This is a genomic window from Desulfofundulus luciae (assembly GCF_030813795.1).
Taxonomy (GTDB): domain Bacteria; phylum Bacillota; class Desulfotomaculia; order Desulfotomaculales; family Desulfovirgulaceae; genus Desulfofundulus; species Desulfofundulus luciae.
This window is the reverse complement of record NZ_JAUSUX010000005.1, coordinates 1-57,671: the sequence shown is the minus strand read 5'-3', so window position 1 is coordinate 57,671 and position 57,671 is coordinate 1. Positions and strand designations below refer to the sequence as shown.

At 54.9% G+C, this 57,671-nt stretch carries 57 protein-coding genes and 1 pseudogene (1 of these 58 running past the window's edge); 50 read left to right on the top strand and 8 right to left on the bottom strand.

Annotated elements, in window-relative coordinates; all coding sequences use genetic code 11:
* The 13 genes from rsmB to J2Z49_RS04315 all read left to right on the top strand — a co-directional run.
* On the top strand, nucleotides 1-1,278 hold the 3' portion of the coding sequence (gene rsmB / locus J2Z49_RS04375; protein WP_307400178.1) for a 16S rRNA (cytosine(967)-C(5))-methyltransferase RsmB. Its footprint begins 84 nt before the window's first position; the window shows 1,278 of its 1,362 coding nt (coding positions 85-1,362); its start codon lies off the left edge, out of view; the stop codon is at nucleotides 1,276-1,278.
* Nucleotides 1,279-1,390: 112 nt separating this feature from the next.
* Entirely contained in the window at nucleotides 1,391-2,461 is a 1,071-nt protein-coding gene (rlmN, locus tag J2Z49_RS04370) for a 23S rRNA (adenine(2503)-C(2))-methyltransferase RlmN (RefSeq protein WP_307400177.1), read from the top strand.
* A 14-nt stretch (nucleotides 2,462-2,475) separates the two neighbouring features.
* Nucleotides 2,476-3,255, top strand: coding sequence for an FhaA domain-containing protein (locus J2Z49_RS04365; protein WP_307400176.1), 780 nt, complete (start codon nucleotides 2,476-2,478; stop codon nucleotides 3,253-3,255).
* Nucleotide 3,256: 1 nt separating this feature from the next.
* The gene (locus J2Z49_RS04360) at nucleotides 3,257-3,769 is read left to right on the top strand and encodes an FHA domain-containing protein (protein WP_307400174.1); all 513 of its coding nucleotides are present in this window, start codon (nucleotides 3,257-3,259) and stop codon (nucleotides 3,767-3,769) included.
* Nucleotides 3,747-4,463, top strand: coding sequence for a Stp1/IreP family PP2C-type Ser/Thr phosphatase (locus J2Z49_RS04355; RefSeq protein ID WP_307400172.1), 717 nt, complete (start codon nucleotides 3,747-3,749; stop codon nucleotides 4,461-4,463). Before J2Z49_RS04360 ends, J2Z49_RS04355 begins: the two co-directional genes overlap by 23 nt.
* A 2-nt stretch (nucleotides 4,464-4,465) precedes the next feature.
* Complete coding sequence (locus J2Z49_RS04350; protein WP_307400170.1) at nucleotides 4,466-5,761, top strand: FtsW/RodA/SpoVE family cell cycle protein; 1,296 nt, start codon at nucleotides 4,466-4,468, stop codon at nucleotides 5,759-5,761.
* A gap of 30 nt (nucleotides 5,762-5,791) precedes the next feature.
* On the top strand, nucleotides 5,792-7,222 hold the full coding sequence (locus tag J2Z49_RS04345; protein ID WP_307400168.1) for a peptidoglycan D,D-transpeptidase FtsI family protein: 1,431 nt from the start codon (nucleotides 5,792-5,794) through the stop codon (nucleotides 7,220-7,222).
* A gap of 61 nt (nucleotides 7,223-7,283) precedes the next feature.
* Nucleotides 7,284-9,164, top strand: a complete 1,881-nt coding sequence (gene pknB / locus J2Z49_RS04340; protein ID WP_456151679.1) for a Stk1 family PASTA domain-containing Ser/Thr kinase — start codon at nucleotides 7,284-7,286, stop codon at nucleotides 9,162-9,164.
* A gap of 27 nt (nucleotides 9,165-9,191) precedes the next feature.
* The gene (gene rsgA, locus J2Z49_RS04335; protein WP_307400164.1) at nucleotides 9,192-10,067 is read left to right on the top strand and encodes a ribosome small subunit-dependent GTPase A; all 876 of its coding nucleotides are present in this window, start codon (nucleotides 9,192-9,194) and stop codon (nucleotides 10,065-10,067) included.
* Nucleotides 10,068-10,730, top strand: a complete 663-nt coding sequence (gene rpe, locus J2Z49_RS04330; protein WP_307400162.1) for a ribulose-phosphate 3-epimerase — start codon at nucleotides 10,068-10,070, stop codon at nucleotides 10,728-10,730.
* The gene (locus J2Z49_RS04325; RefSeq protein WP_307400160.1) at nucleotides 10,731-10,853 is read left to right on the top strand and encodes an RCKP-type rubredoxin-like domain-containing protein; all 123 of its coding nucleotides are present in this window, start codon (nucleotides 10,731-10,733) and stop codon (nucleotides 10,851-10,853) included.
* A 201-nt stretch (nucleotides 10,854-11,054) separates the two neighbouring features.
* Nucleotides 11,055-11,468: a chemotaxis protein CheW gene (locus J2Z49_RS04320; RefSeq protein WP_307400159.1), complete on the top strand. Its 414-nt coding sequence runs from the start codon at nucleotides 11,055-11,057 to the stop codon at nucleotides 11,466-11,468.
* 139 nt (nucleotides 11,469-11,607) lie between these two features.
* Complete coding sequence (locus J2Z49_RS04315) at nucleotides 11,608-13,326, top strand: ABC-ATPase domain-containing protein (RefSeq protein ID WP_307400157.1); 1,719 nt, start codon at nucleotides 11,608-11,610, stop codon at nucleotides 13,324-13,326.
* Here J2Z49_RS04315 and J2Z49_RS04310 read toward each other — a convergent pair whose 3' ends face one another.
* Both J2Z49_RS04310 and miaB read right to left on the bottom strand, forming a co-directional pair.
* Entirely contained in the window at nucleotides 13,327-13,707 is a 381-nt protein-coding gene (locus J2Z49_RS04310) for a YlbF family regulator (RefSeq protein ID WP_307400155.1), read from the bottom strand.
* A gap of 31 nt (nucleotides 13,708-13,738) precedes the next feature.
* A complete protein-coding gene (gene miaB, locus J2Z49_RS04305; protein ID WP_307400153.1) occupies nucleotides 13,739-15,076 on the bottom strand; it encodes a tRNA (N6-isopentenyl adenosine(37)-C2)-methylthiotransferase MiaB in 1,338 nt (445 codons plus the stop codon).
* A gap of 172 nt (nucleotides 15,077-15,248) precedes the next feature.
* Here miaB and mutS point away from each other — a divergent pair, with 172 nt between their 5' ends.
* From mutS to hfq, 7 genes are read left to right on the top strand one after another with little or no spacing between them, the layout of a single operon-like run.
* Nucleotides 15,249-17,837: a DNA mismatch repair protein MutS gene (gene mutS / locus J2Z49_RS04300; protein WP_307400340.1), complete on the top strand. Its 2,589-nt coding sequence runs from the start codon at nucleotides 15,249-15,251 to the stop codon at nucleotides 17,835-17,837.
* Between the two features lie 49 nt (nucleotides 17,838-17,886).
* Nucleotides 17,887-19,566 (top strand): hydantoinase/oxoprolinase family protein, encoded by a 1,680-nt coding sequence (locus tag J2Z49_RS04295; protein WP_307400151.1) that lies wholly within the window; start codon nucleotides 17,887-17,889, stop codon nucleotides 19,564-19,566.
* Nucleotides 19,563-20,933, top strand: a complete 1,371-nt coding sequence (locus J2Z49_RS04290; protein WP_307400148.1) for a histone deacetylase family protein — start codon at nucleotides 19,563-19,565, stop codon at nucleotides 20,931-20,933. Before J2Z49_RS04295 ends, J2Z49_RS04290 begins: the two co-directional genes overlap by 4 nt.
* On the top strand, nucleotides 20,934-22,709 hold the full coding sequence (mutL, locus tag J2Z49_RS04285) for a DNA mismatch repair endonuclease MutL (RefSeq protein ID WP_307400146.1): 1,776 nt from the start codon (nucleotides 20,934-20,936) through the stop codon (nucleotides 22,707-22,709).
* A 25-nt stretch (nucleotides 22,710-22,734) separates the two neighbouring features.
* Complete coding sequence (locus J2Z49_RS04280) at nucleotides 22,735-23,529, top strand: class I SAM-dependent methyltransferase (protein ID WP_307400338.1); 795 nt, start codon at nucleotides 22,735-22,737, stop codon at nucleotides 23,527-23,529.
* Nucleotides 23,529-24,488, top strand: coding sequence for a tRNA (adenosine(37)-N6)-dimethylallyltransferase MiaA (gene miaA, locus J2Z49_RS04275; RefSeq protein WP_307400145.1), 960 nt, complete (start codon nucleotides 23,529-23,531; stop codon nucleotides 24,486-24,488). Before J2Z49_RS04280 ends, miaA begins: the two co-directional genes overlap by 1 nt.
* A gap of 32 nt (nucleotides 24,489-24,520) precedes the next feature.
* Entirely contained in the window at nucleotides 24,521-24,763 is a 243-nt protein-coding gene (gene hfq, locus J2Z49_RS04270) for an RNA chaperone Hfq (protein WP_121451686.1), read from the top strand.
* Nucleotides 24,764-24,765: 2 nt separating this feature from the next.
* On the opposite strand, the gene J2Z49_RS04265 is transcribed toward hfq, so the two are convergent.
* The 3 genes from J2Z49_RS04265 to J2Z49_RS04255 form a co-directional block, all read right to left on the bottom strand.
* Nucleotides 24,766-25,716 (bottom strand): selenium metabolism-associated LysR family transcriptional regulator, encoded by a 951-nt coding sequence (locus J2Z49_RS04265; protein WP_307400143.1) that lies wholly within the window; start codon nucleotides 25,714-25,716, stop codon nucleotides 24,766-24,768.
* Nucleotides 25,713-26,960 carry a methionine gamma-lyase family protein gene (locus J2Z49_RS04260; RefSeq protein WP_307400141.1) on the bottom strand — a complete coding sequence of 416 codons (1,248 nt, stop codon included), beginning with the start codon at nucleotides 26,958-26,960 and terminating at the stop codon, nucleotides 25,713-25,715. The genes J2Z49_RS04265 and J2Z49_RS04260 overlap by 4 nt, the downstream gene beginning before the upstream one ends.
* Before the next feature lie 164 nt (nucleotides 26,961-27,124).
* Complete coding sequence (locus J2Z49_RS04255) at nucleotides 27,125-28,087, bottom strand: AAA family ATPase (RefSeq protein WP_307400139.1); 963 nt, start codon at nucleotides 28,085-28,087, stop codon at nucleotides 27,125-27,127.
* 279 nt (nucleotides 28,088-28,366) lie between these two features.
* Here J2Z49_RS04255 and dcuS point away from each other — a divergent pair, with 279 nt between their 5' ends.
* The 12 genes and pseudogenes from dcuS to J2Z49_RS04195 form a co-directional block, all read left to right on the top strand.
* Entirely contained in the window at nucleotides 28,367-29,959 is a 1,593-nt protein-coding gene (gene dcuS, locus J2Z49_RS04250; RefSeq protein WP_307400137.1) for a DcuS/MalK family sensor histidine kinase, read from the top strand.
* Nucleotides 29,960-30,078: 119 nt separating this feature from the next.
* Nucleotides 30,079-30,774 carry a response regulator gene (locus tag J2Z49_RS04245; RefSeq protein WP_307400136.1) on the top strand — a complete coding sequence of 232 codons (696 nt, stop codon included), beginning with the start codon at nucleotides 30,079-30,081 and terminating at the stop codon, nucleotides 30,772-30,774.
* A 183-nt stretch (nucleotides 30,775-30,957) separates the two neighbouring features.
* Entirely contained in the window at nucleotides 30,958-32,076 is a 1,119-nt protein-coding gene (locus J2Z49_RS04240; protein WP_307400134.1) for a TRAP transporter substrate-binding protein, read from the top strand.
* A 93-nt stretch (nucleotides 32,077-32,169) separates the two neighbouring features.
* Entirely contained in the window at nucleotides 32,170-33,402 is a 1,233-nt protein-coding gene (locus J2Z49_RS04235) for an ABC transporter substrate-binding protein (protein ID WP_307400132.1), read from the top strand.
* A gap of 63 nt (nucleotides 33,403-33,465) precedes the next feature.
* Nucleotides 33,466-34,341 carry a branched-chain amino acid ABC transporter permease gene (locus J2Z49_RS04230; RefSeq protein WP_307400131.1) on the top strand — a complete coding sequence of 292 codons (876 nt, stop codon included), beginning with the start codon at nucleotides 33,466-33,468 and terminating at the stop codon, nucleotides 34,339-34,341.
* Between the two features lie 5 nt (nucleotides 34,342-34,346).
* Nucleotides 34,347-35,306, top strand: coding sequence for a branched-chain amino acid ABC transporter permease (locus tag J2Z49_RS04225; protein ID WP_307400129.1), 960 nt, complete (start codon nucleotides 34,347-34,349; stop codon nucleotides 35,304-35,306).
* 1 nt (nucleotide 35,307) lies between these two features.
* Nucleotides 35,308-36,027, top strand: a complete 720-nt coding sequence (locus J2Z49_RS04220; protein ID WP_307400128.1) for an ABC transporter ATP-binding protein — start codon at nucleotides 35,308-35,310, stop codon at nucleotides 36,025-36,027.
* Nucleotides 36,020-36,724 carry an ABC transporter ATP-binding protein gene (locus J2Z49_RS04215; RefSeq protein ID WP_307400127.1) on the top strand — a complete coding sequence of 235 codons (705 nt, stop codon included), beginning with the start codon at nucleotides 36,020-36,022 and terminating at the stop codon, nucleotides 36,722-36,724. The genes J2Z49_RS04220 and J2Z49_RS04215 overlap by 8 nt, the downstream gene beginning before the upstream one ends.
* A 75-nt stretch (nucleotides 36,725-36,799) precedes the next feature.
* Entirely contained in the window at nucleotides 36,800-37,183 is a 384-nt protein-coding gene (locus tag J2Z49_RS04210; RefSeq protein WP_307400125.1) for a hypothetical protein, read from the top strand.
* Nucleotides 37,184-37,312: 129 nt separating this feature from the next.
* Nucleotides 37,313-37,669 (top strand): Coenzyme F420 hydrogenase/dehydrogenase, beta subunit C-terminal domain, encoded by a 357-nt coding sequence (locus tag J2Z49_RS04205; RefSeq protein ID WP_307400123.1) that lies wholly within the window; start codon nucleotides 37,313-37,315, stop codon nucleotides 37,667-37,669.
* A 153-nt stretch (nucleotides 37,670-37,822) separates the two neighbouring features.
* Complete coding sequence (locus J2Z49_RS04200) at nucleotides 37,823-38,080, top strand: hypothetical protein (protein ID WP_307400122.1); 258 nt, start codon at nucleotides 37,823-37,825, stop codon at nucleotides 38,078-38,080.
* 16 nt (nucleotides 38,081-38,096) lie between these two features.
* Nucleotides 38,097-38,219, top strand: a pseudogene (locus tag J2Z49_RS04195) (DUF1847 domain-containing protein); the annotation flags it as partial.
* A 25-nt stretch (nucleotides 38,220-38,244) separates the two neighbouring features.
* Here the strand turns inward: J2Z49_RS04195 and lexA are convergent.
* Complete coding sequence (gene lexA, locus J2Z49_RS04190; protein WP_307400120.1) at nucleotides 38,245-38,853, bottom strand: transcriptional repressor LexA; 609 nt, start codon at nucleotides 38,851-38,853, stop codon at nucleotides 38,245-38,247.
* 158 nt (nucleotides 38,854-39,011) lie between these two features.
* Here lexA and J2Z49_RS04185 point away from each other — a divergent pair, with 158 nt between their 5' ends.
* From J2Z49_RS04185 to J2Z49_RS04100, 18 genes are all read left to right on the top strand, one after another.
* Entirely contained in the window at nucleotides 39,012-40,718 is a 1,707-nt protein-coding gene (locus J2Z49_RS04185; RefSeq protein WP_307400119.1) for a sigma 54-interacting transcriptional regulator, read from the top strand.
* A 266-nt stretch (nucleotides 40,719-40,984) separates the two neighbouring features.
* Nucleotides 40,985-41,827 (top strand): fumarate hydratase, encoded by an 843-nt coding sequence (locus J2Z49_RS04180; protein WP_307400117.1) that lies wholly within the window; start codon nucleotides 40,985-40,987, stop codon nucleotides 41,825-41,827.
* A gap of 29 nt (nucleotides 41,828-41,856) precedes the next feature.
* Nucleotides 41,857-42,411, top strand: coding sequence for a Fe-S-containing hydro-lyase (locus J2Z49_RS04175; RefSeq protein WP_307400115.1), 555 nt, complete (start codon nucleotides 41,857-41,859; stop codon nucleotides 42,409-42,411).
* 72 nt (nucleotides 42,412-42,483) lie between these two features.
* The gene (gene sucC, locus J2Z49_RS04170) at nucleotides 42,484-43,599 is read left to right on the top strand and encodes an ADP-forming succinate--CoA ligase subunit beta (protein ID WP_307400114.1); all 1,116 of its coding nucleotides are present in this window, start codon (nucleotides 42,484-42,486) and stop codon (nucleotides 43,597-43,599) included.
* Between the two features lie 32 nt (nucleotides 43,600-43,631).
* Complete coding sequence (gene sucD, locus J2Z49_RS04165) at nucleotides 43,632-44,498, top strand: succinate--CoA ligase subunit alpha (RefSeq protein WP_121451662.1); 867 nt, start codon at nucleotides 43,632-43,634, stop codon at nucleotides 44,496-44,498.
* Between the two features lie 20 nt (nucleotides 44,499-44,518).
* Nucleotides 44,519-46,189 (top strand): acyl-CoA mutase large subunit family protein, encoded by a 1,671-nt coding sequence (locus J2Z49_RS04160; RefSeq protein WP_307400111.1) that lies wholly within the window; start codon nucleotides 44,519-44,521, stop codon nucleotides 46,187-46,189.
* Nucleotides 46,190-46,208: 19 nt separating this feature from the next.
* A complete protein-coding gene (locus tag J2Z49_RS04155) occupies nucleotides 46,209-46,634 on the top strand; it encodes a cobalamin B12-binding domain-containing protein (RefSeq protein ID WP_307400109.1) in 426 nt (141 codons plus the stop codon).
* Complete coding sequence (mce, locus tag J2Z49_RS04150) at nucleotides 46,631-47,041, top strand: methylmalonyl-CoA epimerase (protein WP_407650041.1); 411 nt, start codon at nucleotides 46,631-46,633, stop codon at nucleotides 47,039-47,041. Before J2Z49_RS04155 ends, mce begins: the two co-directional genes overlap by 4 nt.
* Nucleotides 47,042-47,059: 18 nt before the next feature.
* Nucleotides 47,060-48,595 carry an acyl-CoA carboxylase subunit beta gene (locus J2Z49_RS04145; protein ID WP_307400107.1) on the top strand — a complete coding sequence of 512 codons (1,536 nt, stop codon included), beginning with the start codon at nucleotides 47,060-47,062 and terminating at the stop codon, nucleotides 48,593-48,595.
* A gap of 22 nt (nucleotides 48,596-48,617) precedes the next feature.
* On the top strand, nucleotides 48,618-48,815 hold the full coding sequence (locus J2Z49_RS04140) for a hypothetical protein (protein ID WP_307400105.1): 198 nt from the start codon (nucleotides 48,618-48,620) through the stop codon (nucleotides 48,813-48,815).
* A gap of 32 nt (nucleotides 48,816-48,847) precedes the next feature.
* On the top strand, nucleotides 48,848-49,288 hold the full coding sequence (locus J2Z49_RS04135) for a biotin/lipoyl-containing protein (RefSeq protein WP_307400103.1): 441 nt from the start codon (nucleotides 48,848-48,850) through the stop codon (nucleotides 49,286-49,288).
* Nucleotides 49,289-49,322: 34 nt separating this feature from the next.
* Nucleotides 49,323-50,255 (top strand): malate dehydrogenase, encoded by a 933-nt coding sequence (gene mdh, locus J2Z49_RS04130; protein WP_307400101.1) that lies wholly within the window; start codon nucleotides 49,323-49,325, stop codon nucleotides 50,253-50,255.
* Nucleotides 50,256-50,284: 29 nt separating this feature from the next.
* A complete protein-coding gene (locus J2Z49_RS04125) occupies nucleotides 50,285-51,676 on the top strand; it encodes an oxaloacetate decarboxylase subunit alpha (protein WP_307400100.1) in 1,392 nt (463 codons plus the stop codon).
* 264 nt (nucleotides 51,677-51,940) lie between these two features.
* A complete protein-coding gene (locus J2Z49_RS04120; RefSeq protein WP_307400098.1) occupies nucleotides 51,941-52,855 on the top strand; it encodes a phosphate ABC transporter substrate-binding protein in 915 nt (304 codons plus the stop codon).
* A gap of 98 nt (nucleotides 52,856-52,953) precedes the next feature.
* Entirely contained in the window at nucleotides 52,954-53,913 is a 960-nt protein-coding gene (gene pstC, locus J2Z49_RS04115; RefSeq protein ID WP_307400096.1) for a phosphate ABC transporter permease subunit PstC, read from the top strand.
* Nucleotides 53,910-54,794 (top strand): phosphate ABC transporter permease PstA, encoded by an 885-nt coding sequence (gene pstA / locus J2Z49_RS04110; RefSeq protein WP_307400094.1) that lies wholly within the window; start codon nucleotides 53,910-53,912, stop codon nucleotides 54,792-54,794. Before pstC ends, pstA begins: the two co-directional genes overlap by 4 nt.
* Before the next feature lie 230 nt (nucleotides 54,795-55,024).
* Nucleotides 55,025-55,333 (top strand): STAS domain-containing protein, encoded by a 309-nt coding sequence (locus tag J2Z49_RS04105; RefSeq protein WP_307400092.1) that lies wholly within the window; start codon nucleotides 55,025-55,027, stop codon nucleotides 55,331-55,333.
* Nucleotides 55,334-55,449: 116 nt separating this feature from the next.
* Nucleotides 55,450-56,121: a zinc dependent phospholipase C family protein gene (locus J2Z49_RS04100; protein ID WP_307400091.1), complete on the top strand. Its 672-nt coding sequence runs from the start codon at nucleotides 55,450-55,452 to the stop codon at nucleotides 56,119-56,121.
* A gap of 162 nt (nucleotides 56,122-56,283) precedes the next feature.
* On the opposite strand, the gene J2Z49_RS04095 is transcribed toward J2Z49_RS04100, so the two are convergent.
* Nucleotides 56,284-56,565, bottom strand: coding sequence for a DUF503 domain-containing protein (locus tag J2Z49_RS04095; protein ID WP_307400089.1), 282 nt, complete (start codon nucleotides 56,563-56,565; stop codon nucleotides 56,284-56,286).
* A gap of 16 nt (nucleotides 56,566-56,581) precedes the next feature.
* Nucleotides 56,582-57,502, bottom strand: a complete 921-nt coding sequence (locus J2Z49_RS04090) for a DMT family transporter (RefSeq protein ID WP_307400087.1) — start codon at nucleotides 57,500-57,502, stop codon at nucleotides 56,582-56,584.
* Between the last annotated feature and the right edge of the window lie 169 nt (nucleotides 57,503-57,671).

The following is a 57,671-nucleotide window of genomic DNA, read 5'->3' as shown; positions in this document are numbered from 1 at the left end:
GACCGCATTCTGGAACATTACCGCCCGGGAAAGCTGGACCGGGCCTTTGCCACCGAGCTGGCCTACGGCGTCCTGCGCCGTTTAAATACTCTAGACTGGCTCCTGGGCCACTTCTTACGCCAACCCCTGGCCTCCCAGAACCCGTGGATCCGTAATATCCTGCGTCTCGGGGCCTATCAAATCATGTACATGGAGCGGGTGCCCGATGCAGCGGCATGCAATGAGTCCAGCGAACTGGCTCGCCGTTACGGTCACCCCGGGGTGGTGGGTTTTGTAAACGGGGTGCTGCGTAACCTGGCCCGGCGGGGCAGGCAGATACCTTTTCCCGATCTAAATGACGACCCGGTTGCCCACATTTCCCTTCGTTACTCCCATCCGGCCTGGCTGGTCCGGCGCTGGCTTAAGGAATATGGCCTGGAGGAAACGATAGCCCTCTGTCAGGCCGACAACAGCCCGGCTCCCAACACGGTACGTACCAACACCCTGAAGGTCAGCCGTCAGGAATTAATGGAACGCTTAAGGGAAGAGGGTGTGACGGCGGAACCAGCCTCCTTTGCTCCGGAAGGGTTGAAGATAGCCGGTTTTCCTTCCCTGCATGGCTTTGTTCCCTTTGAAGAAGGCCTGTTCCTGGTCCAGGATGAAAGCTCCATCCTGGTGGGACATGCCCTGTCGCCTTTTCCGGGGGCGCGGGTACTGGATGCGGCAGCTGCTCCAGGTACCAAGACCACACACCTGGCCCAGTTGATGGGGGATCGGGGGGAAATAACTGCCCTGGACATCCATCCCCACAAAATAAAATTGATTGCTGCCAACTGCCGCCGGCTGGGCATCACCTGTGTCCGGCCCGTGGAGGCGGATGCCCGTTACCCTGACCAGAGTATGCATCAATGGGCCGATTTTGTCCTTCTGGATGCCCCCTGTTCCGGGTTGGGGGTGCTCCGGCGGCGGCCCGATGCCCGCTGGCGCAAGACCGAGGGTTCCATTGCGGAAATGGCAGGCCTGCAAAAAGAGATGCTGGAGGGGGCGGCCCGCTGCTTGAAACCGGGCGGGGTGCTGGTGTACAGTACCTGTACCGTAACCAGGGAAGAAAACCTCGGCCAGGTGGAAGACTTTCTAACCCGCCATCCAGAGTTTCAACTGGAAGATCTTTCTACACTTTTGCCTGCCGGTCTGGATGAACAGGGAACCCTGTCCCGCGGTTACATCCAGCTTTTACCTCACCGGCACGGGATGGACGGATTTTTCATGACCCGCCTGCGCAAGAGGTTCCCCGCGTGAATGGCAGTCCGCCCCGAAGAAACGGCTTTCCCAACCAGGGACATTGCCGTCTCATAGTAAAGGCTCCAGGATCTGAAAATTTTTAGTTGCGGGTATGGTATAATATAATGAAATGATAGGTGATGTCGACGAAACGGGGAACACGGCCATGGTTAATTTAAAGGACCTCACCCTTGACCAGATAAAGGACCTTTTAGGCCGGTTGGGGGAACCGCCTTACAGGGCCCTGCAACTGGCCCGCTGGCTTTTTCAGCGGGGTTGCCCGTCCTGGGATGAGATGACCGATTTACCCAAGGACTTGCGGGCCAGGCTAAAAGAAATGGCCCTTTTGCGGGGCTTGACCCTGGTTCAAAAGCAGGTTTCCCGCCGGGGGGATACCATCAAATACCTCTTTGGCCTGGCCGACGCCCAGGCCGTAGAAAGCGTGTTCATGCGCCACGCATACGGCCGTTCCGCCTGCATCTCCACTCAGGTTGGTTGCCGTATGGGCTGTTGTTTTTGTGCTTCCACCATTGGCGGCCTTATTCGCAACCTTTCACCGGGGGAAATGTACGATCAGGTTTTGGCCATGCAATCCGATGTTGGTGAGAGGATCAGCCACGTGGTACTCATGGGTTCCGGGGAACCCATGGATAACTTCGATCACGTTATGATTTTCCTGGAACATCTTACCGCACCCTACGGTTTGCATATTGGGTACCGGCATATTACCCTCTCTACCTGTGGGGTAGTACCGGGGATTTTAAAGCTGGCCCGGCGGCGCCTGCCCCTAACCCTGGCCGTATCCCTGCACGCTCCCAACGATGAGCTGCGTAACCGGCTCGTGCCCATCAACCGGCGCCATCCCCTGGGGGAGTTGATACCCGCCTGCCGGGAATACATAAAACTTACCGGCCGGCGCATCACCTTTGAATATGCCCTTTTGGCTGGGGTGAACGATAGCCCCCGCTGTGCCCTTGAGCTGGCCCGGTTGGTAAAAGGATTGCTTTGCCATATCAACCTCATCCCGGCGAACCCCGTGGGCAGAAGGGATTTTTCCCGCACTCCCGCGACGCGGGTACAGCACTTCAAAAATTTGCTGGAAAAGGCCGGGCTTTCAGTAACGGTGCGGCGGGAACTGGGCAGCGATATTGATGCCGCTTGCGGGCAACTGCGACGCCGGGTCCTGGGATTGAATGGGTAGGGAGGGGGACCCCCATGGGACTCTTTTCCGGTTTGGAAGGCAGTTTGGAAAAATACATTGAGGGCTTCTTCCGGGATAAATTTAAAGGCCGGGTACAACCTTTGGAAATGGCCAAGAGGTTGGCCCGGGAAATGCGGGACCGGAAACGGGTAAGTATCAGCCGGGTTTATGTACCCAATGAGTTCACAGTTTATTTACACCCGGAGGATTACCGTGCGGTCTCTTCGATTGCTCCACTTTTGGCCAGGGAGTTACAGGATTACCTGTCCCAAAAAGCGCAAGAAAAAAACTTTACCCTGGTTGCCCCTCCCCGGGTGGAAATCCAGGAGGACGCGGCAGTACCGGAAGGGCAGATGCGTATTGAGGGACGCTTTGGGGAAGCGGTTTACATACCTGGCGAGGAGGAAGCACGCCCGGCTGGAAACAGGGAAGGGGAGTTCGAGGATACCCTGCAATATCAACCGGCCCGGCACACTGCCCCGGTACCGGTGGTTCCCGCGGGGCCCAGGGCGCGCCTGGTGGTCAAGGCCGGCCCCCAGGAAGGAAGGGTTTTCACCCTGCGACCCTCCACCATGGTCATTGGCCGGCGGGATACCTGTGATGTAGTTTTAAGCGATGGCAGTGTCTCCCGCCGTCACGCCCAGCTAGAATACCGGGGCGGCGAGTATGTGATTACAGATTTGGGCAGCACTAACGGTGTTTATGTTAATGGAGTACGGGTGAATACCAGGGTATTAGCTCCGGGGGATACCATTAAAATGGGCGCCACCCTTTGTGTTTTCGAGGTGGAATGATGTGCTGGGTCTTTTGCTGACGGTATTGCGGTATCTTTTCCTCTTTCTCCTCTACGCTTTCTTATTTGTAGTAGTCCGCCAGATGTTTTTGGGCCTACGGGAAAACCCGACCACGGCTGCGGCTGGGGGAGGCCCCGGCAGTGACACTAAGCCTTTCCCTGGTTACCGGGAGGCTACCGTCCCGAAACCGGGTGGGCGGCTGGTGGTTCTGGCCAGTCCCGATCCCCGGCTGGAAAAGGGGATGACCTTTTACCTGGGGGAAAGGACTACCCTGGGCCGGGGAGAACATAACGACCTGGTTATTCCCGATCCTTTTTCCTCCCAGGAGCATGCGGTTATTTTTTCCCGGGGTGACCAGTACTGGGTGCAGGATCTGGGTAGTCTAAACGGTACCTATCTTAATGAGGTGCGCCTGGACCGGCCCACCGTTCTGGCCGATGGCGACCGTTTACGTATCGGCGGTGTTACCTTTCAATTTGTGAGGTGGGCTTATGAAGTGGAGTCAAGCCAGTGACGCGGGGCTGGTACGGCGGGTAAATGAAGACAGCCTGTGCGTAGAACCCGGTTTGGGTTTATTTGCCGTGGCCGATGGTATGGGCGGCCATCAGGCCGGCGAAATTGCCAGCCGGATGGCCATCGCCGAACTGGTGCGCTTCCTTAAGGCACACCATCCCCTCCCGGACGATCCGGGAACAATACTGGTACAGGGTGTGCAGGAAGCCAACCGTCTGGTTTATCAGTTATCTTCCAGTAGCGCGGGCTACAGGGGTATGGGTACCACCTTGACCGCGGCACTGGTTATAAAAGATTATCTTTACCTGGCCCATGTAGGAGATAGCCGCATATACCTGTTGCGCGAGGGAAAAATGCACCAGCTTACGGAAGATCATTCCCTGGTGCAGGAACTGGTCCGGCTGGGGGGCCTCAGTGAAGAGCAGGCCCGTTGTCACCCCCAGCGCAATGTGCTCACCCGGGCCCTGGGTATTGAACCCAGGGTAGAAGTGGATGGAGGGCGGGTGAAACTCCAGCCGGGTGACAAAGTACTCTTGTGCACCGATGGTTTAACGGTGCATTTATCGCCCCAGGAGATAGGCACGCTGGTGGAAAAAAACCCGGATTTGAACCGGGCCGTGAACAAGCTGTTGCAGGCCGCCCTGAAGCGGGGTGGCAGTGATAACATTACCGTGATCCTGATGGCGGTGGAATAAAGGTGTTTTTTCCGAGGACATACCATTTGCGGGCCGTCGAAGGAAAGTTGCTTTTTTGGGCCTTCGCTTACCTGCTGGTGGGGGCGGGAGCACTTTATTTCCTTAAACCGGCACCGTCCACAGCGGTGGTACTGGTGGGGGCGCTGACCACCATGGCGGCCTTCTGGGGTCTGCACTACTTCTGGTCATGGACCAGTTTTGGCGGGGATCCCTTTTTGCTGCCCCTGGTGGCCCTTTTTTCCTCTACCAGCCTGGTTTTTCTTTATCGTTTAAATCCGGCTTACGCGTTCCGCCAGTTTGTGTGGTTGATGATCGGCCTGTTCACCCTTTGGATGATTACCCGCTTTTTGATCCGTTACCGGGTGCTGGCCGATTATAAGTATGTTTATGCCCTGACGGGGGTAATTGGTCTTTTGCTGCCCATCTTTTTTGGGGTGGAGCAGGGAGGGGCAAAAAGCTGGCTTGATTTAGGATTGTTTCAGGTGCAGCCTTCGGAGTTTGTGAAGATCCTGCTGGTGCTCTTCCTGGCCGCCTTTCTGGCGGAAAACCGCCTGGCCCTGGCTGAAGGCACCCGGACGGTAATGGGCGTAGCCCTGCCGGCACCGCAGGAATGGGGGCCGTTGCTGGCCATGTGGGGTATTTCCCTTTTGCTCTTAGTCTTTCAAAAGGACCTGGGTGCTGCGCTCATTTATTTTACCACCTTTTTAGCCATGGTTTACACCAGCACTGCCCGGATGGCCTATGTTTGCCTGGGAGGGGCGCTCTTTTTAGCCGGGGCGGCAGGCAGCTACGTCCTTTTCGAACACGTGCGGCTGCGGGTGGAAGTCTGGCTCAATCCCTGGCAGTACGTGGAAACCGCCGGTTACCAGGTGGTTCAATCCCTTTTCGCCCTGGCAGCGGGTGGACTCACCGGATCCGGACTAGGTGCCGGCCTGCCCCAGTTCGTTCCGGCGGTGCATACTGATTTTATTTTTGCGGCTATAACTGAGGAATTGGGTCTGGCCGGCGGCCTTGGCCTGTTAATCATTTACATGCTCTTTGTCTACCGGGGGTTCGTTATTGCCCTGGCGGCCCGGGATGATTTTGCCTGTCTTCTGGCAACAGGGTTTACCGCCTTAATGGGACTGCAGGCCTTTATCATTATTGCCGGGGTGACCAAGCTGTTGCCTTTAACCGGCGTTACCTTGCCCTTTGTCAGTTACGGCGGTAGTTCCCTAGTGGCCAATTTCATCATTTTGGGCCTTTTATTGAATATATCCCACGAGACACAGCTTTTAAAGCCGTTGGAAAACGATTAGCGCTTTTGAGCAACATTGGCGAGGGAGAAAATGAAAACAAACATCCGTCGACTAAGCTATGTGATCCTGGGTTCCTTTGTCCTGTTAAGCCTTTATATTGGTTATATCAATGTATTCCTTGGTCCGGCGCTGGCCACAGATCCCCATAACCGGCGCCTGGCGGTTTACGAGGCCAAAGTGCATCGGGGAACCATCTACGACCGCCGGGGAACGGTACTGGCAAAAAGCCAGGAGGGCAGGCGCAGTTACCCCCTGGGGAAAAATGCAGCTCAGGTAGTTGGTTTTATCTCCCAGCGTTACGGGCGCACCGGCCTGGAATCGGCGTATGACCGTTACCTTTTAGCCATGACCGACGAAGATAAAATTGAGGTGATTATTGACCGACTGCTGGGGCGTCCCCGGGTGGGCAACGATGTGGTAGTTACCCTAGATGCCCGCCTACAGCTACTGGCCATGCGGCTTCTCGGCAACCGTCGGGGTGCAGTTGTGGCGCTGGATCCAAGAAACGGGGAGATTTTAGCCCTCGCCAGCAGTCCCAGTTACGATCCCAATGCCATCGGGCAACCGGCCGGGCGTTCCCGTGACGGTAAGGTTCTCGCCGTATACGATTTGTTGCAGAAGGATAAAAGGGCACCGCTTTTAAACCGGGCTACCCAGGGAGCCTATCCACCCGGTTCAACCTTTAAATTAATCACCGCAGCCGGTGCCCTGACTACAAATCCCAAGGTGAACGAACGTATTTTTAATTGTCAGGGCAGTCTAATAATTGACGGCTTTCGACTTACCGATACTGCAGCCCATGGGGAGGTGGATTTTCGCCGTGCCCTGGCGGTGTCCTGCAATACCACTTTTGCCCGCTTGGGCCTGGAAATGGGAGCAGAAAGGTTTTACCAGACTGCCCGCGCTTTTGGCTTGACTTTAAACCCCTGGGCGGGTGGCCTTCCGGAAGTTGCTTACCGGCCCGGGACCCTCACCCCCCCGGAGAAGATGAATAAACCACAGTTGGCCTCCAGCGCCATCGGCCAGGGGGAGGTGCTGGTCAACCCGTTGCAAATGGCCCTGGTGGCGGCGGCCATTGCCAACGATGGGGTGATTATGCACCCCCATCTTTTAGCCCGGGTGCAGGACCCGTACGGAGGGGTGCTTTTACAGTCTGTCCCACGGCCATGGCTTACCGCGATCAGTCCGGAGGTTGCCGGTGTCATCAAGGAGGCTATGGTGGATGTGGTAAGGGAGGGAACCGGCAGGGGGGCGGCTCTTCCCGGCATAACCGTGGCTGGTAAAACAGGCTCGGCACAGAATCCCAGGGGGGACACCCATGCCTGGTTTGTCGGCTTTGCCCCGGCCGAGAGGCCCCGGGTGGTGGTGGCGGTGATTGTGGAAAACGGTGGTGCCGGCGGGGTGGTGGCTGCCCCCATTGCCCGGGAGATAATCCGGGCGGTACTGACTGCCGGCCCGTAGTTTAGAATAGAATGGAATTGGAAAAGCTAAACTACCCAACCAAGACTTGAGGTGACAGGTAATGATTGGGAGGCAGTTGGGGAACCGGTACGAAATCCTGGAACAACTGGGCGGCGGGGGAATGGCCATTGTTTATAAAGGCCGGGATACTTTTTTAAACCGCCTGGTGACCATCAAGGTCCTGCGCCCCGAATTCTCCTCGGATAAAGACTTTACCCGTCGTTTTCGCCGGGAAGCCCAGGCGGTGGCCAGCCTTTCCCACCCCAATATCGTGTCCATTTACGATGTGGGGCAGGAAGATGATATCCAGTACCTGGTAATGGAGTATGTGGACGGGGAGGACTTAAAAACCGTCATTCGCCGGGAAGGGGCCCTGTCTCCGGAAAAGGCGGTGCAGATTGCTTTCCAGGTCCTGGATGCCCTGGAACACGCCCACGAGAACAACATCGTGCACCGGGATATTAAACCCCATAATATCCTTATCACGAAGAGCGGGCGGGCAAAACTAACTGATTTCGGCATTGCCCGGGAAGCCACAGCGGCAACCGTCACGCAGACCGACACCATTGTGGGGTCGGTGCACTACCTCTCGCCGGAGCAGGCCCGGGGGGAACTGGCCGGCCCCCAGTCGGATATTTATTCCCTGGGCGTAGTCCTTTATGAAATGCTTACCGGCAGCGTACCCTTTGCCGGGGACAGTCCCATTGCCGTAGCCATTAAACACATCCAGGAAGAACCGGAGCCTCCCTCCCGGCGCAATCCCGGTATTTCCCCGGGACTGGAGCAGGTGGTCCTGCGAGCCATGCAGAAAAATCCCCAATCACGTTTTGCTTCTGCCCGGGAGATGGCCCGGCACCTGGAAGACCTTTTTGCCCGGGACGGTGAAGAGGCCACCCGTTTCATTCCCCTGGATGAGATGGCCACCCGGGTGCTCAAGCCGGTAGAGAAGCCCAGGGAGGAAGGGGTGCGCCGTCGCAAGTTGCGTCCGGTGGGATGGGTGGTCCTGGCCCTTCTCCTGCTGGCCCTTTTGTCAGGGGGCGCATTTGCCCTGAACAATTATCTTAAAGGACCGACCCCGGTAACAGTGCCGTCGGTGATAAACAAGGAGTTATCCGAGGCCCAGAAGATACTGACCAATTTAGGACTGCAGGTGGCGGTACGCAAGGAGCACCATCCCAGGATCCCCGAGGGATATGTAATTGACCAGGATATTGGCCCTGGAGATGCGCCGGTAAAGCCTCCCCGGGTCATCACCCTCACGGTCAGCCTGGGCCCCGACCTGCGGGAAGTACCCGACCTGTACCGGCTGAGTCTGGAAGACGCGCGCATACGCCTGGCTGAAAGTGGTCTGGTCCTGGCCGAACAGGTGCAGAGAGGTTACGACGATAACGTTCCCCCGGATCTGATCTTTCAACAATCTCCTGCCGCCGGCGAACGAGTAGCTCCCAACACCCCGGTGACGGTTTATCTTTCCCTGGGACCAAAGCCCAGGCAGTCCAAGGTGCCCAACCTCATCGGGCTGACCCTGGACCAAGCCCGAGCCAAGCTGGCCGAAAACAACCTGAGCCTGGATGAAAATGTCGAGTGGGTTGAGAGTACCGATTACTTCCAGAATCAGGTGGTCAGTCAGGATCCTGCTCCCGACAGCATGGTTGACCAGGGCACGTCCGTAAAGGTAACCTTAAGCAAGGGGCCGGGACCCGTACCCAGGGAGGCCCGGGTGAGGGTGCCCCTTGACAACGATGGGCAGGCTCACCAGGTCAAGATTGTGATTAACGATGTCCGGGGAACCACTTTAGCCTATGTAAATACTCATCAACCGGGGGAGAAAGTGGAAACGACTGTGCGCTATTACGGCAGGGCCACTATCCAAATATACGTTGATAATAAACTGGTGAGACAGAAAGCTCTTCAAGAGGGAAAGAACGATGACGATGATTGAAAAGGGGGGAGCGTAACCGGTTAAAAAATGCTGCGGGAAGGAACGGTGGTCAAGGCTTACGGCGGACATTATTATGTAGCGAGCGGCGAGGAAATTCACGACTGCGTCTTGAGGGGACGCTTTCGCCGGGAAAAGAAGCAGGTGCTGGTTGGGGACCGGGTTACCTTTCGCCTCCTACCCCAGGGTCAGGGGGTAATTGAAGAGGTACACCCCCGCCGGACCACCCTTGTGCGTCCGCCGGTAGCCAATGTAGACCGGGCACTGATTGTGTTTGCGATGAAGGATCCCGACCCCAATACCTTTTTACTGGATCGGTTTCTCATCCAGGCCGAACATGCCGGGGTAGGGCCGGCCATTTGTTTTAACAAGGTGGACCTGGGAGAAGATCTAAGCCGGGATATGATCGGGGCCTACCGCCGGGCAGGTTATCCGGTTGTTTGTACCAGTGTTCTGGATGGCAGCGGCCTTGATGAATTGCGTGCCCTGCTACAGGGACATATTACCGTACTGGCCGGGCCTTCGGGGGTGGGTAAGTCCAGCCTGTTAAATGCCATGGTTCCCGGTTTAAATCTAAAAACCGGGGAGATCAGCCGCAAATTAGGCCGGGGCCGGCATACCACCAGGCATGTGGAGCTCCTGTGTTTGCCCGGGGGGGGTCTGGTAGCAGATACCCCGGGGTTTTCCAGCCTTTATTTGCCCGAAATGAAACGGGAAGAACTGGGGGAGTTTTATCCGGAATTTGTAGCCCGCCGCGACGATTGCCGCTTCACCGGCTGCCTGCATTTCCAGGAGCCCGATTGTGCGGTAAAAAGGGCCGTTGAAAAAGGGGAAATTTCCGCCTTTCGCTACGAAAACTATTTACAATTGCTGCAGGAAGTAATGGAACTGGAGAGGAGATACTGAGTGATCAAAATAGCACCGTCGATTCTCTCGGCTAACTTTGCCCGCCTTATGGAAGACGTGCAACGGGTGGAGAGGGCCGGGGCAGACTACCTCCACCTTGACGTCATGGACGGCCACTTCGTGCCCAACATTACCATCGGGCCACTGGTGGTGGCGGCTCTGCGGCCCCACAGCCGGCTGTTTTTTGACGTTCATTTAATGATCGAAGAGCCCGACCGTTATATAGATTCCTTTGTTGAGGCGGGGGCAGACCTGATCACGGTACATGCGGAAGCCTGCCGGCACCTGCACCGCACGCTCACGCATATCCGGGAAAAGGGGGCCAGGGCCGGGGTAGCCCTGAATCCGGCCACTCCCCCTGAAGTGCTGGAATACCTGCCCGGACTTTTTGATCTGGTACTGGTGATGACCGTTAACCCGGGCTTCGGTGGGCAGGCCTTTATTCCCCAGACCATCCTCAAAATCCGCAAGATCCGGGAGATGCTGAATGGTGCCGGGTTGGAGGCGGAAATCCAGGTGGACGGTGGTATCAATCCCTCCACCGCCCCACTGGTGGTACAGGCCGGGGCTACGGTACTGGTGGCTGGTTCGGCTGTTTTTGGTGCCCCGGATCCGGTAGCGGCTATTCAGAAAATCCGGCAAGCGGCAAAAGGGGGTGAGTAGATGGCTGTCTGGAAGTGCCAGGAGTGCGGGAATGTAGTGGAGGCCCGCTGCAAGCCCGGCAAGTGCAAGTCTTGCGGTGCACCCAAGGATAAGCTTGCCAAGGAATCCCAGCCCAAGAAGTAGTTTCCTGGAGTTACAATGTCATACATAACCTGGGGGATAGACCCGAAAGGAGCGACTTTTACTTAGAAATTGTCGCGGGCACAGGCAGGAATTTCTTCCCTTTCGTCAAAACCTTCCTTTAGCCTGTAGTACGGAAGTGGCGTGGGGCCATGCGTTCTAAGGCTAATTTGTTTGATAGCAATCCAGGAAGGGGAGTCAATTATGGGCGATGAGCAACAAGTGGTAATCTTCCAGTTAAACGATCAACAATATGCCCTGCCCATTCAGGAAACCCAGGAGATCATTCGCATGACCGATATTACCCGGGTGCCTAACACTAAAAGTTACATTGAAGGTATCATCAATCTCAGGGGTAGTATCGTGCCGGTAATTAACCTGAACAGACGCCTGGATCTGCCTGTGCGGGATTACACCGATGCCACCCGGATCATTGTGGTGGAGTATGAAGGACAAAAAGTGGGTATGATTGTTGATAACGTTCTGGAGGTGGGTCGCTACAACCCCAATGAAATGGAACCGCCGGCGGTGGCTGGAGACAACATGGAGTTCCTCCGGGGGGTAATAAAAAAAGGCGACCGCCTGTGGTTATTGCTCAACCTGGGCCGGGTTTTGTAGGCCGCGGGTTTTGTGCCCTGTTACAGGGCCACACCGGGGGCAGCTTTTACCGGGTGGCCTTTTTTATGGGTTTCGGTTTATGGCATTTTTCACGGGGTTTTCGGGCGTTTCCCCTTAAGTAAAGAAAGAGGTGTTTTGCTTGTCCAACCAGGAAACACTGCGTTCCCGCCTGCTGGACATAGATGGCCGTGGTTACGGTGCCTATAAGTCCATTGGCGGCAGCTATTCTTTTGACCGTTACACTCTCTTTATTGATCACGTACAAAGCGATCCCTTTGCCCCCCCCAGCCGCCTGCGGGTGCGGGTGGACCAGCGTTTGGCCAGTTTTCCTCCCGAACTGTATGCCACCACCCCCCGGAGAATTGCCCTGGAGGACTACCTGATGCGACAGTTTGGCCGGGCAATCAGCCGCCATGCCCGGGGGCACCGGGGGACCGGTAAAAGCGGCCTGATCGCTATAGGCCACTGCGGCCAGGAAATTCTCGAGCGTACCGGGGCAGTTGTTAATAAGAAGTATGTAGAGATCCGTTTTAACGTTGGTCTGCCTGCCCGGGGGCGTACCATTACCGGCTGGGAAGCAGTGCGCATCTTCTTTGAAGAGATTCCGGCCATCGTCAACGAATCCCTGTTTTATAAAAGTCTGGACGCAGCGGCCTTAAAACAACAGGTGGAACTGGTGGAAGACCAGGAATTTTTAAGGGCCCGGCTGGATGAACGGGGCCTGGTGGCCTTTGTGGCCAACGGAGCCATCCTGCCCAGGGAAAGCGGCGTAAGCGACCGCCCTTTAACCAGGGGCCGGGTAATTCCCTTTCAATCTCCGCCGGAACTGGAGGTTTCCTTTGAGCTGCCCAATCGCGGCACGGTGACTGGCATGGGCGTTCCCCGGGGGGTCACCCTCATTGTGGGAGGAGGCTACCACGGCAAGTCTACCCTTTTGCGTGCCCTGGAAAGGGGAGTCTACAACCATATCCCCGGAGACGGGCGGGAACTGGTAATTACCGTGGATGACGCGGTGAAAATCCGGGCCGAGGACGGCCGCAGCGTGGAAAAGGTGGATATCAGCGCTTTTATAAACAATTTACCCCATGGCCAGGATACCCGGGCTTTTTCCACGGAAAACGCCAGTGGCAGCACTTCGCAGGCGGCTAACATCGTGGAGGCCCTGGAAGTGGGGACCCGTTTGTTGCTTCTTGACGAGGATACCAGTGCCACCAACTTTATGATCCGGGATGGCCGCATGCAGGAACTGGTGGCCAAGGAATTCGAACCCATCACCCCCTTTATCGATAGGGTGCGCCAGCTTTACGAGCACCTGGGTGTTTCCACCGTCCTGGTGGTGGGCGGATCGGGGGATTACTTTGCGGTGGCCGACCGGGTCATTATGATGCAAAACTACATCCCCTTGGATGTAACCCGGCGGGCCAGGGAGATAGCTTTGCGCCACCGTGATGAGCGCCGGGTAGAGGCTGTTGGTACTTTTAACCGGATTACCTCCCGTATCCCTTTGCCTGCCTCCTTTATCCTTGAGGGACGGGCCAGGGTAAAAGCGCGGGGGATCGATGAAATTGTCTATGGCCACATGGATATTGACCTGCAGGATGTGGAGCAACTGGTGGACCCCGCTCAATTGCGGGCCATAGCTGAGATCATCAAGTATGCGGCTAAACACTACATTAACGGGGAACGAACCTTGAGGGAAGTAGTCCTGGCGGTTCTGGCGGATATAGATAGAGAGGGCCTTGATGTTGTATCTCCCTTTAAAGGACAGCACCCGGGGGATTATGCTCGCCCCCGGGTGCAGGAAATTGCCGCCGCTATTAACCGCTACCGTCGCTTGCAGGTGCGCCAGCAGTTATAACTAGACCTCACAGCCGCAGCAGCAACTGCAGCTTTCATCGGAACAGGAATGCTGGCCGCCGGAAATGGCATCGCTAATGATCTGGTTGATTTCTTCCAGTAACTGTTCGAAGTTGTGTTGAGCACGGAAAAATTCCGTAATCAACGGGTTATCCATCATGCGCTTTTCCAGATCTTCCACATCGGCCTTCTGGCTTTCCGTAAGTTCCAGGCCCTGGGTCTGGATCATTTGCAGGAACCGCTGCTTTTGATGAAATTCATCGATGATTTGCTTGGCGGCAGGATCCTGCAGCATAGCCTGCTGGGCCTGGATCATGGCCGTCAACTCCTGGGAGCGGGCAATTTCTTCTCCCAGTTCCCGGGCCTTTGCGATTACAGACACATCAATCACCTCCCATCCGGGAAAATATTGATCATACCGTCGCCGCCAATTTGCCTTCCAGGTGGGTGAGGCGGGCTCCGGTAACAGTCACATTCACCAGTTGCCCGGCGAGATCCCTGGAACCGGGGAAAATCACCAGCCGGTTTGTCCTGGTGCGGCCGCTCATCATTTCGGGGTTGGTTTTGCTTTCGCCTTCCACCAGAATCTGCTCCACCCGGCCAACGAGGGCCTTGTTATGGGCCAGGGTGATTTCGTTCTGTCTTTCAATGAGCTTCTGAATCCTTTCGCTTTTTACTCCGTCGGGTACCTGCTCAGGAAAGCGTGCCGCCGGGGTGCCCGGCCGGGGGTTATATACAAAGGTAAAGGCGCCGTCAAAGCGCACCCTTTCCACCAGATCCATGGTCTGGGCAAAATCCTCTTCCGTTTCCCCGGGGAACCCTACCATGATATCAGTGGTTATGGCCACGCCGGGTATAGCCCGGCGAATGCGCTCCACCAGGTCCAGGTAATAGTCCCGGTCATAACCCCGGTTCATCAGCTTCAGGATACGGTTGCTGCCTGCCTGCACGGGCAGATGGATATGTTCGCATACGTGGGGGCAGCGGGCAATGGTATCAATCAGTTCCCGGGTAAAATCCCGGGGATGGGAGGTGGTAAAACGGATACGCCAAAGACCCGGAATTTGATCCACTTCTGTTAGCAGGCGGGCAAAACTGGCCGGCCCGGGCAAATCCTTGCCGTAAGAGTTCACATTCTGCCCTAAAAGGGTGACTTCCCGGTAGCCTTCCTGTACCAGTTGGCGAATCTCGTTAAGAATGTCTTCCGGCCGGCGGCTGCGCTCCCGCCCGCGCACGTAGGGTACAATACAGTAGGTGCAAAAGTTATTGCAGCCGTAGGTGATGTTTACCCAGGCCTTCACCCTGGAGGCCCGGCGGATAGGCAGGTTTTCCACGATCTCGCCGGCCTGATCCCATATCTCCACCACCCTTTCCCGGCATTCCCGGGCCTGTAAAAGGAGTTCGGGCAGGCGGTGTAAGTTGTGGGTACCCAGGATGAGATCCACCTGGGGAAAACGGTTTTTGATTTTGCGGGTTACTTCCGGCTGCTGGGTCATGCATCCAGCTATGCCAATGATCAGGTCGCCCTTTTTATCCTTTAAGTGAGCCAGACGCCCCAAAAGGCCGTAGATCTTGTTTTCGGCCGTTTCCCGTACGCAGCAGGTGTTCACCAGTATTACATCGGCCTCACCGGTGCTGGCGGCTGGTTCGTAACCCAGGGATTCCAGCATGCCGGCCATTACCTCAGAGTCGTGGTCATTCATCTGGCACCCAAAGGTTATTACTTCGTAGGTGGGTATTCTTTCCTTCATACCTGATCCCTTCCCGTTACTCCTCGTATTATATCTTATTTGGGGACCGGGCGCAAACTTATTTTCATCATGGCTTCGGAGCCTGGACATCGGAACCGGGTTTTCCTTTTGCCTGGCAGTTCTTTGTGTTATAATGGTGCCCAGGAGGGGATTATTGGTGTCCTACACCCCCATGCTGAAACAGTATTTGCAGATTAAACAGAATTATCAAGACGCCATACTCTTTTTTCGTCTCGGGGATTTTTACGAAATGTTTTTTGATGATGCCCTGATAGCCTCGCGGGAACTGGAGATTACCCTTACCGGGAGGGACGCCGGGGCAGCCGGCCGGGTGCCCATGTGCGGGGTGCCCTATCATGCGGCAGACACCTATATTGCCCGTTTAATTGAACGGGGGTACAAGGTGGCCATTTGCGACCAGGTCGAGGACCCGGCCGATGCCAGGGGGATCGTGCGGCGGGAAGTGACCCGGGTGGTTACCCCCGGCACGATCATGGAATGCCTGGAGGAAAGAAAACATAATTTCCTGGCCGCCGTAGTTGAAAAAGGCAATGCTTACGGTCTGGCCGTGGTTGACGTAACCACGGGCCTGTTCATGGTTACCCAGATAGACGGCCGGGATGCCCTGCTGGATGAACTAATCCGCCTGGAACCGGCCGAGGTTCTCCTGCCCGATATACCCCTTTACCGGGAGCTGGCCGGGGCCGTCAAGTCCCGGCTGCCCAAAGCGGTTACTTCCTTCTGGAGTCCCGCCGCCTTCGAGCGGGGGGAGGCGGTCCGGAGCTTACAGGAACAGTTGGGAACGGGTTGGACCCGCTCCGGTTTAAGCGGCCTGCCCCTGGCCATCCTTTGTGCCGGGGGAATGTTGAATTACCTTAAGGCCACCCAGAAGCGGGAGCTGGGCCAGATCAACCGGGTAGAAATATACTGTGGGGGCCAGTACATGCACCTGGACGGGGTCACCCGGCGCAATCTGGAGTTAACCAGTTCCTTAAGGGATGGCTCCCGTTGGGGTACCCTTCTCTGGGTGCTGGACCACACGGTCACGGCCATGGGCGGGCGTTTGTTGAAGTCCTGGCTGGAGCGCCCCCTGCTGGATGTGCAGGCCATTCGTGCCCGTCAGGATGCGGTGGAGGAACTGGTCAATGATAGTCTTGCCCGCCAGGAACTGCAGCACCTTTTAAAGACCATCTACGATTTGGAAAGGTTATCCTCCCGGGTAGTCTACGGCACCGCCGGTCCCCGGGATTTGCTTGCCTTGAAAAACTCCCTGGCCGTTTTGCCAAAGGTAAAAAAAGTGCTATGCAATAAAAAAGCTCCCCTCTGGCAGGAGATTGCCGGAGATCTGGACTGCCTGGAAGATGTTGTCCAGCTCTTAGATGAAGCTATTGACGCCGATCCCCCTGCCGGTTCCAGGGAAGGTGGTATCATCCGGGAGGGATATCATCCCGAGGTGGACCGCCTGCGCCAGGCCAGCCGGGAGGGTAAAAACTGGCTGGCCCAGCTGGAAGCCCGGGAAAAGGAGCGTACCGGTATCCGCTCCTTGAAGGTAGGCTTTAATAAGGTGTTTGGTTATTACCTGGAAGTAACCCGCCCCAACCTTGATCTTGTGCCCGCTGACTACATACGCAAGCAGACCCTGGCCGGGGCGGAGCGTTTTATTACCCCGGAGTTAAAGGAACTGGAAGAACAAATCCTGGGAGCAGAAGAAAGGCTTGTTCAGCTGGAATACCGTTTATTTACCGAAATAAGGGAAAAAGTGGCTGCCCAGGTGAGGCGCATTCAACAGGCAGCGGGGGCGGTAGCCCGTACCGATGTCCTTCTTTCCCTGGCCGAGGCAGCGGTGAAGGGAAATTATGTCCGTCCCAAGGTAAACGACGGTTCCCGCATAACCATCCGGGAAGGTCGTCACCCGGTGGTGGAGCAGGTGCTTGAGCCGGGAGAATTTGTGCCCAACGACGTGGATCTGGGGGGCGATACCCGCCTGATCCTGCTCACCGGACCCAATATGGCGGGGAAAAGCACCTATATGCGCCAGGTGGCCCTGCTGGTATTAATGGCCCAGGTGGGTAGCTTTATTCCCGCTGCCTCCGGGGAAATAGGCATTGTGGACCGCATTTTTACCCGGGTGGGGGCCAGCGACGACCTGGCCGCGGGGCAAAGCACTTTCATGGTGGAGATGAGCGAATGCCAGGTAATTGTCAGTGCGGCCACGCCCCGGAGCTTGATCATCATGGATGAGGTGGGGCGGGGTACCAGCACCTACGACGGCATCAGCATTGCCCGGGCACTGGTGGAATACATTGTGCGCCGCATCGGTGCCCGAACCCTCTTTTCCACCCATTATCACGAATTGACTGAACTGGATGTCTTGCCCGGGGTCAAAAACTTTACCGTTGCCGTGGAGGAAAGGGGAGAAGACGTGGTTTTCCTGCGCCGGGTGCGTCCCGGGCGGGCAGACCGTAGCTACGGCATCCAGGTGGCCCGCCTGGCGGGCTTGCCCGGGGAAATCCTGCAAAGAGCCGAAGAAATACTCCACGAACTGGAGTGCCGCCAGGACGGGGGAGCTGTAAGCCCGGCGCCAAGGGACCTGCCGGCTCACAGGGAAGAGAAAACTGCGGTTCCCAAACATCCTATCCTGGATGAACTGGTGAAACTGGATCTGTGGCAAATGACCCCCCTGGAGGCCCTGAATACCCTTGCCGCCTGGCAGCGGAGTTTAAAACAGGGTGTAAGGCGGGTAGCCGGCCACGGTAGTTAGAGTGGTCATTCCTTGGAAAAGAGATTTCGGTAGGGGGTGAAACCTTCCCGTGTATATAGGCATAGATGTCGGAGGCACCTGTACTGATGCGGTTCTCCTGGATCGGGGGCTGGTCCGGGCCATGGCCAAGGTACCTACCCGGGAGGACCTGTTATCCTCCCTTCTGGAAGCCCTGGACGAGATTATGAAAGGAGTAGAGGGGGAACTGGTGGAGCGGGTGGTCTTCAGCACCACCGTGATCACAAATTTGATTGCGGAAAAGAAATACGATCCCGTGGGCTTGATCCTCATGCCCGGGCCCGGCTTAAGCCCCAGCCTGTACCGTTTCCCTACCGACACACATATCATCCAGGGAGCCATTGACTACCGGGGGCGGGAGATTATTCCGCTGCGCTTGACCGAGGTGGACCAGGCTGCCGCAGAACTGGCAGCCAGGGGTTATCGTAAGGTGGCTGTAGTGGGTAAATTTTCGTGCCGCAACCATCGTCATGAAAAGGAAGTGGCCGCCCGCGTACTATGGAACTACCCCGACTGGCATGTGGAGCTGGGTCATCAGGTGGCCGGACAATTGAACTTTCCCCGCCGGGTGGTTTCCACTTATCTCACCTGTGCCACCCGGGAAAAGTACCAGTTTTTTGTTCGTTCCGTCCAGGAGGCCATCTCGCAGCGGGGAATAAAGGGTGCCATTTTTATTCTCAAGGCCGACGGCGGTACCCTGCCCCTGGAAAGTTCCCTGGAGGTGCCCGTGGAAACCATTTTTAGCGGGCCGGCGGCCAGTACGTTGGGGGTGCAGGCGTTGACGCCGCCGGGGGAAACGGCGGTGGTGGATATCGGTGGTACCACCACCGACCTGGCCCTGATCTTGAGCGGCCAACCCCTTTTAGCCTCCCGGGGAGCCCGGGTGGATGACATGCTCACTCACGTACGGGCGCTGGCGGTGAAATCGGTGCCCGTGGGAGGCGACAGCGTTGTCGAACGGGTAGGGAAGGACATTATCATTTATTCCGAACGCCTGGGAGCCCCCTACTGCCTGGGTGGTCCTTTACCCACACCCACCGATGCCTTGAGGGTGCTGGGGTTAACCAGGCTTGGAGATGCCGACCGGGCCCGGGAAGCCATGCAGATGCTGGGTGCACCTTTAGGGCTTTCCGTTGCCGAAGTGGCCAGCCGGGTGACCACCCGGGTAATTGAAACCATTACCCGGGAAATTGAAGCCATGTTTAGCCGCTGGGAGCAGGAACCGGCTTACCGGGTTTGGGAAGTGCTGCAGAAGAAGAAAGTACGCCCCAGTACCGTGGTGGGTGTGGGCGGTGGGGCGGCCGGTTTTGTTTCCCAGATTGCTGCCCGTTTGGGGTGTTACCCGGTGATCCCGCCCTACGCCCCGGTGGCCAACGCCATCGGAGCGGCAGTGGCCCGGCCTACCCTGCAGGTAACCTTAAGGGCCGACACGGAGCAGGGTTTTTACATCATCCTGGAGGAGGGCTATCAGGGAAAGATCACCGAGCGTTCCTTCAATGAGGAAAATGCTTTAGAACTGGCCAAAGAATGGCTGTGCAAGCGGGCCGCCCGTCACGGGCTGGAAGACTGCGTGGAAGGGTTGGAGGTTACCAGGCGGGAAGTCTTCAACATGGTGCGGGACTGGGTGACGGTCGGTCGCTTAATTGATGTCACCGTACAGACCCGGCGGGGGATTTTGTACCACGTGGGAGCGGGGGGGACCAGTGAATGAAAAATAAGAAAACCGGCCTGGTATTTTTCCCGGCCTTTGACTGGGCCATTTCGCCCACCCACCCGGAACGGGAAGAACGTCTTTTATACACCCGGGATCAGATCTTTGAAGAAGGGGTTCTGGATCTGCCCGAAATAGAGGAGTACGCCCCCCGCCTGGCCACCATCCACGACATTGCCCGGGTACACTTCTGTGTTCCCCGGGTGCAAAGCCAGGTTACCGAGGCCCATCTTATTGCCGCCGGTTCGGCCACCCTGCTGGCCGATGCCATTGTGCATGGAGAATTAAAAAACGGTTTTGCCCTGGTGCGTCCCCCGGGGCACCATGCCATGCGGGTGGTCCACGGCAACCGGGGTTTTTGTAATATCAATAATGAGGCCATTCTAGTGGAATACCTGCGCCGCCACCATGGTATTAAGCGCATTGCCATTGTCGACTCGGACGTACATCATGGGGATGGCACCCAGGACATCTTCTATCACGATCCCGATGTTTTATTTATTTCCTTTCACCAGGACGGGCGCACCATTTACCCCGGAACGGGATTTCCCAATGAACTGGGCGGCCCCGGGGCCTATGCCCGTACCATTAATATTCCCCTGCCCCCGGGATTGGGCGATGAGACCTTTCATTATGTGGTGGATAATTTGATTTTACCGATCTTAGAAGACTTTAAACCGGAATTTATTATCAACTCCGCGGGGCAGGACAATCATTTTACCGATCCCCTGGGCAGCATGCGTTTTACGGCCAGGGGCTACGCCGAGTTCACCCGCAAGCTTAACCCCCACCTGGCGGTGCTGGAGGGGGGGTATGCCATTGAAACGGCTCTGCCTTATGTCAACCTGGCCATCCTGCTGGCCCTGGCCGGCCATGACTATTCTTACGTGCGGGAGCCCGAATGGCCCGGAACGATGCCGGAAAACCCGGAACGGGTAGCCAGGGTACAACGGGTGGTAGAACAGCTCCGGAACGTATGGGAAAACAGGGACCGGGTTGATCTGGATAAAATTTTTGGCACCGGAACTTTTTTTCAGCGCCGTAAGCACATCTATTACGACACCGACTACATTGAAGAGGAACAGCTTGAAAGGGTACGCCGCTGTCCCAACTGCCCCGGCTATATTACCATCGATTCCCGGGCCGATCATGGTTACGGTCACCCCAGCCGGGTGTTCTGCGTGTCCATACCCTTTACGGCCTGTGGGACCTGTCAAACCGAGGCTTACGATGCCTATGAACAGGCCAGGGGGCTTGTTCAGTACCAGTTTGTCTACCTGCAGGATAAATCTACCGACACCTTCCTGGCCTTTGACCAGGATAAGGCCCAGGAATGGGTTTCCGAGGGTCCAAGGGTGGGGGAATAATTGCCGAAGATTGTTATTCTGGATGAAACTACGGCCAACCAGATTGCCGCCGGTGAGGTGGTGGAAAGACCGGCCTCGGTGGTCAAAGAACTGGTGGAGAACTCCCTGGATGCCGGGGCTTCGACCATCTCGGTGGAAATTGAACAGGGGGGCCTGACCCGCATTGTGGTCCGGGACAACGGCTGCGGCATGGACGAGGAGGACGCGCAGCTTGCCCTTTTACGCCATGCTACCAGTAAAATCCGCGGGCCGGCGGATCTTTCCCGGATCACCACCCTGGGCTTCAGGGGAGAGGCGCTGCCCAGTATAGCCGCGGTAAGCAAATTGACCCTGAAGACCCGCACCGCCACTGCCGACCGGGGAACTTTTCTGGAGGTGGTAGGGGGCAAGGTGATCAATAGCGGCCCCGCCGCCCTGGCTCCGGGGACTATTGTCACCGTGGAAAACCTTTTCTATAACACTCCGGCCAGGAAAAAATATATGAAGTCCCCCGGCACCGAGGGGGGTGTGGTGGGAGACTATGTTTTCCGCCTGGCCCTGTCCCGGCCGGAGGTGGCCATACGGTTTACCCATAACCGACGGCAGGTTTTTGCCTCGCCGGGGACCGGCAAGCTGCTGGATGTCATTGCTTCCTTCTACGGTTCAGAGCTTGCCCGGGAAATGCTTCCGGTAGAGGACTGCTCCGGGGATTGGCTGCTGATAAAGGGGTATACCGGACGGCCCACCCTGCACCGCAGCAACCGCCGCCAGGTCACCGTGTTAATCAACGGCCGGTACGTGTATAGCCCCCTGGTTACCATGGCGGTGTGCGAGGCATACCACACCCTTTTACCGGCCGGCCGTTACCCGGTGGCGGTGATTTCCCTTTCCGTCGCTCCGGAACTGCTGGATGTCAATGTTCACCCGGCCAAGCTGGAGGTCCGGCTGGCCCGGGAAAGGGAAGTGTCTGAGGCCGTTACCCGCGCCGTCCGGAAGGCCCTGATGGGCAACCGGCTGGTCATTCCAGGAGCGGTACTGCGGGAGCACGGGCCTGATTTGCGGGAGGAGCCCCTGCCACGGGTACCCCGTTTCTTCCCGCGGGAGGCCGGCAGACAACAGGTTTTGTTTCCAGACCATCCGCCGCACAGCCTCCCCCCGGCCGGCAGGGAGGGTTACGTGGTCGAAGCGGCGCCGGTGTATGACCATGCCGGGCCCTCCTTCCCTGCGGTAGAGTATGTGGGCCAGCTCATGCCAACCTATCTTTTAGCCGCGGGACCGGATGGCCTGTATATCGTTGACCAGCACGCCGCCCACGAGCGGGTTCTCTATGAAAAATACCTGGCCGCGCTGGCCGGTCCGGGAGCAGCTTCCCAGATGCTTGCGCTGCCGGTGAATGTCTTTCTCACCCACCGGGAAGCCCGCCTGTTGGAAGCACACCGGGAATTCCTTGCTTCCCTGGGATTTGTACTGGATTTCTTCAGCCAGGATACGGTGGTGGTACGGGGACTACCACCGGATTTCCCTCCGGGAGAAGGTGAATCCTACTTGCGGGACATAATTGGTTACCTGGATGAACCCGGCCGCTCCCCATCCCGGGAGGACCTGGTGCATCACCTGGCGGCTCAGGTTGCCTGCCGGGCGGCAGTAAAGGCCGGGGAAGGACTATCCGGGGCGGAGGCCAGGTCCCTTTTGGAGCAGCTGGCGGCGGCCGGGAATCCTTTTACCTGTCCCCACGGCAGGCCCACCATTATCCATGTTTCTCACCAGGAACTGGCTCAGCGCTTTAAACGCTGCTAAAGCGGAGGTGGTGTTCTTGTCGGCCGTGTGCGTGGTCACCACGGGCCACCGGGCCGGTACTCCGGAGTTGGAACTGGCTGCCCGGTTAAGTTCGCGGCTGGGGGTGCCCCTGGTACCCCGTGCCGGCCTTTCCATTCCTGCCCTGACTAAAAAATACGGTGTTTCCGGTGTTCTGGTGGTCTCGGCCCGCCGGGTTTCCTATTTCTATAATGGTGAAGAGCTTTTTCTGCACCCCAGCATGGCCAAGTTGCGTATAAGCGAGATAAAAGCTGGAAAAACTGATTGGATGATTAAAGCCATGGGCTTACAACCGGGGGATTGGGTTTTAGACTGCACCCTGGGCCTGGGGGTGGACGCCACCGTGGCTTCCTTTGTGGTGGGTAACCAGGGCCGGGTGGTAGGGGTGGAGTCGTCCCCTGTGCTCGCGGTTCTTGTGGAGCACGGCCTTAAAACCTATCGCGACCACGCCCCCCGGGAATTGATTGAAGCCATGGCCCGCATTGAGGTGGTTTGCGCCAATCATTTATCCTATTTAAAAGGGTTGGCCGCAGAAAGCTTTGATGTGGTTTACTTTGATCCCATGTTTCGCAAACCTCTTGAAAAATCCGCGGCCATCAACCCCGTGCGCCTGGTAGCTAATCCCGCCCCCCTTTCAGTTCAGGCTGTGCAGGAAGCCGTAAGGGTGGCCCGGCGACGGGTGGTGATGAAGGAAAGCCGGGACAGCGGTGAGTTTGCCCGGTTGGGTTTTACCCGGGTCCAGGGTGGCAAATCCTCCCCCGTGGCTTACGGGATCATCGAAAAAAGAGGGGGAACGGGTTGATGGAAACACCAATACCCCTGTTGGTCCTGGTTGGTCCTACGGCCGTGGGTAAAACCGCCGTTTCGGTAGAGGTAGCCCTAAGATTGGGGGGAGAGATTGTTTCCGCCGATTCCATGCTGGTCTACCGCTATATGGATATCGGCACGGCCAAACCAACACTGGAAGAACGGCGGGGCGTTCCCCACTATATGATTGACATCATTGAGCCCGATGAGCCCTACAGCGTGGCCCTTTACCAGGCGCAGGCCCGGCAACATATCCGTGAAATATGGGAGCGGGGCAAGTTACCCCTTTTAGTCGGGGGTACCGGGCTTTATGTTCGCTCGGTAATTGAACCCTACCATTTCACCAGTGCCGGTGTAGATGAATATTTTCGCCGTAAGCTCTTGAGGGAGGCAGAAGAAAAGGGGCCGCAAGCCGTTTACCGGCGACTGGTCGAGGTGGACCCCGAGACGGCGGCCCGGGTTCATCCCAACAACTTAAAGCGAGTGATCCGGGCCCTGGAAGTTTATCACCTCACGGGGCGCCCCATGTCAAGCGCCTTGCGGGAAGAAGGGGAAAAGCCTCCTTATAATCTTTTAATCCTTGGACTGACCATGGATCGGCAATGGTTGTACCGGCGCATCGAAGCCCGGGTGGATCAAATGATGGAGATGGGTCTGGTAGAAGAAGTGCAGGCCCTTTTAGACCGGGGGTACAGTCCCCGCTTAACCTCCATGCAGGGTCTCGGATACAAGGAAATTATCGCCTACCTGCGGGGGTTGTCCACCCTGGATGAAGCGGTTTATTTGCTCAAAAGGAACACCCGGCGTTTTGCCAAAAGGCAGTTTACCTGGTTCAAACGGGACCAGCGGATTAACTGGATCAATGTAGGGCAATATACCAGTTTAACGGAAGTTGCCCGAGAAATTACGAGGCGTGCAGAAGGAGTATTGCTAAATACGTCGAAGAGCAATTAGAAAAAAATAACTACCGACGGAGGGACCTTTCAATGAGCAAGCCACAAATAAATTTACAGGATGCCTTTTTAAATCAGGTGCGCAAGGAAAACGTTCCCGTGACCATCTTTCTGGTCAACGGTTTCCAGCTAAAGGGAGTGGTCAGGGGCTTCGACAATTTTACCGTCATTTTGGAAAGCGACGGCAAGCAAATGATGGTTTATAAACACGCCATTTCCACCGTTAGCCCTATGCGTCCCATGAGCACCACCTTTTCCGAACAAAAAACACAATAAATTCAAGGAGCCGGTCTCTCCGTTGGAGGGGCCTTTTTGTTGGGTTCATTTTGTTCACTTACCCGTTCTTCCTGCCGGATAAAGTCCCAGAAGGCCCCGGCGGCGAAACTCCCCGGCCATTCCGGCGCATGGATCAAATAAAGGTAGCGGGTCAGGTCCATATTCTGCAGGGCCACCTGGCACACCCTTCCCAGGGCCAGGGGTTCGGCGGCGGCCAGGGCGGAAACCAGGCTGACCCCCAGGCCAGCCTGTACAGCCGTAATTACGGCCCGGGTACTGCCCAGTTCCATCACCACCCGCGCTTCTTCCAGGGAATGGCCCACCTGGGCCAGTTTTTCCTCCAGGGAACGGCGCGTGCCTGAACCTGGCTCCCGCAGGATCAGGGGTTGGTCCAGCAATTCACCCGGATTTACCGCTTCCCGGTTCGCCCAGGGGTGTTCCGGTCCCACAATAAGCACCAGCCGGTCCCGATACCAGGGCAAACATTCCAGCCCTTCCTCTTTGACGGGTGCGCCGGTGACTCCCAGATCGATTTCCCTCTCCCGCACCCAGCGGATGACCTGGCCGCTTCCGGCTATGCGCAGGGTAACCTCTATTCCCGGGTAATGTCGGTGAAAACGGCCGATCAACAGGGGCAACAGGTATTCGCCGGGAATGGTGCTGGCTCCCAGGCAAAGGTGTCCCCTTTTAAGCCCCTTCAGTTCATCCAGTCCGGCTTTGATTTTTTGAAAATGGCGCAATATTTGCCGGGCTTCGGGATAGAGGAGGCGTCCGGCTTCGGTAAGTTCCACCTTTTTATCGCCCCGGTAAAAAAGGGTCGCACCCAGGCTTTCCTCCAGCGACTTTATTTGAAAGCTTACTGCCGGCTGGCTCATGTAAAGATGCTTGGCCGCCCGGGTAAAGCTCTGCAGTTCCGCTACCCATAAAAAGGCTTCCAATTGTTTTAAGTTCATCCCTTTTCCACCGCCAGTACCGCCCTGGCTGCCGCGAGCACGGCCAGTTGGACATATTCCTTGGACAACCCCCCCTGCATGTACACCGCGTAAGGTTCACGCATGGGCGCGTCGGCGCTCAACTCGATGGAGGAACCCTGCACAAAGGTGCCGGCAGCCATAACCACCGCATCACTGTAACCGGGCATGTCCACCGGTTGAGGCCGCACATGGGAATCCACGGGAGAGGACTGCTGCAATCCCTGGCAGAAAGCGATCACCCTTTCGGGTGAGCCCAAAAGAATGGCCTGAACAATGTCGGTGCGTTCTTCCTGGGGTGCGGGGTCTACTTTAAAGCCCAGCCGTTCAAAGAGGCGGGCGGCAAAGATGGCCCCTTTTAAAGCCTCGGCTACCACATGGGGAGCCAGGAAGAGTCCCTGGAAGAGCAGGCGCTGGTAGTCGGGGCTGGGTCCCACTTCGCTGCCCAGGCCCGGTGCCGTCAGGCGGTTGGCAGCCATTTCCACGTAAAGCTGCCTCCCTACCACGTAACCGCCGCTGGGAGCCAGGCCCCCGCCGGGGTTCTTAATTAACGATCCGGCCACCAGGTCAGCTCCTACCGCCGGGGGTTCCAGGGGTTCGACAAATTCACCGTAGCAGTTGTCCACAAAGATTACCACGTGGGGGTGTTTTTTCTTAATCCATGCGATGGCCCGGCCCATCTCGTTCAGGTTTAAAGACGGGCGCAAACTGTAGCCCCGGGAACGTTGAAACATTACCATCCGGGTGCGCTTGTTAATGGCCTGGGCAATGTCTTGTGTATTCAGACTGCCATCGGGAAGCAGGTCTACCTGCCGGTAGGTGACACCCAACTCCTTTAAAGATCCCGGGACATGGCTTCGCATGCCGATCATTTCCTGGAGGGTGTCATAGGGTGCTCCCGTTACTGCCAGCAGTTCGTCTCCGGGGCGCAAAACCCCAAACAAGCACAGGGCAATGGCGTGGGTGCCGCTGACAATTTGTCCTCGCACCAGGGCCGCCTCGGCCTGAAATGCCCGGGCGTACACCTTTTCCAGGGTTTCCCGTCCCTGGTCACCGTAACCATAACCGGTGGAACCTTTCAAATGGTAATCGCTTACCCGGGCGTGGTGAAAGGCGGCCAGTACCCGGGCATGGTTTTGACGTGCCACCGCCTCGACTTTTTCGTAATAAGGCTTTACTTCTTCTTCTACTTCTGCCGCCAACGTGGTTAAGTCCGTTGCAATCAAGCTAAGACTCCCCTTTATATGGTATAGATGGTATTCTTCTAATACTTCATCACGCAATTCGCAGCGCGCAGTGTGTTGACCCCGGCTGCACTTGTTTGGTATTCGTTTCCAGTGCTAGAGCCCTCCTCTCGGGCGACGGCTCTGATCCATTTGAGTGTGTTGCGTCAAATTCCCGGGTTGCTTTCATGCGCCCGGAGGATATCTTCCCGGGTGATGGTCATTAAATCTTCCCGGCTGACCTGGCCCCTGCGGACGAGGCGAACTGCCTGCTGGCGTATGGCCCGCTCAATGAGATTGCGCACCAGGCGGGCATTGCCGCTGTGCACGTGAAGGGATCGGGTTTCCTCCAGGATGAGGCGAAGCTCGTCCCGGGCTCCCGGGGACAAATGGTACTGGCGCTTTTTAAGCATCAGGTCGGCTATGGCCAGCAGCTCTGGGGTGGAGTAATCGGGGAAGGTGATGTGGATGGGAAACCGGGAGCGTAAGCCCGGGTTGCTTTCCATAAACCATTCCATCTCCTGGCGGTAACCGGCCAGGATGAGAATCAGATTGTCCTTGTGGTCCTCCATTCCTTTGACCAGGGCATCAATGGCTTCCCGTCCAAAATCCTTTTCACCGCCCCGGGCCAGGGAATAGGCTTCGTCGATAAAGAGAATGCCTCCCAGGGCCTTCTTAATCTGCTCCCTGGTTTTTTGAGCCGTATGACCGATGTATTCCCCCACCAGGTCAGCCCTTTCCACTTCTACCAGGTGGCCTTTGGGTAAAACACCCACCTCTTTGAAGAGGCGGCCGATGATGCGGGCTACGGTGGTTTTACCCGTCCCCGGATTGCCCTTAAAAACCATGTGCAAGACCTGGGGTTCGGTGGCCAGCTTTTCCCTTTGCCGCCGGCGCTGGATTTCCACAAAGGCGTGGATTTCCCCCACCAGCTTTTTTACCCCGGCAAGACCAACTAAAGAGTCCAGTTCCTTCATAATTTCCCGGACGTTTTTCTGACGCTGCTCTTCACCCGCACCATGGTTTTTTTCCAGTTTTCCCCCTGGTGAAAAAACAGGAAGGTTCCGGCGTTCATTTGCTAAAGTTCCGTTCTGTTCACTGTGGTTTTGCCAGAGCCTGATTTTCACCAAAGGTGATCACCTCGCAGGCCAGGGCTTTAATTTAAATTATACGCCTGCCCGGGAGGATCATTGACCTTCTTTGGGATTGTTTAACCCTGTGGGTTATTATTACCAATAGCATTGTTTCCTAAAGGTATAGAGCTATCCAGAGCTATTTTTCTATCCCTCGCTGGTTTCTCCTGCTGTCACCCAGCATTTTCCCTGGCATTGAGGAGGGTTTGGTTTCCGGGTATCGAATTATGTTAATAATCGCAATGGTCTTAATATTTTGAGGGAGAGGCGGCTGCTTTGGACATTTACCGGCGTTTTTTGCCCCTGCACACAAGGCTGGCCATTTTGTCCTTTGTTTCGGTGGTGCTGGCCATTTTAGTGGCCGTCCTGCTCGTGGGGATTAGGGTATCCCACCTGCTTGAAGAGGAGATGGGCATGCGTGCCCTGGCCATTGCCCGTACCCTGGCCCAGATGGAGGCCGTACATAATAATGTGGGGCGTCCCGGCGGTGCCAGCGTCATTCAGCCCGTGGCCGAAAAAATCAGGCTGGCTACCGGGGTGGAGTACATTGTCGTGGTGGATATGAACCGGGTGCGTTACTCTCACCCGGTGGCCGAACGCATTGGAGGCAAATTTTCCGATCGGGATCTGGACCCGGCCCTGTCCGGCCGGGAGTATATTACCCGTACTGCCGGGGTGATGGGTCCGGCCGTCCGTGCCTTTTCTCCCATCAAGGTGGATGAAGGTACGCGGCAGGTGGGAGTGGTGGTGGTGGGTATTATTACCCCCACCTTTGCCGAGCTCTTCCGGGCCATCCAGGCTCAACTCTACCCATCCCTGGCCATCGGGTTGCTGGCCGGTTTGCTGGGTTCCCTCTACCTCGCCAGCAGGATTAAAGGGGCCATGTTCACTCTGGAACCCGAGGAGATCGCCCGTATCCTGGAAGAACGCACGGCCATGCTGCAGGCCATGGGCGAGGGTATTATTGCTATCGACCGGAATATGCGTATTACCGTGATCAACGAAGAAGCCAAACGTCTGTTGGGTACGGATGACGAGGTGGTAGGCCGGTCCATTACCGAAGTGCTCCCGGATAGTTTTTTACCCCGGGTGTTGCAAACGGGTCAACCGGAGTTTAACCAGGAACGGGTTTTAAATAACACCGTCATTATTGTTAACCGGGTACCAGTACTGGTGAAGGGGGAGATTGTCGGGGCGCTGGCTTCCTTCCGGGACCGTACCGAGGTACATCGCCTGGCTGAGGAATTAACCGGTGTAAAATCCTTTGTAGAGGCCCTGCGAGTGCAAAACCACGAGTATCTGAACCGTTTGCATACCATTGCCGGTTTGCTCCAGTTGAACCGGGTGCAGGAGGCGGTGGACTATATCTTTGCCGTTACCGAGGAGCAGCAGAAACTGACCCGTTTATTAACCAAAAACGTTTGTGACTACAGTATTGCCGGGTTGCTGCTGGGCAAATACAGTCGGGCCCGCGAACTGAAGGTGGAACTGTCCATCGACCGCTCCTGCCGGCTTACCCGCCTGCCCCCCCGTATGGATGCCGCCGCCTTGGGGGTGGTGCTGGGCAATCTCCTGGAAAACGCCCTTGATGCGGTGCGGGAGATGGAACCTGCCCGGCGGCAGGTGCACTTTACCATGAGGGATGATCCGGAGGGCCTGGTACTGGGGGTGCGAGACACGGGTGCGGGCATATCGGCACATCTCCGGGAGCAGATATTTGAACAGGGCTTTTCCACCAAAGGAAATGGGCGGGGTATTGGTTTGTATCTGGTGAAAAAACACGTGGATACGGCCGGTGGGGAGATCACCCTGCATTCCCGGGAGGGGGAAGGAACCACGGTGACGGTGCGTATTCCTTATTCAGCCTGATCAACCGGGGAAGGCAGGGTGACTCTACCCGCTTAAGAAGTTAAGTTGTCCAACCAGTTAAAAAGGGATAATGGCCCGGCCAGGGGTGACCCCAGGACAGACACGAGAGGTGATTTTTCTTGGGCGACATCGGTGTACTCATTGTAGAAGATGATCCCATGGTGGTGGAGGTAAACCGGGGCTTTGTCAATGCCGTACCCGGCTTTCAGGTGGTGGGGGTGGCCCGTACTGGCCGGAAGGCGGTGGAAATGGTGGCCCGCTTAAAGCCCGCCCTGACCCTTCTGGATGTCTACCTGCCGGATATGAGCGGCTTGGAAGCCCTGCAGGAAATCCGCCGCCGGGGTCTGCCCACCGACGTATTGCTGGTCACTGCCGCCCAGGACGTGGAAACCATTCAACACGCCTTCCGTTACGGGGCGGTGGACTATATTATCAAGCCCTTCAAGTTCAACCGCTTGAAGACCGCCCTGGAGGGTTTTGCCCTTTTATACAGCCGGTTGAATAAGGATGACCGGCTGGAACAGGACGATATCGATCGCCTGGCCCTGAGACGAACTCCGGTAGTTGTTAACGAAGTCGGTGCAGCAGAGATGCCCAAGGGTTTAAATGAGGTTACTTTAAAGCAGATTTTACTTTTCCTGATTAAAGATGGGGGTGCCCTGTCGGCTGAAGAGGTGGCCGCCGGTCTGGGGCTGGCCAGGGTGACCGCCCGTCGTTACCTGGAATACCTGGCCGCATTGGGTAAAGTCACCCTGGGACTGCAGTATGGTTCAGTAGGCCGTCCCATCAAGAGGTACAAAATTAAAGTTCCGTAAACATAAAGACCAGAATTAACTTAATGACCAAAATGTTGCCCTGGGGATGCCGGAAGGTTAAAATGAAGACAGGTTTTTCAGAAAAAAAGTTCGATTCTGTGGGGTATAAGTTGGGAATTTTCATATAATTGGGATTATTTTTTCTCGTGGGCTCCGTAATAAAGGGGGGCTTCAAGCGTAGACATGACGGGCCGGGCCAGATGGATATTAGTTCTAGCGGTATCGTTCCTCCTAATCACCGGTTGTGACCAGCGGGGTCCCGATGGGGAGCAGGTGGATCCCAAGGAGAAGATCGTGATCAAATTTTCCCATGTGGTGGCCGAGGACACACCCAAGGGGCAGGCGGCCCGGCGTTTTGCCCGCCTGGTGCAGCAGCGCACCGGGGGGCGGGTGGAAGTACAGGTTTTTCCCAATTCGACCCTCTATAAGGACGGGGAGGAAATGGACGCCCTGCAGCAAGGTGCAGTCCAGATGATTGCCCCCACCACTTCCAAGTTAAGCTGCCTTGCTCCCCAATGGCAGTTGCTTGATTTACCATATCTTTTTGAGAACAAAGAACAGGTATACCAGGCGCTGGATGGGGAAATAGGTAAAAAACTTTTTGCCACCCTGGAACCCCATAATATTCATCCCCTGGCCTTCTGGGATAATGGATTTAAACACATGACCAACAGCAAAAGACCCCTGGTGCACCCCCGTGACTTTGCCGGTTTAACTTTCCGGGTAATGATCAACAGCCGGGTTCTGGAAGAACAGTTTCGTTGCCTGGGTGCCCGGGCTACCGGTCTGCCCTTCAGTGATGTCTACAGTACCCTGGCCGCCAGGCAGGTGGACGGCCAGGAAAACACCATGTCCAACATTTATTCCCAGCGTTTTTATGAGGTGCAACCCTATCTGACGGTGAGCAACCACGGCTACATGGGCTATGTGGTGCTGACCAATGCTGCCTTCTGGCGCTCTCTGCCCCCCGACATCCGTAAAATTATTGAGGAGACCATGACCGAGGTAACCCTGTGGGAACGGGAGCAGGCGGCCAGTTTAAATGAGAAAAATTTTAAACAAATTGAGTCTTCCGGTAAGGTCAAAATACACACCCTGACTCCCCCGGAAAGGATCGAATGGCAAGCGGCATTCACTCCCCTTTACCGGCAGTTCAAACCGGTTATCGGCAATGAACTGGTGGAGGCGGTTTTACGCATGAAAAACTACAGTTCCTCAGTTTCCAGAGGACATGCTACTGGTTGGTTATTTAAACAATTTCCAGAATCAAATACCGGGGGGGTGAGAGCAGGGAAGTTATAAACTGGAGGATCGATATGAAAAAGCGAGGAGGGGGGTAGCCGGAGAGTTGATTCAATTGAGTGAAGACTTAAGAATTTAAGAAAGGGTGATAGAATGAAAAAATACCTGGCTATTCTGGCTGTTCTGGCAATGGTTATGGGTGTAACCGTTACAGCCGGGTGTGGAGGAGGGGGATCCCAGCAAGAGCAGGGAGCTCAAAATGTGGTAAAGGTGGGTGTCATCCTCCCTTTAACCGGTACTGAAGCCATGTTTGGCACCATGGAGAAAAATTCCATGGAAATGGCCTATGAGGAATTGAAAGCAGCCGGCAAGACCACGGTTAACGGGAAAGAAATCAAGCTGATATTTGAAGACGACCAGAGCAAGCAAGACGCCGCCAAAGCTGCCGCTGAAAAATTAATTAACCAGGATAAGGTGGCCATGCTTAGCGGGGGCTACAGCAGTGCCAATACCAACGTCATTGCCGGGACCGCCCAGTCAAAGGGTATCCCCTTCCTCATTGTTACCGGTTCTGCCGACAAGATCACCAAACAGGGGTGGCAATGGGTGTTCAGGGGGGCCGCCGCACCGTCCAGCAAATATACTTCTGCCCTGTGGGATTTGTTTGATAAAAAGATTAAGCCCCGGAATGTAGCCATTATCTATGAAAACACTGATTTTGGTACCAGTTCTGCCGAGGCCTTCCGGGCTGCCTGTAAGGCCAGAGGGATCAATGTGGTTTTTGACCAGGGATACGAAAAAGGTGCCATTGACTTTAAGCCCATGCTGGCCAATATGAAAAAGGCCAATCCGGACGTTGTTTTTGCCGTTTCTTATGTGATGGATGCTTCTCTCATTGTTAAGCAAATGAAAGAACTGGATTTTAATCCCAGGCTGTTTGTCGGTGGGGCGGCGGGCTATACCATGCCGGAATTTTTGGAAAATGCCGGGAATGCCGCTGAGTATGTGGCTTCGACAACTCTGTGGGTTCCCAGCGTTTCCTGGAAGGGGGCCAGCGATTACTTTAAAAAGTACAAGGAAAAATACGGTAAAGAACCCGATTACCACGGTGCCCAGGCCTATGCCACCATGTACGTAATCGCTGATGCTTTGGGACGGGCCAAGGATTTCACCCCTGCAGGCATCCAGAAGGCCTTAAAAGAAACCGATCTGATGACAATAATGGGACCCATCAAATTTGAGGACTGGGAAGGCTATACCAACCAGGATAAACCCACCACCTATGTGGTGCAATGGCAAAAGGGCAAGCTGGAAGTGGTCTGGCCTGAAGAGGCTGCTTCAGGAAAACTGGTCTTCCCCGTACCAAAATGGAGCGAGCGAAAGTAGATATGGCTTGTGGAGCAGGGGGTCCATCCCCCTGCTCTTTAAAGCATGGGAGGTAAATCTTGCATGTCCTTATTTTTACAGACAATCATCTGTGGTATTCTTCTGGGTGCCATGTATGCCCTGATTGCCATTGGCATGACCCTGATCATGGGTGTAATGAAGATTATCAATCTGGCTCACGGGGCACTGGTGATGGTAGGCATGTACATTACTTATTTTTGTTTTAAAGAATGGGGTATTGATCCTTACCTGGGCATGTTTATTTCTATGCCGATCCTGTTTTTTATTGGTTGTATAATTCAAAAATACTTAATTAACCGCCTGGTGGAAGTTGATTCCATTTTGCCGGAAAACCAGGTTCTATTAACTGTAGGCATTATGCTAGTTTTAACCGAGACGATGCGGCTGATCTTTAAATCGGATTACCGTTCGGTGGCGACCAGTTATTCCTCCAGCACTTTCTTCCTGGGAGATATATCCATAAGTATTCCCATGACCATTGGCTTTTTAATTGCCATGATCTTTACCTGGTTATTGCATCTTTTTCTCACCCGGACAGATCTGGGCCGGTCTATCCGGGCAACGGCCCAGGATAGGGACGCGGCCATTTATATGGGCGTAAACGCTCCCCGGATAACGGTGATCACTTTTGGCATCGGCTCGGCACTGGCGGCTGCAGGGGGTTCTCTGTTGCTCCCTTTGTTTTATCTGTGGCCGGATATCGGTCACCTGTTTACGGCAAAGGCATTTATTATCACCATTTTAGGGGGAATGGGAAGCACTATGGGGGCTCTCTTTGGCGGCCTCACCCTGGGTATCGCCGAATCCCTGGGAGCTACCTATATTTCCATGGGATATAAAGATGTGGTCGGCCTGATCATTTTTTTACTGGTCCTTTTATTCTTACCGGGTGGTTTTAAAAGCCTTACCAGGAGGTGAATTTAATGAACTGGAAAGGAATGATTGTACCAGCAATTGTCGCTGTGATAGCGGTCGTGCTTCCTTTTGTAGTGCAGGCCCCCTATGTTCAGCACATTATGATCATGGTTTTTATCTGGGCCACACTGGGAACAGCATGGAATCTCCTGGGTGGGTACGCAGGACAGGTTTCCTTTGGTCATGCTGCCTTTTTTGGTTTAGGTGCCTATTCCGCCGGATTGTTGATCTTCCACCTGAAGATTTCCCCCTGGTGGGGATTGGTTTTAGGCCCCTTTATATCCATGCTGGTGGCCATTCCCATTGGTATAATTTGCTTTCGCTTGCGGGGACCATATTTTGCCCTGGCTACGCTGGCCCTGGGAGAAATATTCCGGCTGGTTTTTACCAACTGGGTTTCCCTGACCAACGGTGCCCAGGGAATATTAATCCTGAGCAGTTTTCCCACCAAGTTGCCCTATTATTTTATCGCTTTCTTTATATGGGGAATGTCTTTACTTATTGTGGATCGAATGGTTAAGTCCAAGCTGGGCTACTACTTTGTATCCATCAGGGAAGACCAGGATGCAGCAGAATCCCTGGGAATTCCCACCACCAGGTACAAGATGTTTGCACTGCTGCCCAGCGCTTTTATAGCGGGGCTGGTGGGCGCTTTTTATATGAACTATATTGCCTTTATTGACCCGCACGTGGTTTTTTCCCTCAGCGACATATCCGTAATGGTCATTCTGGTGGTAATGATGGGTGGTGTGGCCACCCTGTGGGGTCCTTCTGTGGGAGCGGCTATTTATGTAGCCTTGGGCGAACTTTTCCGGGCCTGGCTGGGTGCGGCCAATGTGCTGGCTTTTGGCATTATCGTTTGCCTGGTGATTCTTTTCCTGCCCAATGGTATAATTGGAGAACTGGGTACTTTGAAGCGCCTACTTTCCAGGCAGAAAGCGAAAGCTGTGATGGCTGGAGGTAATTAAAATGAGCTTCTTTGAAGTAAAAAATATCGTTAAAAATTTTGGCGGGTTAAGGGCCGTTAATGATATCAGTTTTACTGTGGAACAGGGGGAAATTTTCGGGCTGATCGGTCCCAACGGATCCGGGAAAACCACCATTTTTAATTTGATTAACGGTTTTTACCCTTTAACGTCAGGAGAAATTTACTTTCAGGGACGCCGCATTGACGGCCTGCCTCCCCATAAAATCTGTGCCCTGGGAATAGGCAGGACCTTTCAAGTGGTCAAACCCCTGAAAAGAATGAGTGTTCTGGAGAATGTTATGGCCGGGGCCTTCTTGCATACCAGCAGTATTGTTCGGGCCCGGGCCAGGGCCCTGGAGATTCTGGAGTTTTGCGGGCTCTATCATCGTAAGGATATGGATGCAAAAAATCTGACCATTGCCGACCGGAAGCGCCTGGAAATCGCCCGGGCCCTGGCTACGGAACCACAGCTATTGCTCCTGGATGAAACGGCGGCCGGGTTAAATCCAAAGGAAACGGAAGAAGCAATTAAAATTATTCTAAAGATAAAAGAAGCCGGCATAACTATTATCATTGTAGAACACATAATGAAAGTAATTATGGGTATTTCCGATCGGATCCTGGCCATCAGCTTCGGGCGGGAAATTGCCATTGGAACGCCAAAGGAGATAGCCAATCATCCGGAGGTAATTAAAGCATATTTAGGTGAGGCCTATGCTTAAGGTAAATAATATCAACGTTTCATACGGAGATGTGCAGGTTTTGTGGGACGTTTCTTTTGAAGTACCGGAAGGGGAACTGGTTGCCCTTCTGGGTGCCAATGGTGCCGGTAAAACCACCATTTTAAACACCATTTCCGGTTTATTGCGCCCCCATGGCGGGAACATTTATTTTTTGCAAAACGAAATAACCAGAATACCGGCATACAGGGTTGCTGAAATGGGCATTGCCCATGTTCCGGAGGGAAGAAGGCTTTTCCCTGAAATGACGGTAAAAGAAAATCTGGAGATGGGTTCCCTTGTTCCTGAAGCTAAAAAGAAAAGAAAGGAAACTATGGAGTGGGTTTTTTCCCTCTTTCCCATATTGAAAGACAAACAAAATCAGGAAGCGGGAACCTTGAGCGGCGGCCAGCAACAAATGCTGGCCATCGGCAGGGGCCTGATGGCTTTACCCAAACTTTTGATGCTGGACGAACCTTCGCTGGGACTGGCACCCGTTCTGGTTAATCAGGTTTTTGAAATTGTCAAAGAGATTAACCAGCGGGGCATTACTGTTTTGCTGGTGGAGCAAAATATAATGCATGCTTTAAACATGTGCACCAGGGCCTATGTGCTGGAGAACGGCAGGATCACTCTCCAGGGCAGCGGGGCTGAACTGCTGAACAACCAGCATGTCAAGGAGGCATACCTGGGTATATAACCCCACTGAGCTATGTCTATTACGCCGGGGGCAGCTTCCCTGGTTTTTTCTGAATAAAACGAATGGCAAAAAATCTTGAAAATCTTCCTGCCCCTGGGGGATTGCCTGCTGGCCGTAAACAATGTGCTCCACGCCCGCCGGGAGGCCGGTTTAAAGGCAACCTTCCGCGAGGCCCTCCCTTTGATTGCCCGGGTGGCCGGGGGAGAGGCGGTGTTGTTTGATCGCCAGGGGATTCGTTTTTTTACCGTAGACCCGGACGGAAAGGAATCGGACAGGGGCATGGGGGAACTCACTTATCTGGGCAGGCAGGCCATGGAGCTGGGGCGACCGGTGATCGGGCCGTCCCTTTGTAAACCCATAGGCCACCCTGCTGGCGACCGGGGAGAAAATCTCCTGCCTCAATGCGGCCCTGCTAACGGCGTTGTCTCGTGGATAGGCTGGAAGATATTGCCTCGCTGAGCTACCGGGGCGGCGATTGGCCGGGCCACCTGGTGGTGGAACTGAAGGATGGGCGGAGGCTGCTCCTGGACCGCCACGAGTATATGTACCACCATCTTATGCCTGCTTTCAAAGCGGGATGGGTGCGAGATGTGCTTGGATTGGGCTGCGGAACTGGCGGACCTGTCGGTAGGGGACTACTGGGACCCGCAGGTGCGGGCCGGGCAGGCTTTAGGAGTATCTTCCTGCCTGGTGCGCAGTCCGGATGGTGAAGAGCTGCTGGATGGGGCCGTTAAGGACGGCTATGTGGAAACAATTCCCCTGGAAGCTGCCCGCCTGGCCGCCGGGATAGGGTACGAGCTGAAAAAGCACGCGGTAGCCTTCCGGTTAAGGCAGCGGCGTCGTTTTGGCTGGCCCGTACCGGAATATCACCGCGAGATCCACTACGTCCCCTTTGCCCGTGAGTTACATCTGGCGCCGGAAATTCAACAAAACCCCCAAGAGTGACTTTGAAAGAGGTGTCATTACCCTGGAGCCGCTACCCCATTTCAGGCAACTGAAAAGCCTGGTGGTGGATCTAGCCCCTTTCTTTGAATCTCTTAAAGCATTGGTTCCCTGGGTGGTTATCCGGGACAATCACGACGGCGCATGGCGCCGGAGGTGGCACGGAAACTGGAAAGCCCGGCCACCTGCATTCTCTGTGGGGTTTGTCACGCAGCCATGGATGATCCCGGGGAAGTAAAACCGTCGGCCCTAGTGAAGGGTTTGCAGCTGGCCCTGGATCCCCGGGATGTCCTGGGTGCTGCCCGCCTGCAGTTAATGAAGGTACTTCGTGACATTTTAAGGTTTTTCATTAAAAATTTACCTGAGAAATGTCCCAAAAGAATCACGGTGCCTGAGGACATATGCCAGGTGTAAGTCAGACAAAGGAATTTCGGAAGCTCCGGTCACTGTTCTGGCAGTCAAGGACCGGGTGCTGGCCCATAATCCCCTGGGTGCCGTCTATGTCGCGCATTACTATGACCTGAAGCTGGCAGCTTACAAAAAGCCAGATTAGCGACAGGATGCGGGGGTTTAGAATTTTAAAATTTACGCAGCAGGCCCACTACCTTGCCCAGGATTAGCGGGTTTTTGACCCTGATAGGAGACATGGCCTTGTTTTCCGGTTGCAGGCGAATATGGTCGTTTTCCCGGAAGAATCTTTTTACCGTGGCTTCATCCTCCAGAAGGGCCACCACAATGTCCCCGTTGTCGGCGCTGGGCTGGCGCCGGACCACCACCAGGTCCCCATCCAGGATACCGGCTTCAATCATGCTGTCGCCCCGGACGGTAAGCATGAAGAATTCTCCCTCCCCGGTGAAACTGGCCGGCAGGGGAAAAACATCTTCCTGGTTTTCCACGGCCAGGATGGGTTCACCTGCCGCTACCCGTCCCAAAAGGGGGACCATGCGCATGGGCTGGCTAAAGGGCAAAGTGCGCTCCAGTAATTCTAACGCCCGGGGTTTGGTGGGATCTCTGCGTAAGAGGCCTTTATGTTCTAAACGCTTTAAGTAGTTATGTACTGTAGAGCTGGATTTTAGTCCGACAATTTGACCAATCTCCCGAACCGAAGGGGGATAGCCTTTGGTGCGGATGTTTTCTTTAATTACTTCTAAAATAATCTTCTCCCGGGGAGTGAGTGCGGTGTTCATAACCCGTCAACCTCCTTTTTTTCTTTGAATTATACCATAAAGGTATTGATGGAAAAACAGTTGTTCGAAATTAATGTTTTTTTATTTTTTAGAAGGGATTAGTAGATAATCGTCGAAATAATCCCATAAAGTTTGGACCACGTAGAAGGTGAGGCGGCATGCCCAGGTTGACCGTAGCCATTATTGGGGGCAATGAGGACGGTTATTCCATTTACCGCATGTTAAAGGCCGTGGGGGATGTGGAAATTTTGGGTGTGGCCGATCCCGATCCTTCATCCCCGGGAGTTAAAGCTGCGGCTGCGGACGGGGTTTTTACCACCGCCGATTATACGGAAATGGTGCGCCTGCCCGGCGTGGATGTTTTGATCGAGGCTACCGGGGATCCGGAGATCCAGATGCACCTGCATCGGATAAAGCCGCGGAGAACGTCCATCATGGAGGCCCGGGCGCTGGATCTTATGCTGGCCGTATTAAGGGAAAAGGAAAAATTGCTTGAAGCCAGGCGAGTACAGGGAGAACTGGCTGCCATCCTGGATTCGGTCCAGGAAGCCATCGAAGTGGCGGATTCCCGCGGTGTGATCAAATACGTCAATCCGGCCTTTACCCGGATTACCGGCATTAGTGAAAATGAACGGATTGGACAGAATATTTTTGAGGCTTCCCCCGATGGAGCTCTGGCCACGGTGTTGCGTACCGGCCGCAGTGTGGTGGGGCATCGTACAAAGGTAGGGGGAAGCAATGCTGAGGTCATTTCCAACGCCGCCCCCATCTTTGTGGACGGCAAGATGGAAGGAGCGGTGGTGGTTTTTCAGCACTTTACCGACGTCATGAATTTAATGGAACAACTGCGCCAGAGCACCAGCATTATTGAGAATCTGTCAGATAAATTCGGCCAGGTTACGACCAGTAAATATACCTTTGCCGATATCCTGGGCAATAGTGCAGAGTTGCGTCGCTGTATCCAGGTGGCCGAGAGGGCAGCCCGTACAAACTCCACCGTCCTATTGCTGGGAGAGAGCGGTACGGGTAAAGAGTTGTTTGCCCATGCCATCCACCATGCCAGCCCCCGCAGGGATAAGCCGTTTATTAAAGTTAACTGTGCCGCCATACCGGACAGCCTTTTGGAGAGCGAGTTTTTCGGTTACGCTAAGGGAGCCTTTACCGGAGCCGTTAAATCCAAGATCGGTAAGTTCGAGCTGGCCCATGGTGGAACTATTTTTCTCGATGAAATTGGTGATATGAACCTGAACCTGCAGGGAAAACTGCTCCGGGTTTTGCAGGAAATGGAGTTTGAGCGGGTGGGAGGCACCCAGACCATTAAAGTGGATGTACGGGTTATTGCGGCCACCAACCGCAACCTGCGGGAATTAATCCGCCAGGGCAAGTTCCGGGAAGACCTCTACTACCGGCTAAACGTAGTTGAAATTACCATTCCACCCTTGCGGGTGCGCAAGGAAGATTTACCTATCCTGATCAACAACTTAATTATCAAACTAAACCGCAAACTGGGTAAAAAGGTGAAGGGCTTGTCCAAGGATGCCGAGGAAATTCTCTATTGTTACGATTGGCCCGGAAATGTGCGGGAACTGGAAAATGTCTTTGAACGGGTGATGGTAACCGTGGACGAAGAGATTTTTACAAAGAAACATTTTATCCAGCATGTCAGCCAGTTTAAGGCATCCCCGGAACGGGATATTGAGCTTATCCCCATTGATCAGATGGAACAATTGCTGATTAGAAAAGCTATCGCCAAGTTTGGTACCAGTGTGGAAGGCAAGCGGCGAGCCGCCCAGGCGCTGAATATCTCCCTGGCTACACTGTATAATAAGTTAAAGAAAAGTCGTACTGAAGATTTCACCAATTGATAAGATTATAATTATTAGACTAATTCTAAAGGTTAGAACGAAGTGTCTATCCTTTTTACCCTAGAAATAACCGGTATCTCAAGCCTCTTTTTATAAAGTTTAGAAGAAGAGGGTGGCACCTCTTTTATTTTTATATTTTAGAATTGCCCTGGAATGGGCGGCAAAAACCCCCTTTTTGGTGTATTGGCCGGTTTGTCCTGCGTTTGGTATAAAAATTGCACTTGTGAAATAGTTGCTCAGTAAAGGTGGAAGGGGGGAAAGGCTTTTTGCGACTTGTAGATGCTGCTACCATTACAGCCACGGTAGCCGAATTATGCCAGAAGGCAAACTACGAGCTGGGTGAGGATGTACTGGCGGCATTCAAAGAGGCCCTGGGCCAGGAAATTTCCCTCACGGGCAAGGATGTCCTGCAACAGTTGCTGGAAAATGCCCGTATTGCCCGGGAGGAGCAGGTCCCCATGTGCCAGGATACCGGTTTTGCCGTTGTTTTCCTGGAAGTGGGGCAGGAAGTGGCCATTACCGGGGGGAACCTGTACGAAGCAGTAAACGAAGGGGTGCGCCGGGGGTACCAGGAGGGTTACCTGCGTAAATCCATCGTTGATCACCCCCTGCGCCGCAAAAATACCGGGGATAACACGCCGGCAGTAATTCACACCCGCATTGTTCCCGGTGATAAACTAAAGATCATTGTTGCTCCCAAGGGGGGCGGTAGTGAGAACATGAGCGGCCTGCGCATGCTCAAGCCGGCTGAAGGGGTGGAGGGGGTTAAAAAGTTTGTCATCGAGCAGGTAAGAGCAGCCGGCTCTAATCCCTGTCCGCCCGTGGTGGTGGGTGTGGGGATTGGAGGCACCTTTGAAAAGGCCGCCTTGCTGGCCAAGGAAGCTCTCCTGCGCCCGTTGGGACAACCCCATCCCGATGCCGAGATTGCCTGCCTGGAAAGGGAGCTTTTGGAGGCCATTAATAACCTGGGCATCGGACCACAGGGCCTGGGCGGTCGCACCACTGCTCTGGCGGTGCACGTGGAAGTTTTTCCGTGTCATATAGCGAGCTTGCCGGTGGCAGTAAACATTAACTGCCATGCCAGCCGGCACAAAGAAGCAATACTCTAACGCGAGTATTGTGTAGGAGGTAGAAGAATTTGCCTCAAATCAGGCTGACTACCCCGTTTACCGACGAAGTGGTAGAGAAGCTGCGCATTGGTCAGCGGGTCTTGTTAAACGGTATACTCTATACAGCCCGGGACGCGGCCCATAAAAAGATGGTGGAGTTGCTGGACCGAGGGGAAGAACTGCCCATTCCCATCAAGGGGCAGGTTATTTACTATGTGGGACCTTCGCCAGCCAAACCCGGGCGGGTGATAGGTTCAGCGGGTCCTACCACCAGTGGCCGGATGGATCCCTATGCGCCGCGCTTACTTGCCCTGGGTTTGAAGGGTATGATTGGCAAGGGGAAACGCTCTCCGGAAGTAATTAAGGCCGTGAAGCAATACAAGGCCGTTTATTTTGCTGCCGTGGGAGGTGCGGCGGCATTGCTGGCCCGGGCCATTAAATCATGCCGGGTAGTGGCTTACCCGGAACTGGGCCCGGAGGCCATCCACGAGCTGGTGGTGGAGGACTTTCCGGTAATTGTGGTTAATGATGTTCTGGGCGGCGATTTGTACGAAGAAGGAGTCAAAATTTATGCCGGCCGGTAGCGGCTGGTAGTTTCCTTTTCTAAAAATTTTTTCGTGGGATTAAAAGGGCTTTTGGCCAAAGGGGGAAAAATTGTGAAACTCTATGAATATATGGGCAAGGAGCTTTTTGCCCGCTACGGTTTGACCGTACCCAGGGGTAAGATGGTCACCTCCCCGGATGAAGTGGCGGCAGTAGCGGCGGAAATCGGGGCACCGGTGGTAATCAAGTCCCAGGTGCTTTCGGGTAAACGGGGTAAGGGGGGCGGGATTAAGTTTGCCGATACCCCGGAAGAGGCTCGCGAGGCGGCTGCCCAGGTTTTGGGCATGACGGTTCAGGGCCTGAAAGTCGAAATGGTCCTGGTGGAAGAAAAGCTGGCCATCGATCATGAGTTTTATGTGGCCATTACCGTAGATGGGGCAGCCAAAGCGCCGGTTTTAATTGCTTCCGCCCAGGGCGGCATGGATATTGAAGAGGTCCCCGACGAATTTATCGTCAAGGAACACCTGGATGTCTGCCTGGGCGTCCAGCCCTATTTGTGCCGGGAAGTTTGCCGCCGGTTGGGTCTAACGGGCGCGGTGGCCAAGGAATTTGGCCGTTTGTTGCCTACCCTTTACCGCATTTTCCGGGAGAAGGACGCCGAACTGGTAGAGATCAACCCGCTGGTGTTGAGCAGGGAAAAATTAATTGCTGCCGATGCCAAGGTAACTATCGATGACGAGGCCCTGTACCGGCAAAAGGATCTGCCCGTGGTAGATGACCGTACCGAGGCCGAACGGCAGGCCCACGCCCTGGGGCTCTCTTACGTCCAGCTGGATGGGAATATTGCCGTGATGGCAAATGGTGCCGGCATTACCATGGGTACCCTGGATATCATCCAGCATTACGGCGGTGCACCAGCCAATTTCCTGGATGCCGGCGGCGGCACCGGGATGGAGGCTACAGCTAAAGCATTAGAAATCCTCCTGTCCACCAATCCCCGGGTGATCTTCATTAACATCTTTGGGGGCATTACCCGGTGTGATGATGTGGCCATGGCACTGGTCAAGGTGAAGCAGGAGAAGGGAATCAATGTTCCGGTAGTCATTCGTTTAGTTGGTACCAACGAAGAAGAGGGTGTACGCATCCTCAGGGAAAATGGCATTGAAGCCTACAGGATCATGCATGAGGCTGCGGCCAAGGCTGTGGAACTGGCCAGGGCCCAGGGTTAAATACACCCTCGATAAGGAAGGAGCGGTCAGGAGTGGCCATTATAGTTGATGAAAAAACCAATGTTCTGGTTCAGGGGATTACGGGTAACCAGGGCACGTTTCATACCAAGCAGATGCTGGCCTATGGAACGCGGATTGTCGCCGGGGTTTCCCCGGGCAAGGGTGGCCAGACGGTAGAAGGGGTTCCCGTGTATGATACCGTGGCCGCGGCCATGGAAAACCATCAAATTGATGCCTCCGTGCTTTTCATTCCGGCTCCCTTTGCCAAAGATGCCGCTTTTGAAGCCATTGCCGCCGGGGTGCGGGTTGTGGTCATTATTACCGAACATATTCCCGTCCATGATGAACTGGAGATCATTGCTTTTGCCCGGCGACGGGGTACAATAGTGATTGGCCCTAATACCTTTGGGATTGTTTCCTCGGGACGGTGCAAAATTGGCATTCCACCCAACCAGTTCTTCGTGCCGGGCCACATTGGTGTGGTGGCGCGCAGCGGCACCCTTACCTACGAGATCGTGGCCAATCTAACAGCCAACGGTTTAGGACAGTCGACGGTGGTTGGACTGGGTGGTGACCGGGTGGTTGGTTTGTCTTTTGTGGATGTGCTGGCAAAATTCGAGAAGGATCCGGAAACCAGGGCCGTGGTGCTGGTAGGCGAGATTGGGGGGAATGCGGAGGAAGAGGCTTCCCTGTTCATCAAGAAAATGACCAAGCCCGTGGTGGCTTATATTGCCGGGAAGAGCGCCCCTCCCGGTAAACGCATGGGCCATGCCGGGGCAATCATTGAGCGGGGGAAGGGTACCTTTGAGGGCAAGGTACAGGCACTGACGGCTGCCGGTGCCCGGGTGGCTACCCTGCCCTTTGAGGTGCCCGGGTTGATTAAGGAAGCTCTAGGTTGAGTCTTCAAGGGGGGAGATGGATGTTCGAAAAGGAAAAGCTGGAAAGCATCCGGGCGTCGGCCAAGGAATACCGGGAACGGCTGGAAGCCCAGGTAAAAAAAAGACCGGAGAGGCAGGCCGGGTTTGTTACCGATTCGGGTATTGAGATCAAGACCCTGTATACTCCGGAGGATATAGCTGATCTTGATTACGAACGGGATCTCGGCTTTCCGGGTTCTTACCCCTTTACCCGGGGAGTGCAGCCCAACATGTACCGGGGCCGGTTATGGACCATGCGCCAGTATGCCGGTTTCGGTACAGCCGAAGAAACCAACGCCCGTTTCCGCTACCTGCTGGAACAGGGACAGACTGGTTTGAGCGTGGCCTTTGACCTGCCCACCCAAATTGGTTATGATTCGGATCATCCCCTGGCCCGGGGCGAGGTGGGCAAGGTGGGGGTGGCCATTGATTCTTTAGAGGATATGGAAACCCTGTTCGAGGGCATTCCCCTGGACAAGGTGAGCACTTCCATGACCATTAATTCCCCGGCCGCCATCCTGCTGGCCATGTATATTGCCGTGGCAGAAAAGCAGGGAGTTACTCCCGACAAGCTCAACGGGACCATTCAAAATGATATCTTAAAAGAATACATCGCCAGGGGAACCTATATTTTCCCGCCCGGTCCATCCATGCGCCTGATTACCGATGTCTTTGCCTATTGTTCCAAGAATGTTCCCAACTGGAACACCATCAGCATCAGCGGCTATCACATCCGGGAGGCCGGTTCCACGGCGGTGCAGGAAGTGGCCTTTACCCTGGCCGACGGGATTGCCTATGTCCAGGCGGCTATTGATGCCGGCTTAAATGTGGACGATTTTGCTCCCCGCCTGTCCTTCTTCTTTAACGCCCACCTGAACTTCTTCGAGGAAATTGCCAAGTTCCGGGCGGCCAGGCGGCTTTGGGCCAAGATCATGAAGGAGCGATTTGGTGCCAAGAATCCCCGCTCCTGGATGCTGCGCTTCCATACCCAAACTGCCGGTTGCAGCCTGACGGCCCAGCAGCCCATGGTAAACATCATGCGCACGGCCTTTGAGGCCCTGAGCGCAGTGCTGGGTGGTACCCAGTCCCTGCACACCAACTCTTACGACGAAGCCCTGGCCCTGCCCAGCGACGAGTCGGTGCTCATTGCCCTGCGCACCCAGCAGGTGATTGGTTATGAAATTGGCGTTGGCGATACGGTGGATCCCCTGGGCGGTTCATACTATATTGAAAGCCTGACCAATGAAATCGAAGAAAAGGCCATGGCCTATATTAAGAAGATTGACGAGCTAGGCGGTGCTCCTGAGGCCATTGAATTTATGCAGAAAGAAATTAAGGACAGCGCCTACCGCTATCAGATGGACATTGAAAGCGGCAAAAAGGTGGTTATTGGTATTAACAAATTCCAGATGGAGTATGAGAAGCCCAAGAATTTGTTAAAGGTGGATCCGGCAGTAGCGGAACGCCAGACGGCTAAGCTGCAGGCATTGAAGGCCCGCCGGGATAACCAGAAAGTGAAGCAGGTTTTAAACAACCTGCGGGAAGCGGCATCCACGAAGGAAAACTTGATGCCCCTGTTCATTGACGCCGTAAAAGCTTATGCCACCCTGGGAGAAATTTGCGATACCCTGCGGGAAGTCTTTGGCGAGTATCGCCAGCAAATTGTCTTTTAAAGGCAAGGAGGGGAGATGAATGAGTGAACGGCCCATTCGGGTCCTGATAGCCAAACCAGGCCTGGACGGTCATGACCGGGGGGCCAAGGTTATTGCCCAGGCCCTGCGGGATGCCGGAATGGAAGTTATTTATACCGGCTTGCGGCAGACTCCCGAGCAAATTGTGGAAGCAGCCCTCCAGGAGGATGTGCAGGTGGTGGGCCTGAGCATTCTCTCCGGCGCGCACATGCACCTCTTCCCGGCGGTGGTGGAGGGATTGCGGGCCCAGGGAGCTGATGACATACTGGTAGTGGGCGGGGGGATCATCCCCGATGAGGATATCCCTCTCTTAAAAGAAGCCGGGATCGCGGAAATTTTTGGCCCCGGCACCCCCACAACGGAGATTATCCGCTTTATCCGGGAGGAAGTGGCGAAAAGGACCCAGAAAGAGGAGGGAAAACAGTGATCGGGATCAAAAAAATCGATCACATTGGCATTGCCGTTAAGGACCTGGCCAGGGCCATTGAGTTTTACGAGGGCCTTTTAGGGTTGAAGGTAACAGGTACCGAAGTGGTGGAGGAGCAAAAGGTAAAGGTTGCCTTCTTGCCTACCGGCGACAGTGAAGTGGAGCTTCTGGAGTCCACTACCCCTGACGGGCCCATTGCCCGGTTTATTGAGAAAAATGGCGAGGGTATCCAGCACATCGCCTTCCGGGTGGAAAATCTTGAGCAGGCGCTGGAGGAATTAAAAGCCAAGGGTGTGCGGCTCATTGATGAAAAGCCTCGCCGGGGTGCCGGGGGAGCAAGGATTGCTTTTCTTCATCCCAAGTCCACCTTTGGCACGCTGGTGGAATTGTGCGAGCGTGACAATTAATTAAGGGAGGGAACGCCATTGGGTATGCAGGAAAAGCTGGAACAGCTAAGGCAGTTGCGCAAGCAAATCCATGCGGGCGGTGGGCCAAAACGCATCGAGAAGCAGCACGAGGCTGGTAAGAAAACCGCCCGGGAACGGATTAAAATGTTCTTTGACCCCGGTACCTTCGTTGAAATAAATACTTTTGCCGGTGATCCCGACATTTCCAACCTCAAAAACCCCGGCGAAGGCGTTGTTACCGGCTACGGTAAAGTTGACGGGCGCAAGGTATACATCTTTGCCCAGGACTTTACGGTGGCAGGAGGTTCCCTGGGACGGATCCATGCCGCCAAGATTTGTCATGTACTGGATCTGGCCATGAAGACTGGTGCTCCCGTGGTCGGTCTAAATGATTCCGGCGGAGCGCGCATTCAGGAGGGCGTGGATGCCCTTAACGGTTACGGTGAAATTTTCTTCCGGAACACCATTGCCTCCGGGGTAATCCCCCAGATTTCCGTGATCATGGGACCATGTGCGGGAGGAGCGGTGTATTCCCCGGCGTTGACTGACTTCATTTTTATGGTCCAGGGTACCAGCCAGATGTTTATTACGGGACCCCAGGTAATCAAGGCAGTTACCGGTGAAGAGGTGACCATGGAGACCCTGGGTGGGGCGGCCACCCATAACCAGACCAGCGGCGTAGCCCACTTTATGGCCCCCGACGAAGAAACCTGCCTCCAGATGGTTCGCCTTTTGTTGAGTTACCTGCCTTCCAACAACCTGGAGGAGCCCCCCCTGTATGCTCCCCAGGAGCCGGCGGGCGATCCGGAAGAACTGTTGCAGATCATCCCCGATAACCCGAATATGTCCTACGACGTGCGCAGAATAATCAATCTCATTGTGGATGGCGGGCAGTTTTTTGAAGTGCAGCCCCTCTATGCCCGCAACGCGGTAATTGGTTTTGCGCGGATAAATGGACAGGCGGTGGGGATAGTAGCAAACCAGCCCGACTACCTGGCCGGCTGCCTGGATATCAACGCTTCCGACAAGATCAGCCGTTTCGTCCGTTTCTGTGACTGCTTTAATCTTCCCCTGATTACCTTTATGGATGTGCCCGGTTTCCTGCCCGGAACGGCCCAGGAATATGGCGGGATTATCCGGCACGGGGCCAAGATGCTCTACGCATACTCCGAAGCCACCGTACCCAAGATCACCATTATTCTGAGAAAAGCTTACGGGGGAGCTTACCTGGCCATGTGCAGCAGCTCCCTGCGGGCCGATGCCGTCTTTGCCTGGCCTACCGCCGAAATTGCCGTCATGGGGCCAGAGGGAGCTGTCAATATCATCTACCGGAAAGAAATTGCCGAGGCGGAAAACCCCATGGAAATGCGGGCCAAGCTGACTGCCGAGTACCGGGAGAAGTTTGCCAATCCTTATGTAGCCAGCGCCAGGGGTTATATAGAGGATGTAATTGACCCGAGGGATACCCGGTCGCGTATTATCGTCACCCTGGAGTCGCTGGCCGGCAAGCGGGAAACGAGACCCCGTAAGAAGCACGGCAACATGCCGGTATAGGTTCGAAAGGGGAGGCGGTTTGATGGCTTTGAACAAACCAGTAACATCCTTGGGTGTGCGTCCCCAGGTTGTGGCGGCGATTACTGCCGCCCTGGCGGCCGCCGGCTATTTGAGCACCGGCAGCCGGATTACTTCCATTCGCCCCGTGAAGCGGATTAACGCCTGGAAAATGGCCGGCTTGCGTGAACTTATGCTCGCACGGGATCTAAGCAGTTTTTAGTTTTTGGTTAGGTAAACAGAGGAGGGAAGGCAATGAGAAAATTTAAAGTGCTGGTGAACGGAGAACCTTTTGAAGTTCAGGTACAAGAAATTCAAGAGGCAGCCGCCCCGCCAAGCGTTAAGCTGGTACAAAGTCGCCCGCCTGCTCCACCGGCCCCGCCGGCCCAGGCCGCACCTCCACCGGCAGCCACCGCCCCCCCGGCACAGGCGCCGGCACCGGCTGCCGCTCCTGCCGCCCCTCAACCGGCAGCTCCGGCCGGAGCAGGAACGGTTACCGCTCCCATGCCGGGGAATATCAATGCGGTCAAGGTAAAAGTGGGGGACCAGGTCAAGGCGGGGGATCCCCTGGTGATCCTGGAAGCAATGAAGATGGAAAACGAAATTACTGCCCCGGTAGCTGGAACGGTGAAAGAGGTACGGGTGAAACCGGGACAGACGGTAAACAACGGCGATGTGCTGGTAATCATAGGTTAATCTTTGAGAAGAGCTTTCCAGGGAGGGACCAGTTTTGAAAAGAAAAAAGATAACCATTGTTGGGGCTGGAAATGTAGGAGCTACCTGCGCCCACTGGGCTGCAGCCAAGGAACTGGGCGATATCGTGCTCATTGACGTGGTGGAGGGAATTCCCCAGGGTAAAGCCCTGGACCTTATGGAAGCGGCGCCGGTGGAAGGCTTTGATGCCATAATTACCGGTACCAACAACTATGAAGATACCAGGGACTCCGACGTGGTGATAATTACCGCCGGCATTGCCCGCAAGCCGGGGATGAGCCGGGATGACCTGCTGGCCACCAACTGCAAAATCGTCCGGTCAGTTACCGAACAGGTGGTCAAGTATTCACCCAACGCCTACATCATTGTGGTGACCAACCCCCTGGATGTAATGACCTACGTGGCCTTAAAAACCAGCGGCTTCCCGCCCAACCGGGTGTTCGGTATGTCCGGCGTCCTGGACTCCGCCCGCTTCCGCACCTTTGTGGCCCTGGAACTGGGGATTTCCTTTGAGGATGTGACCACCTTTGTCATGGGCGGCCACGGGGATGACATGGTGCCCCTGGTGCGGTACACCTACGCCGGTGGCATTCCCATTGAAAAGCTGATTCCCGCCGAGCGCATTGCGGCCATGGTGGAACGGACCCGCAAGGGTGGCGCTGAAATTGTTAATTATTTAAAGACCGGCAGTGCCTTTTATGCTCCCGGTGCCTCCGTGGTACAAATGGTGGAGGCCGTGTTAAAGGATAAGAAACGGATATTGCCGGTGGCCGCCTATCTGCAGGGGGAATACGGTTACCATGATATTTATTTGGGTGTGCCGGCCATTATCGGCGGGGGTGGCGTGGAAAAGGTCCTGGAAATCGAGCTTACGCCCGAAGAAAAGGCCGCCCTGGATAAGTCCGCAAATTCCGTGCGCAAGTTGATGGAGGTATTGCCGCAGCTTTAAAAATTGTGCCAGTCGAGGGGAGGATAGAAATGACCGGAACGCGCAAGGTAAAAATCACCGACACCACCCTGCGGGACGGCCACCAGTCCCTGCTGGCCACCCGTATGCGCATAGAACACATGTTGCCCATTTGTGAAAAAATAGATCAGGTGGGTTTTCATTCCCTGGAAGTCTGGGGTGGAGCAACCTTTGACGCGTGCATGCGCTTTCTCAATGAAGACCCGTGGGAGCGGCTGCGCATCCTGCGCCGCCACCTAAAGACTCCCTTGCAAATGCTCCTGCGAGGGCAAAACGTGGTGGGCTATAGACACTACCCCGATGACGTGCTCACCGAATTTATTAAAAGGACGGTTTACAACGGCCTGGATATCTTCCGGATCTTCGATGCTTTAAACGACGTACGCAACATGCAAAAGGCCATCGAGGTGGTTAAACAGGAGGGTGCCCACGCCCAGGCAACAGTGGTATATACCATCAGCCCGGTACACGACCTGGAGTACTACGTAAAAACCGCCAAGACCCTGGAGGAGATGGGAGCCGATTCCATTTGTCTCAAGGATATGGCGGGTATTCTGGCTCCCCAACCGGCCTACGAGATCATCAAAGAGTGGAAATCGGTACTGAAGATACCGGTGCAGCTCCACTGCCATTATACCAGCGGTATGGCCTCCATGGCCTACCTGCGGGCCATAGACGCGGGTGTAGATGTCATCGACTGTGCCATTTCCACCATGGCACTGCAAACCTCCCAGCCCGCCACTGAAACCATGGTGGCCGCCCTGCAGGGTACGCCCTATGATACGGGGCTCGATCTCAAGCTGCTTTCGGAAATTGCCGAGTATTTCAAGGAAGTGCGCAAGCATTATAAGGAATTTGATGTGGCCTCACCGAGCGTGGATGTCAATGTCATGATTTATCAAATCCCCGGCGGCATGATGTCCAACTTTATTTCCCAGCTAAGCCAGCAAAACGCCCTCCACCGCCTGCCCGAGGTGTTGGAGGAACTGCCCCGGGTGCGTAAGGAGTTTGGCTACCCGCCCCTGGTGACCCCTTCCAGCCAGATTGTGGGTACCCAGGCCGTGCTTAACGTGTTGCTGGGCCGCTATAAACTGCCCACCAACGAAGTTAAACAATATATGCGGGGATACTATGGCCAGCCACCGGCGCCGGTAGATGAGGAAGTGCGTAAGATGATTATTGGCGACGAAAAGCCCATCACCTGCCGGCCGGCGGACTTGTTGGAGCCCGGTTTGCCTGCGGCCCGTAAGGAAGCGGCTCCCTACATGCAAAAGGAGGAAGATGTCCTCTCGGTGGCCCTCTTCCCGCAGGTCGCGCCCCAGTTTCTGAAAGAGCGTCTGGCCAAAAAGCTAAAAGTAGACCTGGAACTGGCCGCCCAGGGCAGCGAATTCTACCCCGCTTAAATGCATTAGACAAAACTCCCCTGGGGTGATTTATGAGCGTCGGCAATATGCTGGCGCTTTTTGTTTTCGAATTCGGTCTAACGCCAGAAAGAAAGCAATTTAATTCCCAATTAATTAACATAAACTTAACCTGTCGCTAACCGGAGGATAACTCACCCATAACAATCTTTATCTACAATGTTTTTGGTGAAAATAGTGCAGCCCCTGCAAGGCTGCTTGAGATAGAAAAAGATTTTTCATAAAAAAAGAAAAAAGGGGGATGGAATGTTGGGTAATAGGGCGAAGTGGATGCTGGTGCTGGCTGCAGTGCTGGTGCTGGTTGTAGCCCTGGCCGGTTGCGGTGGTCAGGAGCAAAAGCAGGGAGGAGAGCAACCTTCCGGTGGACAAGCAGAGATTGCAGGCAACCTTACGGCGGTTGGTTCTACAGCCATGCAACCGCTGGTGGAACAGGCTGCCACCCAGTTCATGGCTAAAAACCCCAAGGCACAGATCGTGGTCCAGGGTGGCGGCAGCGGTACCGGCCTGACCCAGGTGGCCTCCGGTGCGGCGGATATCGGTAACTCCGATATTTTTGCTGAAGAAAAAAGCGGGATTGACGCCTCCCAACTAGTGGATCATAAGGTTTGCGTGGTGGGGATGGCCACCGTGGTCAACCCCGGCGTAACGGTGGATAACCTGACCAAACAGCAGTTGGTGGATATCTTCACGGGCAAGATTACTAACTGGAAGGAAGTTGGCGGACCGGATCAGAAGATTGTGGTCATCCATCGGCCCAAGGGTTCCGGCACCCGCGCCACCTTCAAGAAATTTGCCCTGGGTGGCGTGGAAGACAGCGCCCCCGGTATGGAGCAGGATTCTTCCGGCACCGTACGCAAGATGGTCGCCGAAACGCCGGGTGCCATATCTTACCTGGCACTGTCTTACATTGACAATAGTGTTAAAGCCCTCAAGCTCGACGGTGTGGAACCGACTGTACAAAACATTGCCAATGGGAAGTATCCCGTATGGGCTTACCAGCACATGTATACCAAAGGTGAACCTACCGGTTTAAAGAAGGCCTTCCTGGATTACATGCTCAGCGAAGAGGTACAGGGTCAACTGGTTGAGAAAATGGGTTATATCCCCATTACCAAGATGCAGGTAGAACGGGATGCCCAGGGTAATATAACCAAGAAATAAGACCTGGGAGATCAGCTTTAGATGGTGGCGGGGCAGCCGGCGGTTATGGAACCGGCACTGCCTCGCTGCCTTTCGTGTTGTCAGAAGGGGAGGTAGTTATGCACGAGGGATTTTCCCCGGCCCCAGATTTAAACAATATCTACCGGACCACAGATAAAAGGAATATTCAGGGGCGCAAAAGATGCGGGGAGCTTTTAGGCCGCTCAGTTGCCTTTCTGGCAGCGGCACTGGTAGTAGTACTCACTGTGTCCATTATCTATTTCATTGGGAGTAAAGGACTGGCCATCTTTACGGTGCACGGAGTCAGGTTTACCGAGTTCCTTTTCAGCACCCATTGGTGGCCCGACCGGCCCCTTGAGGAAGGTGGCCCTGCTGTTGGCTCATTAACTTTCATTTTGGGTTCCCTCCTGGTTTCCTTGCTGGCGGTGGCCGTAAGCGCACCCTTGAGCGTCATTGTGGCTGTTTTTATGGTGGAAATTGCACCCGTATGGGGACAGAGAGTATTGCAACCGGCCATTGAGATTCTCGCCGGCATACCCTCGGTGGTTTACGGATATGTGGGTTTAAGCCTGCTGGTGCCTTTTATCCGCAATTATTTGGGTGGGGAAGGATTTTCCGTTTTGGCTGGTTTTATTGTTCTTTCGATCATGATTTTACCAACTATAATCAGCGTATCTACCGACAGTTTGCGGGCCCTGCCGCCCCAGTGGAAGGAGGCGGCGCTAGCCCTGGGATCTACCCGCTGGCAGACTATCCGCCTGGTGCTGGTGCCGGCAGCCCGCTCGGGTTTAATTACGGCCGTTGTCCTGGGCCTGGCCCGGGCCTTTGGTGAGGCCCTGGCCGTACAAATGGTGATTGGCAACACCCGGACCATTCCCCATTCCCTGCTGGATCCAACGATCACTTTGACCAGCGCCATTACCATGGATATGGGGTATACCATCATGGGCTCCCTGTGGAATAGCGCCCTGTGGTCCATGGGCTTGATTCTCCTGCTCATGTCTTTCCTGTTTATTATGGTTATTCGGGTGGTCGTGCGGGGAGGGATGGTTAGATGAATGCCCGGTTGGCGGATCGCCTGGCTACCATCATGTTCTGGACGGGTGCGGCTATGGTGCTGGCCATTTTAGCATTGCTTTTGGGTTATATTCTCTGGCACGGCATCCGGGTTATTGACTGGCACTTTTTAACCGCGCCGCCTCAGACTATTGTCGCTGGCGGTGGGGTGGGACCCCAAATTTTTAACTCTTTCTACCTGCTCCTGTTAACCATGCTCATTACTACCCCCCTGGGTTTGCTGGCAGGGATTTACCTGGCCGAATACGCCGGTAAGGGACGAATTACCGAATATATTCGTCTCTCCATCGAAACCCTTACCTCCCTGCCCTCCATTGTGGTTGGCCTGTTTGGCCTGCTTATCTTTGTCAACATGACCGGATGGGGGTATAGCTTAATGTCCGGAGCGCTGGCCCTGGCGGTGATTAACCTGCCACTGATGGTACGCATTTCAGAAGAGGCCATCCGCAGTGTTCCCGGTGAGTTAAGGGAAGCCAGCCTGGCCCTGGGGGCCACCCGCTGGGAAACCATGTGGCGGGTGATATTGCCTTCCGCCTTCCCCGGTCTGGTTACGGGGGCCATTATTGCTGCCGGTAGGGTTTTTGGTGAGGCGGCGGCCTTGCTGTATACTGCCGGCATGAGCAGCCCCATTTTAAATTTCTCCGATCTCGATCCCTTGAGTCCCACTTCGCCACTAAATCCCTTCCGTCCAGCCGAAACCCTGGCGGTGCACATCTGGAAAATCAATTCCGAAGCTCTTATCCCCGATGTGCGCCGTGTGGCCGACGGTTCGTCTGCCGTGCTTATTCTGGTTGTGCTGCTTTTTAATATCTGTGCCCGCTGGCTGGGCCGGCGCATCTACCGCCGGTTGACCGCCACGTAATTCTGTCACACATTACGGGGAGGGCAGTTTAAGTAGAGAAGCCCAGGAAGAATTTTACTGGCCGGCCCGGCAGGCATTTTGCCGCATATTGGCCGGCCTTTTTTTATCTAGCTGTGAAAGGTTCCGCAAAACTTGCTAAAAGTTCATAAACAATTAACCATGGTTTAATTAAAACTTACCGGCAGGTTAATAAAAGAACGTTATAATAAGAACCGGGAGGTGAGGCTTGTTTGGTTAATATTTGGCAAGATGGCAATTACCTTCGTGTGAGCGGTATTGTGGTTAGCCATCATTTCAATAAATTGCAAAGGATATTAGAAGATGTGGCCCGGGAAGAAGGGCACATTGTCCTGGATTTGCGTGAACTGGAGTTTATTGATGAGCCGGGAGTATGCCAGCTTTTTAGTTTCATTGATCAACTCTCTCAACGAGGTATCCGGGTGGAACTGATCAATGCCCAGGACAAGGTGCTTTCCAAGTTTCTTGTAGTGGGGCTCCGACTCTGGTTGGACGAGCAAATCTTTAATAAGGTGGGGTAAATAATTCCTACCCTTCGATAAAAAGGTGGGGTCGAGTTTTCCCCCGTGTGCGCTGATTAATCCCTGCAAATTCAGGTTATGATAATAGAGCGCTTACGGGGGAGGACTTGCCATTGGTGATTAACCCTTTGACGTGGGCCATAGCCAAGCGGTTCCTAGCTGTGGCCGATCCCCTGCAACACCTGGTGGATCGCGGGGGGGTCACCCATACTTTTTGTAACCAGCAGGCCTTAACCATTTTAGAACAGGATGGTTTAAAAGAACAGGTCCGATTGTTGCGCAGGCACCTGGTGACATTCAACCGGGGCACACTCTGGGCCGACCGGGGGTGGAAATGTTTCGCCCATTACCTGGATCCCCATTCCGGCAGAGGCCTCGGCTCATGGCCCGATGCGGCCGGTGAGTGCGAGGAATATTTTCAGCGGGCGCTATCCTGCTGGTATCAAGGGAAAAAGGATCTGGCCTTTTTCTACCTGGGAGCCGCCGTTCACCTGGTGCAGGACTTATGTGTTCCCCATCATGCGCGCGGTGTAGCTTTTAACGGGCATCAACGATATGAAGCCTGGGTACGGGAACACTGTGGCCTCTTCAGGGTTAACCGCAATGGCTATTACCAGGTTGCTTCCCGGGCCGGTGATTGGGTCTATGCCAATGCCCGCCTGGCCAGGGAATATTACCCCCTGGTTAGCGCCGGGCAGGAATATCACGAAGTCACCGGTGTGCTGCTGGGCCTGGCCCAGCGTACCACTGCCGGCTTTTTAGCTTATTTTTTAAGTCGGGTTACGTGATCCTTATCCTACAGCCCACTACCTCCTTCTTCAATATAAAAGGACTGCGGTGCAATACCGTCAGTCCCGTTTTTTTAGAAGACACGATCCTTTAATAATGAAATTGTAAGGGCAACTGTAACAAGGGGGGAGGAAAGCTGGTTCACATAATGCCGACAAAATTTACAGTAGCTCCATCCGCACATCCAGCAATTCTACCGTTCCCAGGCCTTCAACAAAACGTACCACTGCCGTCAGGGTCTGGTGAACATGGGCGCTATCGTTACTGATAAAAGACACCCCTATGGTAGAGAAGTGCCAGGTATCCTGTTTACCTACTTCAGATACCGAAACATTGTAGCGGGCCTTTACCTTATCCAGTAAACTTTTTAACACCCGTCGCTTGCCTTTTAGAGAATTAGCTTCGCTCATGCGTAACTCCATTACCAGTATGCCTACAACCAATATGCGTTCCTCCTGCTTACAGGGTGCCGGTTTGCACTTCTTTTGATGTTTTGCTTATCGTCCGGATGTGTTTTCCCTTCAGTTCGGCCAGCAACATGCCACTGAGGATCAAGATGCATCCAATCATTTGTCGCGGGGTGAGTATTTCGCCGGCTAAGAAGTAGGCGCTTACAGCGGCAAAGACTGGTTCCATGGTAAAGATAATCGCCGTATGGGTAGCGGAGGTAAAGCGTTGAACGCTGTTTTGAATCAAAAAGGCCAGGGCGGTGGCCGGTATGGCGGTCAGAAGCAGAGCTACCCATACCGGGCGGCTTAATTGCTCCGGCCAGGTTTCGGTAGCCAGTCCAAAAAGAAAACCGGCCAGGGAAACAACCCCGATCTGAATTAAAGCCAGCAGGGGAGGGTGGAGGTGGCGGGCGTAACGCCCAACCATGATTATATGTAACGCAAAGCAAAGGGCACAAAAGAAAACCAGCAAATCCCCGTAATTAAAACTCAATTCTTTTCCCAGGGATAACAGCCCCAGCCCGGTGGCGGCCAGGACTACGCCTGTGGCGGCGAAAACGCCGGGCGCTTGTCTGGTAAAAAGCGCACTGAAAACAGGCACCAGCACTACCGATAGACCAGTAATAAAACCGGCGTTGGATGCGGTGGTGTACTGCAAACCCACGGTTTGAAAGGCATAACCTCCAAATAAAAATACTCCAATGATGCAACCTGCCCCCAGGGTGTCGCGGTTAAGTCGCACTAGCTGCCGGTGATAAATTGCGGCCAGAAAAAGGAAGGCCAGCAAAAAACGAATGCCCAGGAAGTAATAGGGTCCGATGGAGGAGAGGGCGTTTTGCACCACCACAAAGGTAACACCCCAGATAAAACTTGTTCCCAGCAGGGCCAAATCGGCCTTTAACTGTAAAAGATTCTGCCTTTGTCCGGTCAATCTAGCCACCTCCCGAGCGCATCTTTTTTATTGTCTCACGGCGGCTCAGGGCTGTCAACCGGGCTACCTGCATCGTCCGTGTCAAGATCCAGTAGGTATCTCCACAAAAATTTTTTCCCGTTATGAGACCTCACCGCTCAAAAACATTAGCTTCAAGGCAGCGGCCTTG

Excerpts from the sequence above, each read along its gene's own strand:
- mutS (WP_307400340.1), top strand. The coding sequence starts at position 15,249 with ATGCTGAAACAGTATTTGCAGATTAAACAGAATTATCAAGACGCCATA.
- rsgA (WP_307400164.1), top strand. The coding sequence starts at position 9,192 with ATGCTGCGGGAAGGAACGGTGGTCAAGGCTTACGGCGGACATTATTAT.
- J2Z49_RS04215 (WP_307400127.1), top strand. The coding sequence starts at position 36,020 with ATGCTTAAGGTAAATAATATCAACGTTTCATACGGAGATGTGCAGGTT.
- J2Z49_RS04155 (WP_307400109.1), top strand. The coding sequence starts at position 46,209 with ATGAGTGAACGGCCCATTCGGGTCCTGATAGCCAAACCAGGCCTGGAC.
- J2Z49_RS04120 (WP_307400098.1), top strand. The coding sequence starts at position 51,941 with ATGTTGGGTAATAGGGCGAAGTGGATGCTGGTGCTGGCTGCAGTGCTG.
- miaA (WP_307400145.1), top strand. The coding sequence starts at position 23,529 with ATGGAAACACCAATACCCCTGTTGGTCCTGGTTGGTCCTACGGCCGTG.
- rlmN (WP_307400177.1), top strand. The coding sequence starts at position 1,391 with ATGATAGGTGATGTCGACGAAACGGGGAACACGGCCATGGTTAATTTA.
- J2Z49_RS04320 (WP_307400159.1), top strand. The coding sequence starts at position 11,055 with ATGGGCGATGAGCAACAAGTGGTAATCTTCCAGTTAAACGATCAACAA.
- J2Z49_RS04185 (WP_307400119.1), top strand. The coding sequence starts at position 39,012 with ATGCCCAGGTTGACCGTAGCCATTATTGGGGGCAATGAGGACGGTTAT.
- J2Z49_RS04140 (WP_307400105.1), top strand. The coding sequence starts at position 48,618 with ATGGCTTTGAACAAACCAGTAACATCCTTGGGTGTGCGTCCCCAGGTT.
- pstA (WP_307400094.1), top strand. The coding sequence starts at position 53,910 with ATGAATGCCCGGTTGGCGGATCGCCTGGCTACCATCATGTTCTGGACG.
- pknB (WP_456151679.1), top strand. The coding sequence starts at position 7,284 with ATGATTGGGAGGCAGTTGGGGAACCGGTACGAAATCCTGGAACAACTG.
- miaB (WP_307400153.1), bottom strand. The coding sequence starts at position 15,076 with ATGAAGGAAAGAATACCCACCTACGAAGTAATAACCTTTGGGTGCCAG.
- J2Z49_RS04225 (WP_307400129.1), top strand. The coding sequence starts at position 34,347 with ATGAACTGGAAAGGAATGATTGTACCAGCAATTGTCGCTGTGATAGCG.
- J2Z49_RS04205 (WP_307400123.1), top strand. The coding sequence starts at position 37,313 with ATGTGCTTGGATTGGGCTGCGGAACTGGCGGACCTGTCGGTAGGGGAC.
- J2Z49_RS04230 (WP_307400131.1), top strand. The coding sequence starts at position 33,466 with ATGTCCTTATTTTTACAGACAATCATCTGTGGTATTCTTCTGGGTGCC.
- lexA (WP_307400120.1), bottom strand. The coding sequence starts at position 38,853 with ATGAACACCGCACTCACTCCCCGGGAGAAGATTATTTTAGAAGTAATT.
- J2Z49_RS04345 (WP_307400168.1), top strand. The coding sequence starts at position 5,792 with ATGAAAACAAACATCCGTCGACTAAGCTATGTGATCCTGGGTTCCTTT.
- J2Z49_RS04365 (WP_307400176.1), top strand. The coding sequence starts at position 2,476 with ATGGGACTCTTTTCCGGTTTGGAAGGCAGTTTGGAAAAATACATTGAG.
- pstC (WP_307400096.1), top strand. The coding sequence starts at position 52,954 with ATGCACGAGGGATTTTCCCCGGCCCCAGATTTAAACAATATCTACCGG.
- J2Z49_RS04265 (WP_307400143.1), bottom strand. The coding sequence starts at position 25,716 with ATGAACTTAAAACAATTGGAAGCCTTTTTATGGGTAGCGGAACTGCAG.
- J2Z49_RS04235 (WP_307400132.1), top strand. The coding sequence starts at position 32,170 with ATGAAAAAATACCTGGCTATTCTGGCTGTTCTGGCAATGGTTATGGGT.
- J2Z49_RS04220 (WP_307400128.1), top strand. The coding sequence starts at position 35,308 with ATGAGCTTCTTTGAAGTAAAAAATATCGTTAAAAATTTTGGCGGGTTA.
- J2Z49_RS04290 (WP_307400148.1), top strand. The coding sequence starts at position 19,563 with ATGAAAAATAAGAAAACCGGCCTGGTATTTTTCCCGGCCTTTGACTGG.
- J2Z49_RS04240 (WP_307400134.1), top strand. The coding sequence starts at position 30,958 with ATGACGGGCCGGGCCAGATGGATATTAGTTCTAGCGGTATCGTTCCTC.
- J2Z49_RS04125 (WP_307400100.1), top strand. The coding sequence starts at position 50,285 with ATGACCGGAACGCGCAAGGTAAAAATCACCGACACCACCCTGCGGGAC.
- hfq (WP_121451686.1), top strand. The coding sequence starts at position 24,521 with ATGAGCAAGCCACAAATAAATTTACAGGATGCCTTTTTAAATCAGGTG.
- J2Z49_RS04355 (WP_307400172.1), top strand. The coding sequence starts at position 3,747 with ATGAAGTGGAGTCAAGCCAGTGACGCGGGGCTGGTACGGCGGGTAAAT.
- J2Z49_RS04135 (WP_307400103.1), top strand. The coding sequence starts at position 48,848 with ATGAGAAAATTTAAAGTGCTGGTGAACGGAGAACCTTTTGAAGTTCAG.
- J2Z49_RS04160 (WP_307400111.1), top strand. The coding sequence starts at position 44,519 with ATGTTCGAAAAGGAAAAGCTGGAAAGCATCCGGGCGTCGGCCAAGGAA.
- J2Z49_RS04325 (WP_307400160.1), top strand. The coding sequence starts at position 10,731 with ATGGCTGTCTGGAAGTGCCAGGAGTGCGGGAATGTAGTGGAGGCCCGC.